At 71.8% G+C, this 45,375-nt stretch carries 43 protein-coding genes; 17 read left to right on the top strand and 26 right to left on the bottom strand.

The genetic code is table 11. The annotated features are described in order from the left end of the window. The coding region (locus tag AB0K37_RS14910) for a cyclic nucleotide-binding domain-containing protein (protein ID WP_363980272.1) at positions 1-535 on the bottom strand (535 nt) is incomplete at its 3' end. Between the two features lie 862 nt (positions 536-1,397). On the opposite strand from AB0K37_RS14910, the gene AB0K37_RS14905 reads away from it, so the two are divergent. The 3 genes from AB0K37_RS14905 (at position 1,398) to AB0K37_RS14895 (ending at position 4,556) form a co-directional block, all read left to right on the top strand. Beyond that, a complete protein-coding gene (locus AB0K37_RS14905) occupies positions 1,398-2,282 on the top strand; it encodes a helix-turn-helix transcriptional regulator (protein WP_360359858.1) in 885 nt (294 codons plus the stop codon). A 287-nt stretch (positions 2,283-2,569) separates the two neighbouring features. Then, positions 2,570-2,752, top strand: a complete 183-nt coding sequence (locus AB0K37_RS14900; protein WP_363980269.1) for a DUF397 domain-containing protein — start codon at positions 2,570-2,572, stop codon at positions 2,750-2,752. 277 nt (positions 2,753-3,029) lie between these two features. Next, complete coding sequence (locus AB0K37_RS14895) at positions 3,030-4,556, top strand: alpha/beta hydrolase (protein ID WP_363980266.1); 1,527 nt, start codon at positions 3,030-3,032, stop codon at positions 4,554-4,556. Positions 4,557-4,565: 9 nt separating this feature from the next. On the opposite strand, the gene AB0K37_RS14890 is transcribed toward AB0K37_RS14895, so the two are convergent. Next, a complete protein-coding gene (locus tag AB0K37_RS14890) occupies positions 4,566-5,393 on the bottom strand; it encodes an NAD(P)H-binding protein (RefSeq protein ID WP_363980263.1) in 828 nt (275 codons plus the stop codon). Between the two features lie 11 nt (positions 5,394-5,404). Beyond that, positions 5,405-6,070, bottom strand: coding sequence for an SDR family NAD(P)-dependent oxidoreductase (locus AB0K37_RS14885; RefSeq protein ID WP_363980260.1), 666 nt, complete (start codon positions 6,068-6,070; stop codon positions 5,405-5,407). 83 nt (positions 6,071-6,153) lie between these two features. Here AB0K37_RS14885 and AB0K37_RS14880 point away from each other — a divergent pair, with 83 nt between their 5' ends. Continuing rightward, positions 6,154-7,032, top strand: coding sequence for a LysR family transcriptional regulator (locus AB0K37_RS14880; RefSeq protein WP_363980257.1), 879 nt, complete (start codon positions 6,154-6,156; stop codon positions 7,030-7,032). On the opposite strand, the gene AB0K37_RS14875 is transcribed toward AB0K37_RS14880, so the two are convergent. The 9 genes from AB0K37_RS14875 to AB0K37_RS14835 form a co-directional block, all read right to left on the bottom strand. After that, complete coding sequence (locus AB0K37_RS14875; protein ID WP_363980255.1) at positions 7,022-9,958, bottom strand: AAA family ATPase; 2,937 nt, start codon at positions 9,956-9,958, stop codon at positions 7,022-7,024. The two genes, AB0K37_RS14880 and AB0K37_RS14875, sit on opposite strands and share 11 nt — an antisense overlap. 73 nt (positions 9,959-10,031) lie before the next feature. Next, the gene (locus AB0K37_RS14870; protein ID WP_363980252.1) at positions 10,032-10,649 is read right to left on the bottom strand and encodes an alpha-ketoglutarate-dependent dioxygenase AlkB; all 618 of its coding nucleotides are present in this window, start codon (positions 10,647-10,649) and stop codon (positions 10,032-10,034) included. Between the two features lie 38 nt (positions 10,650-10,687). Beyond that, positions 10,688-12,622, bottom strand: coding sequence for an AarF/UbiB family protein (locus AB0K37_RS14865; RefSeq protein ID WP_363980249.1), 1,935 nt, complete (start codon positions 12,620-12,622; stop codon positions 10,688-10,690). A gap of 104 nt (positions 12,623-12,726) precedes the next feature. Further along, positions 12,727-13,593: a helix-turn-helix transcriptional regulator gene (locus AB0K37_RS14860; RefSeq protein WP_363980246.1), complete on the bottom strand. Its 867-nt coding sequence runs from the start codon at positions 13,591-13,593 to the stop codon at positions 12,727-12,729. Positions 13,594-13,758: 165 nt separating this feature from the next. Then, a complete protein-coding gene (locus tag AB0K37_RS14855; RefSeq protein WP_363980243.1) occupies positions 13,759-14,796 on the bottom strand; it encodes an XRE family transcriptional regulator in 1,038 nt (345 codons plus the stop codon). Positions 14,797-14,812: 16 nt separating this feature from the next. After that, positions 14,813-15,454, bottom strand: coding sequence for a hypothetical protein (locus AB0K37_RS14850; protein WP_363980240.1), 642 nt, complete (start codon positions 15,452-15,454; stop codon positions 14,813-14,815). A 28-nt stretch (positions 15,455-15,482) separates the two neighbouring features. Beyond that, positions 15,483-16,256: a glutamate ABC transporter substrate-binding protein gene (locus AB0K37_RS14845; protein WP_363980281.1), complete on the bottom strand. Its 774-nt coding sequence runs from the start codon at positions 16,254-16,256 to the stop codon at positions 15,483-15,485. Between the two features lie 231 nt (positions 16,257-16,487). Beyond that, positions 16,488-16,841: a hypothetical protein gene (locus tag AB0K37_RS14840; RefSeq protein WP_363980238.1), complete on the bottom strand. Its 354-nt coding sequence runs from the start codon at positions 16,839-16,841 to the stop codon at positions 16,488-16,490. Between the two features lie 147 nt (positions 16,842-16,988). Continuing rightward, positions 16,989-18,623: an FAD-dependent oxidoreductase gene (locus AB0K37_RS14835; RefSeq protein WP_363980235.1), complete on the bottom strand. Its 1,635-nt coding sequence runs from the start codon at positions 18,621-18,623 to the stop codon at positions 16,989-16,991. 322 nt (positions 18,624-18,945) lie between these two features. Here AB0K37_RS14835 and AB0K37_RS14830 point away from each other — a divergent pair, with 322 nt between their 5' ends. The 4 genes from AB0K37_RS14830 to AB0K37_RS14815 all read left to right on the top strand — a co-directional run bounded on the left by AB0K37_RS14830 (position 18,946) and on the right by AB0K37_RS14815 (position 22,674). Continuing rightward, entirely contained in the window at positions 18,946-19,404 is a 459-nt protein-coding gene (locus AB0K37_RS14830) for a nuclear transport factor 2 family protein (protein WP_363980233.1), read from the top strand. Between the two features lie 92 nt (positions 19,405-19,496). Then, positions 19,497-20,717 carry a hypothetical protein gene (locus tag AB0K37_RS14825; protein ID WP_363980230.1) on the top strand — a complete coding sequence of 407 codons (1,221 nt, stop codon included), beginning with the start codon at positions 19,497-19,499 and terminating at the stop codon, positions 20,715-20,717. Continuing rightward, on the top strand, positions 20,717-21,502 hold the full coding sequence (locus AB0K37_RS14820; RefSeq protein ID WP_363980227.1) for an SDR family oxidoreductase: 786 nt from the start codon (positions 20,717-20,719) through the stop codon (positions 21,500-21,502). Before AB0K37_RS14825 ends, AB0K37_RS14820 begins: the two co-directional genes overlap by 1 nt. 14 nt (positions 21,503-21,516) lie before the next feature. Next, complete coding sequence (locus tag AB0K37_RS14815) at positions 21,517-22,674, top strand: sulfotransferase (protein ID WP_363980224.1); 1,158 nt, start codon at positions 21,517-21,519, stop codon at positions 22,672-22,674. A gap of 37 nt (positions 22,675-22,711) precedes the next feature. On the opposite strand, the gene AB0K37_RS14810 is transcribed toward AB0K37_RS14815, so the two are convergent. Next, entirely contained in the window at positions 22,712-24,133 is a 1,422-nt protein-coding gene (locus AB0K37_RS14810; protein ID WP_363980221.1) for a DHA2 family efflux MFS transporter permease subunit, read from the bottom strand. 142 nt (positions 24,134-24,275) lie between these two features. On the opposite strand from AB0K37_RS14810, the gene AB0K37_RS14805 reads away from it, so the two are divergent. The 3 genes from AB0K37_RS14805 (at position 24,276) to AB0K37_RS14795 (ending at position 27,177) form a co-directional block, all read left to right on the top strand. Continuing rightward, on the top strand, positions 24,276-25,259 hold the full coding sequence (locus AB0K37_RS14805; protein WP_363980218.1) for a sigma-70 family RNA polymerase sigma factor: 984 nt from the start codon (positions 24,276-24,278) through the stop codon (positions 25,257-25,259). Positions 25,260-25,348: 89 nt separating this feature from the next. Continuing rightward, positions 25,349-26,125 carry a class I SAM-dependent methyltransferase gene (locus tag AB0K37_RS14800; protein WP_363980215.1) on the top strand — a complete coding sequence of 259 codons (777 nt, stop codon included), beginning with the start codon at positions 25,349-25,351 and terminating at the stop codon, positions 26,123-26,125. 170 nt (positions 26,126-26,295) lie between these two features. Next, positions 26,296-27,177 carry a diacylglycerol kinase family protein gene (locus AB0K37_RS14795; protein ID WP_363980212.1) on the top strand — a complete coding sequence of 294 codons (882 nt, stop codon included), beginning with the start codon at positions 26,296-26,298 and terminating at the stop codon, positions 27,175-27,177. 18 nt (positions 27,178-27,195) lie between these two features. Here AB0K37_RS14795 and AB0K37_RS14790 read toward each other — a convergent pair whose 3' ends face one another. The 3 genes from AB0K37_RS14790 to AB0K37_RS14780 form a co-directional block, all read right to left on the bottom strand. Further along, positions 27,196-28,044: a class II glutamine amidotransferase gene (locus AB0K37_RS14790; RefSeq protein WP_363980209.1), complete on the bottom strand. Its 849-nt coding sequence runs from the start codon at positions 28,042-28,044 to the stop codon at positions 27,196-27,198. Between the two features lie 200 nt (positions 28,045-28,244). After that, complete coding sequence (locus tag AB0K37_RS14785; protein WP_363980206.1) at positions 28,245-28,802, bottom strand: snapalysin family zinc-dependent metalloprotease; 558 nt, start codon at positions 28,800-28,802, stop codon at positions 28,245-28,247. Between the two features lie 31 nt (positions 28,803-28,833). Next, complete coding sequence (locus AB0K37_RS14780; protein WP_363980203.1) at positions 28,834-29,556, bottom strand: trypsin-like serine protease; 723 nt, start codon at positions 29,554-29,556, stop codon at positions 28,834-28,836. A gap of 655 nt (positions 29,557-30,211) precedes the next feature. Here AB0K37_RS14780 and AB0K37_RS14775 point away from each other — a divergent pair. Beyond that, entirely contained in the window at positions 30,212-31,078 is an 867-nt protein-coding gene (locus AB0K37_RS14775; RefSeq protein ID WP_363980200.1) for an isocitrate lyase/PEP mutase family protein, read from the top strand. Positions 31,079-31,153: 75 nt separating this feature from the next. Here the strand turns inward: AB0K37_RS14775 and AB0K37_RS14770 are convergent, their stop codons facing one another. Beyond that, a complete protein-coding gene (locus tag AB0K37_RS14770; protein ID WP_363980197.1) occupies positions 31,154-31,729 on the bottom strand; it encodes a hypothetical protein in 576 nt (191 codons plus the stop codon). Between the two features lie 111 nt (positions 31,730-31,840). Between AB0K37_RS14770 and AB0K37_RS14765 the strand changes: the two genes are divergently transcribed. The 5 genes from AB0K37_RS14765 to AB0K37_RS14745 all read left to right on the top strand — a co-directional run bounded on the left by AB0K37_RS14765 (position 31,841) and on the right by AB0K37_RS14745 (position 36,579). Next, positions 31,841-33,049: a histidine kinase gene (locus AB0K37_RS14765; RefSeq protein ID WP_363980194.1), complete on the top strand. Its 1,209-nt coding sequence runs from the start codon at positions 31,841-31,843 to the stop codon at positions 33,047-33,049. Beyond that, positions 33,046-33,648, top strand: a complete 603-nt coding sequence (locus AB0K37_RS14760) for a response regulator transcription factor (RefSeq protein WP_363980192.1) — start codon at positions 33,046-33,048, stop codon at positions 33,646-33,648. Before AB0K37_RS14765 ends, AB0K37_RS14760 begins: the two co-directional genes overlap by 4 nt. Before the next feature lie 294 nt (positions 33,649-33,942). Continuing rightward, positions 33,943-35,457 carry a carboxylesterase family protein gene (locus tag AB0K37_RS14755; protein WP_363980278.1) on the top strand — a complete coding sequence of 505 codons (1,515 nt, stop codon included), beginning with the start codon at positions 33,943-33,945 and terminating at the stop codon, positions 35,455-35,457. 129 nt (positions 35,458-35,586) lie between these two features. Next, on the top strand, positions 35,587-36,252 hold the full coding sequence (locus AB0K37_RS14750; protein ID WP_363980189.1) for a response regulator transcription factor: 666 nt from the start codon (positions 35,587-35,589) through the stop codon (positions 36,250-36,252). Positions 36,253-36,357: 105 nt separating this feature from the next. Continuing rightward, a complete protein-coding gene (locus AB0K37_RS14745) occupies positions 36,358-36,579 on the top strand; it encodes a hypothetical protein (RefSeq protein WP_363980186.1) in 222 nt (73 codons plus the stop codon). 133 nt (positions 36,580-36,712) lie between these two features. On the opposite strand, the gene AB0K37_RS14740 is transcribed toward AB0K37_RS14745, so the two are convergent. From AB0K37_RS14740 to AB0K37_RS14700, 9 genes are all read right to left on the bottom strand, one after another. Next, entirely contained in the window at positions 36,713-37,462 is a 750-nt protein-coding gene (locus tag AB0K37_RS14740; protein WP_363980183.1) for a TIGR02206 family membrane protein, read from the bottom strand. 62 nt (positions 37,463-37,524) lie between these two features. Then, positions 37,525-38,322: a polyphosphate kinase 2 gene (ppk2, locus tag AB0K37_RS14735; RefSeq protein WP_363980180.1), complete on the bottom strand. Its 798-nt coding sequence runs from the start codon at positions 38,320-38,322 to the stop codon at positions 37,525-37,527. Positions 38,323-38,383: 61 nt separating this feature from the next. Then, a complete protein-coding gene (locus AB0K37_RS14730) occupies positions 38,384-38,968 on the bottom strand; it encodes a helix-turn-helix domain-containing protein (protein WP_363980177.1) in 585 nt (194 codons plus the stop codon). A gap of 48 nt (positions 38,969-39,016) precedes the next feature. Continuing rightward, positions 39,017-39,745 (bottom strand): ABC transporter ATP-binding protein, encoded by a 729-nt coding sequence (locus tag AB0K37_RS14725; protein WP_363980174.1) that lies wholly within the window; start codon positions 39,743-39,745, stop codon positions 39,017-39,019. Further along, complete coding sequence (locus AB0K37_RS14720; RefSeq protein ID WP_363980275.1) at positions 39,742-40,872, bottom strand: FtsX-like permease family protein; 1,131 nt, start codon at positions 40,870-40,872, stop codon at positions 39,742-39,744. Before AB0K37_RS14720 ends, AB0K37_RS14725 begins: the two co-directional genes overlap by 4 nt. Positions 40,873-40,950: 78 nt before the next feature. Then, entirely contained in the window at positions 40,951-42,294 is a 1,344-nt protein-coding gene (locus tag AB0K37_RS14715; protein ID WP_363980171.1) for an MFS transporter, read from the bottom strand. Positions 42,295-42,511: 217 nt separating this feature from the next. After that, entirely contained in the window at positions 42,512-43,714 is a 1,203-nt protein-coding gene (locus AB0K37_RS14710; RefSeq protein WP_363980168.1) for a hypothetical protein, read from the bottom strand. A 484-nt stretch (positions 43,715-44,198) separates the two neighbouring features. Further along, the gene (locus tag AB0K37_RS14705; RefSeq protein ID WP_363980165.1) at positions 44,199-45,161 is read right to left on the bottom strand and encodes an NAD-dependent epimerase/dehydratase family protein; all 963 of its coding nucleotides are present in this window, start codon (positions 45,159-45,161) and stop codon (positions 44,199-44,201) included. Between the two features lie 12 nt (positions 45,162-45,173). Then, positions 45,174-45,375: hypothetical protein (locus tag AB0K37_RS14700; protein WP_363980162.1), on the bottom strand; the 202-nt coding region annotated here is incomplete at its 5' end.

Here is a 45,375-nt window from a genome sequence, read left to right as displayed (position 1 = left end):
GGACGGGGAGTACGGCGCGCCTCGGCAGGAGCAGGGGGAGTACCGGTCGCGGTCGGAGCTCGTCTTCGACAGGGAGACCGGTGACCTGCTCGCCGGCCACCACGTGCGGGTGGTCGCTCAGGTAGGCCACGAACTCCTGCGTGGTCAGGCACAGGACGTGGAGCGCGTCCATGGCGACGACGGTCGCCGAGCGGCGGCGCAGCAGCAGGGCGGCGCGCTCGCCGATGATGTCGCCGGGCCCGCGGAAGGCGACGAAGCGCTCGCGGCCGTCCCGCTCCACGGAGATCCGCACCGAGCCGGACTTGATCACGAGGGTGTGGTCGGCGTCCTGGCCCTCGGTCCACAGCACGGCGCCGACGGGGTGGACGACCTCCCGCGCCTGCGCGAGGAACGCGGCGCGCTCGACGGTGGTGAGCCCGTGCCAGAACCCGGGCCGCCGGACGGTCTCGGCCCGCCGCTGGACGGTCCGCTGCCGCGGGACGAGCTCGTTGGGGACGATCTTGTCCGGGTCGTGGTGGCGGGCGTGCTCGTTCATCGGCTCACCCGCCCGACGCCCTGCCGGGCGGGCGGCGACGAGCCCGCCGGACTCGTGGGGTGGACGGCGGAGGTGGGGGACGGTACGTGCTGTCTGGACATGTCAGGGACCCCATGCCTCGAATCGCGGCTCCGGAATCCGCCGGGCGCCGGGTAGGACCGGTATGGCCCGCGGGTGACCGGAGTCACATCACCTATGGTCCGCACCGCGTGGTCGCGGTTAGACTAGATGAGTCCGCAGAGACGTTTTGGCAGGTCAGCGCGGATCTTCCTGCGCTTTCGCAGAGGATGTGCGCGGTCGGCCGGCCGTCTCGTGCGGCCCCGGGAGTCGCTCTCCGCTCTCCCTCCGATCGTCGTGGCTGCCAAACCGTTGATCGGCGGGAAGCGGCGGGCGACTCTGTTGCCTTCGCTGGCAGTGCCTTCTTCTGATGTTCCTCGCCCGGTTCCGCCCTCTGGCGTCGCCGGAGTCTGGTCTCCCCTTTGCGGCCTCCCCGTGTGGCGCGTTCGGCCTCTTCGTCGTACCCGCTCGCGGCCGGCCCGTCTCCGCCTGCGGTCGGCCCCGGCCCGGCTTCGCCGTTCCCCGCCGGGACCTCACCCTGTGTTCAACCTCATCCGCGCTCGGATGTGGCATCACGTCTTGTTGCATGACGTCGTCTGCTAATCTGCTATGTAGCACATTACAACAGAGTCCGACGGTATGCAGCACTCTGGAAGCTACCGACGCGAGTTTTGGGCGATATGGCGGGGTCTGGTGGGCGGAGCGAAGATCAGATGTCCGGGACATGTAGCGTCGTGTCGGGGAGTGGGATGCCAGGTCCCCGTCTGCCATGTAGCATCCAGTTGGGTGGCATGCACTACTCAGAGTGAGCGAACCAATGGTCAGTGACCAGGGCCCCGTAGTCCAGAGTGCGCTGCTGCGCACCGAGCTCGTCCGCCTGCGCAAAGAGAAGAAGCTGACGCAGGAGCAGGTGGCGCGGCAGCTTGAGTGGTCTCCGTCCAAGCTCATCCGGGTGGAGGGCGGCAAGAACGCCATCACCCGCACCGATCTTCAGGCGTTGCTCGCGGTTTACGACGTCACCTCCGAGGGGCGCCAGGAGCGGTTGCAGGCACTCGCCCGCGGCGCGCGGGAGCCCGCCTGGTGGAACGCCTACCGCGGAGATCTGGACCCGAGCTTTCTCTCCTATGTCGGGTACTCCGCCGGCGCGGCGTTCATCCGGCAGTTCCACGGGACCGTCATCCCGGGGCTGATCCAGACGGCCGAGTACGCCGAGGTCCTGTCCACCGGCAAGATCTCCGAGCAGGCGCGGGTGCTGGCGGCGAAGTTGCGCATCCAGCGCCAGCAGGAGTTCGCCAAGCGGCAGAACCCGCCGCGCCAGCACTACATCATCGACGAGGCCGTCATCCGCCGGCACGTCGGCATCAAGAGCGACCCGGCGATCATGCCCGCCCAGCTCAACCACATCGCGGACGCGTGCGAGCGCGACGACCTGCTCACCGTGAGGATCATCCCGTTCAAGGCGGGCGCGCACCTCGGGCTGGACGGGCCGTTCAGCCTCCTGGAGTTCGACGGCGACCTCGACGACGTCCTCTGGCTGGAGGCGCGGCCGGGCGCCAGCGTGATGATCACCGGCGAGGACGAACGGATCACCGAGTACCGCGACACCTTCGAGCTCCTGCTGGAGCAGGCCCTGTCGGCGGACGAGTCGATCGCGCTGCTGCGGCAGGCCGCCGAAGACCTCATGGCCTGATTCCCCGACCGCAACCCGACCACGCGACGGAGGTGACAGCCGCATCGGACACCGACAAGGCGAGTGGCCGTCATAACACGCAGGGTGATCTTGTGTTCCCTTGTAGGCGGGATAACTAGAACCGTTTACACTCGTGATCGGGAAATTTTCCACAAGGTCGTGGTTTGTCGTGCCCTGCTGGCGCTCGCCTGGCGGGTGTTCTTGTCCGATCGGTTGGCGAGACGGCACCCGCCCGGCAATGGATGGAGGGTTGCTGGATGGTGTACCGGTCGGATCGGGGAGCGGCGGTGAGCTGGCGGAAGAGCAGCGCCAGCGGCGGGGGTCAGGAATGCGTCGAGGTGGCGGCGGCCGGCCCCGCCGTGCTGGTCCGCGATTCGCGCGACACCTCCGCCGGCTTCCTCACGCTCGACCCCGCCCAGTGGAAAGCCCTTCTGGCCGCCATCCGGAACGGAGAGCTCGAAGGGCGCTGAGTCACACGACTCGTTTTCTGCCTCTTGAATTGTCGATAAGTGCGGTTTCTGTTGGTATTTAAGGGCAATTTCTGACAAGGAGCGGAGCGCTTCGGTCTGGCCGGCCCGAACCCTGAGTGGACCCTGAAACCACCCTGAATCGCCCCTGATCACCCTGTTCCGGTGCGGGGGACCGCCCTAGCTTGATCGTCAGCGGTCCCCGGCCACGGCCGGGCCGGGGACCGTCGCCCGCCTCCGAGGACGCGGGCCTCTGACGTCCCCCACCGGAAGGACTTCCATGCTGCGCGGAAACAGGCTCGCCCTCCTGGGCGCGGCCGCGGCAGGAGCCGTGGCGCTGGCCGGCGTCGCGGCACCCGCCACCGCTTCGCCCGCCTCGCCCGCCTCGCCCGCTTCACCCGCCTCGCCCGCCTCGCCCGCGCCGCGCTCGGCGTCGTCCGTCGACTGGCGCGCGTGCGGCGACGACGGCAAGGCCGAGTGCGCGACCCTGCGGCTGCCGATCGACTGGTCGCGGCCGGACGGCCCCGCGTTCGGCCTCGCCATCGCGCGCCGAAAGGCCCTCGACCCGGACGCGCGCGTCGGCACGCTCGTGTTCGGTCCCGGCGGTCCCGGCGACTCCGGCGTCCAGCGCGTCACCAGGCTCAAGGGCGGGATCGACCGGTTCAGCGACGAACTGCGCCGGCGCTTCGACATCGTCAGCTTCGACCCGCGCGGCATCGGCGCCAGCCATCCGGTGACGTGCTCGGCCGACCTGCTCCGGGCCGCCCCCTCGCCGGTGATCGAAAGCGCGGCGCAGTTCCGGGCGACCCTCGACCACAACGCGCGCCTGCGGGCCGACTGCCGCGCCCGCACCGGCCCGCTCTACGACCACGCCGACACCCTCAGCACCGTCCGGGACGTGGACGCGATCCGCGCCGCCCTGGGCGAGTCGAAGCTGACCTTCCACGGCAGCTCCTACGGCACCCTGCTGGGCGAGATGTACGCCGAGACGTTCCCGCGGCGCGTCCGGGCGATGGTGCTGGAGAGCGTGGACGACCACAGCGTCCCCGACGCCCGGCGCTTCCTCACGTCCGAGCTGGCCGCCGCCCAAGACTCGTTCGACCAGTTCGTCGCCTGGTGCGAGCGCAGCCAGGAGTGCGCCCTGCACGGTAAGGACGTCCGGGCCGTCTGGCGTGACCTGCGCGCCCGCGCCGCCCGCGGGGAGCTGCCCGACCCCTCGTCACCGGGCGCCGCGCTGCCGGAGTTCGGTCTCGTGCTGGTGGCCTACAAGAGCTTCTACGGCCCCGACTGGGCGGAGCTGGCGTCGAAACTGGCCGCGCTGGACGCGGCCCCGCCCCTCCGGACCGGCTCGCGCCAGGCGGCCGCGCCGAAGGCGGAGGAGACCGCCACCGACCCCTTCACCGCGCAGTTCTGCTCCGACTGGAGCCTGCCCGTGCGCGACTACGGCGAGTACGCGAGGCTCATGCGGCGCACGGAGAAGGTCGCCCCCGACATGACGTTCGCGCGTCCCGTCATGGCGATCTCCGCCTGCCTCGGCTGGCCGCAGCCCGTCCGCAACCCGCAGCACCGCCTGCGCGTCCGCGGCAGCGCGCCGATCCTGCTGGCCAACGCCGTCCACGACCCCGCCACGCCCTACTCCTGGGCCCAGAACGTCGCGCGGCAGCTCGGCCCCACGGGACGCCTGCTCACCTACGCGGGCGCGGGCCACGGCAGCTACGGCCGCGGCCCCTGCATGCAGGACGCGATCGACGCCTACCTGACCACCCTCACCCTCCCCCCGCCCGGCACGACCTGCCCGGCGCAGTAGGGGTCGGGATCACGCGAAGGCGGTGGCGTGCGCCTCGGCCCATCGGCGGAAGGTCCGGGGCGGAACGCCCGTGACGTCCTGGACGGTCGAGCGGACGACCGACTCGTCCAGTGAGCCGTTGACGTAGAAGTCGAAGAAGGCGTCGACGTACTCCACCGGCATCTGCCCGCTCATCTCGGCGCGGGCCTCGTCGTCCGGCTGGGGCTCGAAGCGCAGGTTCCGGCCGAGGACCTCGCCGAGGACGGCGACCTGCTCGGCGGGCAGGAGGGACTCCGGGCCGGTGGGAAAGTAGATCTGTCCCTCGTGGCCGTCCTCCAGCAGGGCCTTCGCGGCGACGGCGGCGATGTCGCGCGGGTCCACCGCGGCGGTGCGCACGCCCGCGAACGGCAGCCGCAGCGTGTCGCCCGCGCTGAGCTGCGGAAGCCAGCGGAACGCGTTGGACATGAACGCGGTCGGGCGCAGGATCGTCCACGGGAGGCCGGAGTCGCGCACCGCGCGCTCAGTGTTGATCATGTAGCGGCTGACGGCGTTGGTCATGTCCCCGCTGCCCGCCGAACCGCCCGAGAGCTGGACGACCCGCCCGACGCCGGCGCGGCGGGCCTCGGAGAGGACGCCCGGCATGTCGCGGTAGCCGGGCAGCAGGAAGGCGCCGGCGGCTCCGTCCAGCGCGTCGGCCAGGGACGCGGGGTCGTCGAGGTCGCCGGTGACGTACTCGACGCCGTCGCGCGGGGACGCCGGAGCCCTGCGCACGAGGGCGCGCACCGGTTCGCCGGACGAGGCGAGGACGTCGACCAGCTCGGAGCCGACGTTTCCGGTGGCACCGGTCACGAGGATCATCAAGGGTCCTTTCACCAGGGGAGGGGGCGGCCGTCGCGGAAGAAGCCTCCGGTCGGCCCGTCGTCGGGCAGGGTCGCGGCCCACACCACGCCGGCCGCGCCGTCGGCGACGGGACGGCCGCCCGGGCCGCCCATGCCGGTCGCGACCCAGCCGGGGCACACCGCGTTGACGAGGATGCCGTCGGCGCGCAGTTCGGCGGCGAGCATGCAGGTCAGCGCGTTGAGAGCGACTTTCGAGGCGGTGTAGGCGGGAGTGCCGCCGCCCATGTTGGTGAGCGAGGCGGCCTCGCTGGAGACGTTGACGATCCGCCCGTGCCGGCTGCGCCGCAGCACGGGCAGGAGGGCCTGCGTCAGCCGCCACGGCCCGTACAGGTTGGTCTCGGCGGCCGCGCGGACGACGGACAGGTCCGCGCTCGACGCCCGCTGCCAGGTGTCGTAGGTGATCGCGGCGTTGTTGACCAGGATGTCCAGCTCGCCGATCTCGGCCGCGGCGCGCTCGACGTCCGCCGCCGAGGTGACGTCCAGCCGGACGGGCGTCGCGCCGGTCTCCTCCGCCGCGCGCTCGGCCGCCTCCGCCGAGCGCGCCCCGAGCAGCACCCGGTGGCCGCGTGCGGCGAGCTGCCGGCACACCTCGCGCCCGATGCCCCGGTTCGCCCCGGTGACCAGCGCGACCGTCATGCCGTTCCTCCCGTCGGATGTTGGAACGATCATCGTGCGGGCCGCGGTCGCGCGTCCAATACCGGCCGTGATTACCTTCGGCTATGGACGCGCACCTCCGGGACCTCCGGTACTTCGTCGCGGTCGCCGAGGAGCTCTCCTTCACCCGCGCCGCCGAGCGGCTGTTCGTGTCGCAGCCGGCGCTGAGCAAGCAGATCCGGCAACTGGAGGAGCAGCTGAGGGTGCGCCTGCTCCACCGCGACCGCCGGAGCGTCGCGCTGACCGCGGCGGGACGGGCGCTGCTGCCCGCGGCCCGCGAGATGCTGCGCGCGTGGGACGGGGCACAGCGCGCGGTCAGCGACGCCGCGGCGAGTGAGGCGTCCTTGATCACCGTGGGGATGTCCACGAGCATCGGGCGCGGCCTCCTCGCGGACATGCGCGAGCGGTTCGCCGAACGCCGTCCCACGTGGCGCATCCGCTTCCGGCAGGTGGACTGGGACGATCCCACCGCCGGCCTGGGCGCCGGCGACGTGGACGTCGCGTTCGTGTGGCTGCCCATCCCGCGTCAGGACGCGTTCAACGTCCAGATCGTCGCGGAGGAGCCGCGCTGCGTCGCGCTAAGGGACGACCATCGGTTCGCTGCGCGCAAGACCCTCGCGTTCGAGGAGCTCTTGGACGAACCCTTCCTCGCGCTCCCGGAAGAGGCGGGCCCCCTGCGCGACTTCTGGCTCGCCCTGGACGAACGTGCCGGAAAACCCGTCCGGATAGGCGCGACGGTCTCCAACGCCGACGAGACCTTCGCGGCCATCGAGGACGGCAGCGGCGTGGTGCTGATGGCGTCCGGCAATGCCGCCATCTATCGGCGCCCAGGGATCGCCGCCATCCCTGTCACGGGACTGTCGCCGAGCAGGCTCGCCTTGGCGTGGCGGACCGGCGATCACCGGACCGCCGTCCGCGACCTGCTGCACGCCGCTACGGGGTGATGTCTTCGGGGAGGAGGGTGGCGAGTTGTTCGGTGGTGAGTTCGATGCCGCTGTTGGCGAGTTGTTCGGTGCGGCGGGCGTGGGCGGTGATGGCGGACCGGACCAGCTTGTCGACTTCGCGGCCGTTGCCTTCACGGAACCGGTCCCGGTTCGCGGTCAGATAACCGGTCAGGGCCTCGCGAGTGGCATCAGGGACGCGGTAGTCGGCTGCTTGGGCCTTCTTGACGAAGATGGACGCCAGACCCTCGACGGGGTAGGGCTGGAAGGTCAGCGTGCGCGCGAACCGGGACGCCAGGCCCGGGTTGGTGGCCAGGAACCCCTGCATCTCGTCGGTGTACCCGGCGGCGATCACGATGACCTCGTCGCGGTGGTCCTCCATCAGCTTGACCAGGGTGTCGATGGCCTCCTGCCCGAAGTCGTGCCCCGATCCGCCCGGCCGCGACAGCGTGTAGGCCTCGTCGATGAACAGCACCCCGCCCCGGGCGCGCTCGAACACCTCGGTGGTCTTGTGGGCGGTGTGCCCGACGTACTGCCCGACCAGATCGACGCGTGCCGCCTCCACCACCTGCCCTTGCGCCAGCACCCCAAGAGCGGTGAGCAACTCCCCGTACAGGCGCGCGACGGTCGTCTTGCCCGTGCCCGGCGGACCGGCGAAGATCAGATGCCCGGTGAACGGCTCGGCCTCCAGCCCCGCAGCCCGGCGCCGCCGCGCCGAGGCAAGCAGGTCCAGCAGGTCCTTGATCTCGCGTTTGACCTCCTCCAGCCCCGTCATCGCCGAAAGCCGCGCCAGCACATCGGTGACCTGCCCGGCGTCGCGGGCTTCGCCGAACCGGGCGGCCAGGCCTGTGTCGACGTCGAGGTCTTCGGCGACGAGCAGGCTCAGTTCTTCACCAGAGGGCAGTTCGGGGAGGTCGGCCAGGCGCTGCGCCTGGCGTTCCACCGCGGCCTCGAACACCTGCCGCGCCGCCCGCCCGTTCCCGAACGTCGCGTCGCGGCGCTGCCCCGCGAAATGCGCCAGGATCGCCGCGCGCGCGTCATCGGCCAGCCGGTACCCGTCCCGCGCCGCGTTGGACTCGACGATCTGGACGAGTTCGGCGGGACTGTAGTTCTCGAACTCCACCGTCCGGGAGAACCGCGACTTCAACCCCGGATTGGCGGCCAGGAAGTCGCGCATCTCCGCCGAGTACCCCGCCGCGATCACCACGACCTCGTCGCGATGGTCCTCCATCAACTTGACCAGGGTGTCGATGGCCTCCTGCCCGAAATCGGTCCCCGTCGCCTTCCGCGACAACGTGTAGGCCTCATCGATGAACAACACCCCACCCCGGGCCCGCTGGAACACCTCCGAGGTCTGCAACGCCGTGCCGCCGACGTTCTCCGACACCAGATCAGCCCGGCTGACCTCCACCACCTGACCCTTCTCCACCACCCCCAACGCCGCCAGAATCCCCCCATACAACCGAGCCACCGTCGTCTTGCCCGTCCCCGGCGGACCCGCGAACACCATGTGCCGACCGAGCGCCGGACCCGGCGGCAACCCCGCAAGCCGCCGCTGCTCAGCCACCTTCTGAAGATTCGTCACCTTCCGGATCTCACGCTTCACCCCCGCAAGACCCACCATCGCCTCCAACCGGCCCAACAGCGCATCCGCCGACGGCCCGCCTGTCCCTTCCCCGGTGGGCGGCGCGGCCTTGGGCTCCTGCTTCGGCTGGGGCTCATCCGCCACCGCCGGCTCGACGACCTGCGCGGTCGTCGTGCCGTTCGCGTTCGGGTCGAGCCTGTCCGGCTTCTGGTTGCGCTCGCTGACGAGGCCGCTCACGTCCATGTGCGCGCCCCGGTCGGCGACCACGCCCGCGCCGCGGGTGTCCACCACCGTGCAGTCGCGCAGGGTGAGCCGGCCGCCCGAATCCACGCTCACGCCGGCGAGCCCGCTGCCGCTGATCGTCATCCCGTCCAGTACGGCGCGCGCGCCGGAGCCGAGCCCCGCGCCGACCTTCCCCGCGCCGGTGATCCGGCCCCGGACGACCGTGACGTCCGCGTGCGCGACGAACGACAGGCCGTTGGTGCTCGCCCCCGTGACCTCGCAGTCCTCCAGCAGCGCGGTGCCCTTCTCGACGACCACGCCGGTCCGCCGCGGCGACTCCATCCTGATCCGCCGCGCTGTCAGCGAGCCGCCGGTCGCCACCCACAGCGCGTCCAGGTGCGGATCCTCGATCAGGCAGTCCTCCGCGACCGCCTTGCCCTTCTCCAGGACGATCAGGGACGACCCGCCCGAGCCGTGGAACGCGCAGTTGCGGACCGCCGCGTCCGCGTGGTCGTCCACCCGGATCCCGGCGCCCTCCGGCCCGCTGATCGTGCACTGCTCGATCAGCGGGCGCGACCCCTCGGTCACCCAGATGCCGTGCCCGCCCGCGTCATCGACCTGGCACGACCGCAAGGTCACTGTGCTGCCGCTGCGGATCGCCACCGCGTTGCCCTCGGTCCCGCTGACGCTGGTGCTCTCCATGACCCCGGACGCGGCGGCGTACACGACCGCGCCGTCCAGCACCCGGCACCCCATCAGCGCCAGCTGCGCGCCGCTGGCCGCGCGCACGGCCACGTCGGAGCGGGTCATGAACTCGCAGTGCTCCGCCAGGACGCTGCCTTCCGCGGCGTCCAGTGCGAGGCCCTCGTCGCTCCAGTTGCGGACGGTCAGCCCCTGAAGGGTCACCCTTCCGGTGACCTCGACCGTCGCGTTCGTGGCGCCGTCCAGCGTGACCGAACCCGGGCCGCCCACGGCCGTCATGACGAAATCGTCCGGACAGTGGAACCCGGTGTTGGGATAGGCCCCCGGCTCGATCAGGATGTGCCTCCCGGCGCCGTACGGCAGCGGCGCCTGCAACGCCTCCAGCACTGTCCGATACGCCCGGGGGGAGGAGAGTGACACGACCAGACGCTGCAACGGGCCTCCTCACGAATCACCGTTCATGGTGCCATGAGGCGATCCGTGTTCGCCTCGCTCAGCGGACCCCGCGCGGTCGGAACTGGACGCTGACCCGGGGGCCCGTCACGCGGGCGCTCTTCGGGATCGCGTGCTCCCACGTCCGCTGGCAGCTCCCGCCCATGACGATGAGGTCGCCGTGGCCCAGGTCGCGGCGGATCGCCGGCCCGCCGCCGCGCGGACGGAGCAGCAGGCTCCTCGGGGTGCCGACCGACAGGATCGCCACCATCGTGTCATGCGTGGCGCCGCGCCCGATGGTGTCGCCGTGCCAGGCCACGCTGTCGCGTCCGTCCCGGTAGAGGCAGAGACCGGCCGTCCGGAACGGCTCGCCGAGTTCCTCGGCGTAGTGCTCGTCGAGCGCCGCCTTCGCCTCGTCCAGGACGGGATCGGGCAGTTCCGCGTTCTCGTCGTAGAACGCCAGGAGGCGCGGGACGTCCACCACCTTGTCGTACATGCGCCGCCGCTCGGCCCGCCACGGGACGGACGTGAGCAACCGTTCGAACAGCGCGTCGGCGTTCGGAATCCATCCGGGCAGGACGTCGACCCAGGCGCCGTGCTCCAACGGCGTCCGCCGCACCGCGTCCAGAGACCGCGGACCGCTCTCGTCCGTGCTGTCCAGCAACGACCCTTGGAACATCCCTCCACTGTACCCGCCCTGGTCAAACATATGTTCGATCAGCGGCGGAAGATCACCGCCAGGACGCGGAGGGAGAGGACCGAGCAGATGACCAGGCCGCAGTAGCCGAAGAACTGGAAGAGGGTCACGTCGCGGGTCATCGCGGGGCCGTCGCGCAGGCCGAGCAGCATCACCGCCATCACCCCGGCGGTCGCCGCGAGGATGGTGAGCAGGACCTGCTGGAGGAGGCCGGTGACCGTGCGGCGGTCGGACTCGTCGGCGAACAGGCGGACGTTCACGCTCAGGCGGCCCGCCTCCGCCGCGGCGGTGATGCGGTCCAGGCGGCGGGGGAGGCGGCGCAGCATCGGCAGCAGGCTGAGCAGTTCGTCGTTCGCGGCCTCGCGCAGGGAGCCGGGCCGGAGCCGTTCCCGCAGGTAGGACTCGCCGAACGTGTGGGCCTCGGTGACGATCGCGAATCCGGGGGCGAGCTCGCTCAGGCCGCCCTCCAGCGTCGCGAGCGCCCGGAAGACCGCCGCGATCTCGGCCGGGACCGCGAGGTCGAACCGTGCGACCAGCCGGAACAGGTCGGTGAACATGGCCATGTCCGGGCTGGTCCCCGGGCCGAGGTGGCGGGCCATGAAGGCGCCGAGCGCGCGGGCGAGGGCCTGCTCGTCCAGCTCGTCCGGACGGGCCACGACCTCCAGGAACGCGTCCGTCACCGCGACCGCGTCGCCCCGGTTCAGGGCGATGAGCATGCGCTGGAGGCAGCCGCGCAGCTCGGTGTCGAGCCGTCCGACCGAGCCGAAGTCGATCAGGCCGAGGCGGCCGTCGTCGAGCAGCAGGATGTTGCCGGGGTGCGGGTCGGCGTGGAAGACGCCGTCCAGGACGATCTGGCGCAGCACCGTGTCGAGGAGGGTGCGCGCGAGGGCGGTCCGGTCCAGCCCGGCGGAGTCGACGCGCGTGCCGGCCTTGCTGAGCGCGACACCGTCCAGGCGCTGCATGACGAGGACGCGGCTCGTGCAGAGGTCGTCGTGCGGGCGGGGGACGACGACGTCGCCGTTGCGGGCGGTCGCCGCGACCGAGGCCATGTTGCGGGCCTCGACCCGGAAGTCGAGTTCCTCCCGCAGCGCGGTCGCGAAGCCGTCCGCGAGGTCGACGACGCCGAACGACCGGGCCCATCCGGCGCGCTCGTGGAGCGTCCGGGCGAGGCGTCCGACGATGTCGAGGTCGCGTTCGACGACCGCGCGGACGCCCGGCCGCTGGATCTTGACGACGACCTCCTCGCCGGACCGGAGCGTGGCCCGGTGGACCTGCGCGATGGACGCGGCGGCGAGCGGGGCCCGGTCGAAGGAGGCGAAGACGTCGCGCGTGTCGCCGAGCTCCTCGTGGAGGACGCGTTCGATCTGCGGCCACGGGACCGGTGCGGCGCAGTCCTGCAGCCGCCCCAGTTCCCGGACGAACTCCGGCGGCAGCACGTCCCGCCGTGTCGACAGGACCTGGCCGAGCTTGACGAACACGACGCCGCCCTGTTCGAGGGCGTGCGTGAACGAGCGCGCGGTGCGGGCGCTCGGGCGGGCGCGTCCGCGCAGGTACGGGCCGAGGCCGTGGCGCAGGAAGATGAACGAGATGCGCCGGTAGCGGCGGGTCCGCGCGATCCGCGACCGGACGGCGCCGAACCAGTGGAGCGGCGACGGCACCGTCCCGGTCGGGACGAACGCCTCCCACAGGACCAGGATCGTCATCGAGACGAGGAGCGCGCACGCGAAGCCGAGGCAGGCGAGCCAGGTCAGGGCCACGGGCTCCCGGTCCGCGCGCAGGTCGCCGATCAGCGCGCCGATGATCGGGCTCGCGACCGCCTGCCCGACCGCGCCCGCCACGAGCGTCCGGAACAGGGGGAACCGGGCGTCGAGCAGGCTCCTCGCCCCGTACGCCATGACCCAGGTGTTGATCGCCGTTCCGATGAGGAACGCGATGATCGTCGCTGAACTGTCCATTCCCGCCGCCCGCCGGATCGTCGTGCACGTCACGGAGGACGGTAGTGAGCGCGGGGGGCGGCTCCCCTCCCGCCGGAGGGGGAGCCGCTCGTCCCGACGGGGGATCAGAGCTCGTCGAGCAGGTCCCTGAGGAAGGTCGTGGTGCGGGCGGGGCGGGCCGCGCGGATGCCCAGCAGGTCGATGATCTTCTGGTAGCGGACGGCCTCCTGGCCCTCCGGGTAGCGGGCGCCGGTCAGCTGCTCCAGGTAGACCACGTCGTCCAGGTCGTGCTCGGCGAACCGCACGATGGTGATCGGGCCGCCCAGCGCCAGGTGCCCGCCCGCCGCGAACGGCAGGACCTGAACCTTCACGTTGGTCATGCCCTCCGACACCGCGATCAGATGCTCGATCTGGCCGCGCATCGTCCGCGGCCCGCCGATCGGCCTCCGCAGCGCCGCCTCGTCGATCACCGCCCAGAGCGTGGTCGCGCCGGTCGCGCGGTGCAGGATCTCCTGCCGCCGCATCCGGAGGGACAGGCGGCGTTCGAGGCCCCCGTAGGCCGCGTCGTGGTGTTCCAGGCCGATGACGGCCCGCGCGTAGTCGCGCGTTTGGAGAAGGCCGGGAACGTATTGCACCTCGTAAGTGCGAATCGTCGCCGCCGACTGTTCCAGGCCGAGATACTGCTCGAACCAGCTCGGCACGATATCGCCGTAGCCCTGCCACCAGCCGGGCTTCCTCGCCTCCCGGACGAGTTGCACGAAGCCATTCCGCTCGTCCTCGTCCTCGACGCCGTAGAGGGTGAGCAGGTCGAGGACGTCGCGGATCTTGAAGCCGTGCCGTCCGAGCTCCAGCCTGCTCATCTTGGACGCCGAGCCGCGGATCGCCTCGCCCGCCTCCACCCGGCTGAGACCGCGCTCCTCGCGCATCCGCCGTAACCGCGCCCCGAGCTGCATGCGCAACGCGGTGGGACTCACCAGCCGATTGTCAAGCACCAGGTCTCCAGCGTTCCATACGTTGGTCCGGCAACACTCTCGGAGGGTCTCACAGGCAATCGTGAACGCGCAGGAGACCTCTCGACAGAGATACGTATCCGGCGCAGCCGCTTTACAAATCACGCCATTGTGTTGAACATGCGGGCGGGAGCGTTCCAGAAGGGGTCACCGGCGCGGGACGAGCAGGTCCAGATCGGCGCGGGTGACCCGGGCGTCCCCGGCGATCCGGTCGCGATCCGTGCCGGCGCCCTCCACGACCTCCAGCGCGCGGGTCAGCATCGTCGGCTGCTCCAGCGGACGGGCCGGGCCCGGCTCCTGGCGCCGCCAGCCGCGCGAGCTCAGCGTGCTCATCGCGTCGCGGTACACCGGCTCCTTCATGATCCCGAGCGTGCGGGCCCGGTAGAGCAGCGCCGCCATGCTGACGCCCCAGGACGCCTTCAGCCGCGCGAGCCGGTCCCAGTCGGGGCCCGTGGGCAGCTCGCCGGCGATGTCGGCCTCCGGCATGAGGAACTCCGCCGCGAACCGGTGCGCCTGGTCCTCGACGATCTTCTCGCCGGGCTCGGCGTCGGCGTGCATCACCAGGTGGCCCAGCTCGTGGGCCGCGTCGAACCGGTTGCGCCAGTAGTCGCCCTTGGCCGGATTGAAGAAGACCATCGGCCTCGGGTGGACGCCGACGCTGAACGCGTCCACCCGCTCGGCCGCCCGCGGCAGCACGAGGACGATCACGCCGTGGGACTCCAGCAGCCGGACGACGTGCGGCACCGGCCCGGCCCGCTCGACCAGCGCCTTCCTGGTCAGCCTGGCCGCCTCGGCGGGCCCCGGGCCGGCGATCTCCTCCGGCGAGACCGGGTACTCGGGAAGGTCGACCTCGGGAAGGTCGACGAGCCTTTCGAGGACGGCGACGACGTCGGTGGCGATCCGCCCGTAGGCGAGCGCCTGGTCCCGCTCGATCTGCGTCGTCGACCGGAGCGACCGGAAGTGGGCCCCGTCCATGGAGACCGGGCTGCGGCCGCTCTGGAAGAACTCGACGGGCACGCCCAGCGCGATCGCCAGCCGCCGCACCGTCGTCTCCTCGGGCCTCTGCACGCCCGCCTCGTACTGCCCGATCGCCTTCGGCGTCGTCCCCACGGCCTGCGCGAGCTGGTTCTTGCGCAGGCCCCTGAGCCGCCGGGCGAGCGTCAGCCGCTCGCAGTCGAACAGCACCCCGCGCCACCTTCTGCTAGGCCGTCTTCGTCTCCCCGCGGAGCCGCATCGGGACGTCCTCTTCCCGGTCGTCCCACAGCGGCATCGTCCGCTCGACGAGCTTACGACGTGGATCGGGCCCGATGGTGTCGTCCACGGGTCTCACCCAGTGCCAGGCGGTGCCGCCGTCGGCGTTCCACCTGGGGCGGCCCAGGAAGAGCTCCATCTCCAGCGGCGCCTCGGTGGCGCTGTGCGCGAGCACCAGCGTCACGACCCCGGGCGTGTCGCGCGCCTCGATGCCCAGCGGGAGGACGAGCTGCGGGTCCTCGACGTAGGTCTGGCGCGCCACGGCCTGCTTGGTGGGGCTGTCGCGGTCCCACCGGATGCCCCTGACGTTCCCGAACTCGTGCCGCTTGAGCAGGACGCGGTACGGCCCGTACCGCCAGCCGGGCGAGCCGTTCAGATCGTCGCGGACGACCTGCGGCTCGGCCTCGAAGACCCGGTCGATCTGCGACGCCAGCGCGTCGAAGGCGCCGACCCCGTACGTCCGCTCCGTGAACCCCGCCGCCCGGCTCAGCCCGCCGAAGACGGCCAGCGTCGCCTCGCGGTGGGCCTCCCGCAGGGCGTGCAGGAAGCCCGCTGCCAAGAGCTCGTCCCAAGCGTCCCTGTCCTCAGCCACGTCCCGACCATAGCCAGGGGCGCCGACATTACGAGCAGCCCTCGAACTCGGGGACCTCGCGGACGAGCGTGAGCCCGCTCTTCCCGAACCACTTGTCCAGCAGGCGGCCCGCCGTCCCGTCCTGGTACATCGTCGTGATGGCCCGGTTCACCGCCTCGCAGCCGTCCGCGTCGTCCTTGCGCATTCCGACCCCGTACCGCTCGTCGGTGAAAGGGGCGTTGACGATCCTCAGGTCCGGGGCCGCGAACCCGGCGAGCACCAGGTCGCCGGTGGAGATGGCGTCCACGGTCCCGGCCCGCAGCTTCGCCACGCAGTCGCTGTAGGACGAGCCGGGGACGAGCCGTGCGCGGATGCTCAGACCGACCACCACCCGCTCGGTCGAGACCGACCCGCTGGCCTGGCACATCCTCCGCCCGGCCAGATCGCGCACGCCGCGGACGCGGGTCTCGCCCCGCCGCACCATGACGTCCTGATGGGCGACGTAGTAGGGCCCGCCGAAGGCGACGAGCCTGGCCCGGTCCGGCGTGATCGAGTAGGACGCGAGCACCAGGTCGACGGCGCGCCGGTTCAGCAGCCGCTCCCGGTCGTCGGACCTGACCTCGCGGAACGTCACCCGGGACGCCCCGAGGCGGCGGGCGATGTAGGCGCCCACGTCGACCTCGAACCCCTGGAACACCCCGTTCTTCCTCAGCCCGAGCCCGGGCTGGTCCGCCTTGACCCCGATCACGACGACGTCCTGGCGGTGGATCGAGGCCTTGGCGGTCGCGCATCCCACGAGCGCGAGTGCGAGGGTCAAAAGCACGAGAATGGCGCGCACGGATCATGAATAGCGACAGAAAAAGGCCGCCGGATGAACGCGGGACGACCGTGCAATGCCGGCGGATGAACCTGTGGCGGCCCCGGCGGCGTCTGCATCTGCGGAACACTTTGCCGGGCGCGACACGGCCTGCCCGTGGGCGTGCCTCCCGCTTCGCGGTAGAGCTATGCCCACCTTCCCGGCGCCCGTTTCACATCGCCTCGCGAAGCACCCGTTTCATTTGGTCGGGCGACGCCGCCGCTCCCGGCTGCTCTTCACGGGCGCGGCCTTTCCGTCGGCGACGAGCCGCTCGTGCTGCTGCCATCCCTGGAGCCACTTCCACCCGGATCCGAGCGCCGCGGTCGACGCGGCCACCATGAAGGTGGTCACCTGCGTCTCGTCGAGATGAGCTCCGGGCACGAGCTGCGCCACGACACCGGCGAGCCAGCCCGCCGCCACAGCGAACACGGGTGTGAACAACGCGACCCCGCGTCCGAGCCAGGACGCCTCCCCTCCCAGCGTCTCGGCGATCTCAGCCGTTTCGGACGGGACGTTCTCAAGCGAGCCGTCGACCACAGGACCACTCTCCATGACAGGCGCTTCCATGACGGGCGCAAGGGCGCTCCGCCGCCGCGCCCTTCATCGACTTCGACCGCCTCAGAGTGCCGCGCCGGAACCGCGCCCGTCCCCAGAATCCGCCAACCGTCCCCGAAAACCGTCGATAACCGGCATAGCGGCTCAGAGGGACAGGTACTCGTGGACCGAGCGGACGGCCGTGGCGCCCTCGCCCACCGCCGAGGCGACCCGCTTGATCGAGCCCTTCCGCACGTCTCCCGCGGCGAAGACGCCGGGCATGCTCGTCTCCAGCGGCATCGGGTCCCGGTCGAGGGGCCGGCGGGGCGGGACCCGGTCGTAGATCTCGCGGCCCGTGAGCAGGTAGCCCTGCTCGTCGCAGGCGATGCCGTCCGGGAGCCACCGCGTGTGCGGCTCGCCGCCGATCATGATGAAGAGCGCGGCGGCCGGGACGCACTCGGCGGTGCCCGCCGCCCGGTCGGCGAGCGTCAGCGACCGCAGGCGGTCGCCTCCGCCGCATCCGGTCACCTCGGTCCGCCGGCGGACGGCGATGTTCGGCGTCGACTCGATGGCGCGCACCAGGTAGGTCGACGCCGACTTCGCCAGGCCGTCGCCCCGGACGACCAGCGTGACCGTGCGGGCGTGCTTGGCCAGGTGCAGCGCGGCCTGGCACGCCGAGTTCCCGGCGCCGACGATGAAGACGTCCTGGCCCCGCATCGCGCGGCTCTCGCCCACGGCCATGCCGTAGAAGACGCCGGAGCCGACGAGGGCCTCCAGCCCGGGGACGCCGAGCCGCCGCCAGTCGACGCCCGTGGCGATCAGCACCGCGCGTGCGCTGACCTCGGAGCCGTCCGCCATGCGGACCACCCGCCGGTCGCCGCGGATCTCGAGGCCGACGACCTGCTGGGCGAAGACGATGTGCGCGCCCATCAGCCACGCCTGCTCGCAGGTGCGCTCCATCAGGTAGCCGCCGGCGATGCCGTGGGGGAACCCGGGGTAGTTCCTGATCATCGGGCTGGTCCCGGCCTGGCCGCCCGAGAAGGCCCGTTCCAGCAGCACGGTGTCGAGCCCCTCGGACGCCGCGTACACGGCCGCCGTCAGCCCGGCCGACCCGGCGCCGACGATGGCGACGTCGCAGACGTCCAGGTCGTTCACGACGCTGACGCCGATCGCGCACGCGAGGTCGGAGACCTGCGGGTCCACGTACGCCCGGCCGTCGTAGCGGACCACCACCGGCAGCCGCGACGCGTCGACGCCGGCCTCCCGCAGCAGCCGCCGCCCGGTCTCCTCGCCGGGCGGGTGAACCACGAACGGCAGGTTGAACCGCGCCATCACGTCGCGCAGCCGCAGCATCCGGGGGTCGTCCAGTTCGGCGACGACGCGGAACAGCTCGAACGTCGGTTCCTGCTCCTCCGTCCACGAGGACAGGAACTCGCTCACCGCCCGGTGCATCGTCTCGTCGTTCGTCCACGGCCGGACGAGGTGGTAGTCGGCGGACCCGAGCGCGATCGCCTGGACGGCCGGACTGGTCGCGGTGTAGTCGCGGTCCACCATCAGCACGCGCCTGGCGTTCGGATACATCTCATGCGCTCGCGGAAGGACGTCGGCGCAGGCGTCGTCCACCATCAGCAGCGCGACGGATTCCTCGGCCCGCGCCATTTCCCTCAGCGCGTCGCACGCTTCCCCGGGCGAACTCGCGCCCTTCACGGTGAACGCCTCGCCCAGCCGTCGCGTGAGGTCGGCGAGGAGTACCCGCCGCGAACCCGCGTCGTGATCTACCACGAGTATGACCGGTGCCATCACCTCTACCAGCGTAATCCCGGTCGGCGGGCCGGAACGGCGACCGCGGCCGCCCGCCCGCGGGGCGCTCCCCGGAGAGCCCGGGGCGTCCTCTTGGCCGCCGCCGCCCGCTTCCCTTGCCGGGCACCGGAATCCGGGCGCGGCGGGGTTGGCGGATCTTCCACGTCCCCGTGGCCTCGGCGCGGCGTGCGCCGATCGACCGATGCCGACCTTTTGCCGGATCTTTGGTCCGGCCTGGGCGGCGCACCCCCTTCCGCGAGCCCGGCCCGATGGGTAGAACGTGTTCTTGTGTTTTGCCGGAGGAGCTAGGAGGCTGGGGCGCATGGATCTGGTTGCGCTGGAAGAGATTCGGCGGCTCAAGTACCGGTACCTGCGGTGCGTCGACCTCAAGCTCTGGGACGAGTTCGCCGAGGTGTTCACCGAGGACGCGGTGGCGGAGTACGACACGCCGGTGCTGGGCGAGACGCTCCGGCTGGAGGGGCGGGACGCGATCGTCGAGTACATGCGGTCCAACCTCGGGCCGGACAAGATCAGCACCCACACGGCCGGCTGCCCGGAGATCGACCTCGACGGGGACCGGGCGACCGGGATCTGGTCGCTGGACGACACGATCATCCTCCCGGGGGACCGGCTGCTCATCCGGGGCGCCGCCTTCTACCACGACGTCTACCGGCGGGACGGCGGCGGATGGCGCGTCGAGAAGACCGGGCACCGGCGGACCTACGAGTACATGGTGTCGCTGGACGACACGCCGAGCCTGAAGTTCACCACCTCCCATTGAGCGGGACCCGGGCTTTGCCCACTGCTTAGAACGCGTTCTAATCTCCTTCCCGCCAGAGCACGGCCTCGCGCCCGCGATCCGAGGAGAGCCCGGTGGCCACCGATCCAGCCGAAGGCAGCACCGACCGCCTGGGCGCCGCGACGCGCTCGTTCGCCGACGCGGTCGTGGAGGCGGAGCGGATCATCCGCGCCGCGCCGCACGTCAAGACCGACCAGGACCTGGCCGAGGGCCTCGACTACCTGGCCGGCAGCATCAAGGCGTCACTGCACATGGTGGGCGCCTACCAGCGGGACTATCCGTTCTTCGCGTCGTCGACGGGGCCGTACACCAAGCTCGGGCTCGACAATCCCGACACGCTGTACTTCCACGCCTATATCCGGGACGACGCCGAATACGTCGTGACCGGGCGCCGGGGCACGACCGCCGACCTCAGTTTCCAGGTCATGAACGGCGACTACTCGCCGGCCAAGTCGCCCGACAGCCTCACCGCGTTCGACGACCGCGAGCTGGACATCGCCGAGGACGGGACGTTCCGGCTGCGATTCGGCCCCCCGAGAGACGACGCCGGGCCCGGCTACGTCGCGCTCGCCCCCGGCTCCGCGATGCTCATCGTGCGGGAGGTCTTCAGCGACTGGGAGAACGAGAGGCCGGGCGAGATCCGCATCCACCGGGCGGACACGCTCGGGACCTCTCCGCTGCCGGTCCCGTCCGACCGGATGGCCCGGCGGTACGAGATCGCGGGCAAGATGCTGGTGTCGCGGATCCGCACGTTCCTGGCCTTCCCCGAATGGCACTACCTGCAGTTGCCGGTCAACACGCTGACCGAGCCGCGGCCCACGCCCGGCGGCCTGGCGACGCAGTTCTCGTCCGTCGGCCACTACGACCTGGACGACGACGAGGCGATGGTCGTCACCGCCCCGGCCGCCGCTCGTGAGGTGGCGCCCTACCAGGGCTTCCAGCTCGGCAGCATGTGGTACGTCTCGCTCGACTACATCAACCACCAGACGAGCCTCACCGCGGACCAGGCCCGCGTGGACGAGGACGGCATGATCCGGTACGTCGTCAGCGAGCGCGATCCGGGGCTCGCCAACTGGATCGAGCGGACCGGGCACCGCCGCGGCTACCTGCAGTTCCGCTGGCAGAGGCTTGCCCGCGACCTCACCCCCGAGGACGGACCGAGCGTCGAGGTCGTCCCGTTCGCGGACCTCCCGCGCGTCCTGCCCTTCTACGAGAGCCAGCGCGTCGGGAAACAGGAGTGGGCGCAGCGGATCGCCGCCCGCCAGACCGCCGTGGCGAAGAGGATGCTGGGCTGATGGGCGCCGGACTGCTGGAAGGCAAGGTCGTCGTCGTCTCCGGCGTGGGCCCGGGGCTCGGCCGGGGGCTCGCGCTCCAGTGCGCGAAGGCCGGGGCCGACGTCGTGCTCGCCGCGCGCAACGAGGACCGGCTCGCCGAGGTCGCCAAGGAGGTCGAGGACCTCGGGCGGCGGACCGCGACCGTCCCGACCGACATCAGGGACGCGGCGGCCTGCGAGCGGCTGGCCGAGACCGCCCGGCAGGCGTTCGGCCGGGTGGACGGCCTGGTCAACAACGCCTTCGCCACCCCGCCGCTGACCGATCTGACGACGGTCGACCTCGACGCGGTGCGGGCGGGCTTCGAGACCAACGTCCTCGCCGCGCTCCATCTGACCCGGCTGTTCGTCCCGGCGCTGGAGGAGTCCCGCGGCTCCGTCGTCATGATCAACTCTGCGGTGCTGCGGCACTCCCGGCGGACGTTCGGCGCCTACAAGATGGCCAAGGCGGCGCTGCTGGCGATGGCGCAGAACCTGTCCACCGAGCTCGGGCCGCACGGGATCCGCGTCAACACGATCGCGCCCGGCTACATCTGGGCGCCCAACCTCAAGTGGTACTTCCACCACCTCGCGGAGAAGCGCGGCGTGACGGCGCAGCAGGTCTACGACGAGAACGCCGCGACGACGGACCTGCGGAAGCTGCCCGAGCCCGACGAGGTCGCCGACGCCGCCGTGTTCATGCTGTCGCCGCTGGCCCGCGCCGTCACCGGCCAGTGCCTGGACGTCAACTCCGGCGAGTGGCACCACTAGGAAGGGACGGACCGATGACGAACGGTCGCGACAGCGTGGGGACCGTCGAGGACCTGCACGCCTCGGCCGCCAGGATCACCGGATCGGACGACTTCGGCGGCGGCGAGTACCTCGACGGGCTGAAGGTGCTGCTGGAGTCGCTGGCCGGGGAGGCCGGGCTCACCCCGCTCGGGAACAAGGCGCAGCGCGCGATGCTGCGCGGCGCCCTGGCCGCCCGGCAGTTCTCCGAGACGGCCTGGCGGCGGCACCCCGGCCACGCGGACGTCCCCGTCGAACGGCCGATCTTCGTGACCGGCCTGCCCCGCACCGGGACCACGGCCCTGCACCGGCTGCTCACCGCCGACCCCGCGCACCAGGGACTCGACCTGTGGCTGGCCGAGGTGCCGCAGCCGCGCCCGCCGCGCGAGACCTGGGCCGGCGACCCGGTCTTCCAGGCGATCGACGCCGGGTACCGGCGGCACCACGTGGAGAACCCCGAGTTCATGGGCGTCCACTACATCTCGGCGGACTCCGTCGAGGAGTGCTGGCAGCTGCTCCGCCAGAGCATGCTGTCGATCTCGTTCGAGTGCCTGGCGCACCTGCCGGGCTACTCGTCCTGGCTCGCCGGGCAGGACTGGACGGACGCCTACCGCAGGCACCGGCGCAACCTCCAGCTCATCGGGCTGAACGATCCCGGACGGCGCTGGGTGCTGAAGAACCCCAGCCACCTGTTCGCGCTGGACGCGCTGCTGGAGGTCTACCCCGACGCGCTGATCGTCCAGACGCACCGCACGCCGCGCACCGCGATGGCGTCGATGTGCAGCCTGGCCGCGCACGCCACCGCCGGATGGTCGGACGTGTTCACCGGCCCCGTGATCGGCCGCGACCAGCTCGACCTGTGGAGCCGGGGCCTCGACCTGTTCCGCGCCGAACGGGAGCGCCACGACCCCGCGCGGTTCGCGGACGTCCACTACGACGACTTCGTCCGCGACCCGATCGGCACGGTCGAGTCCGTCTACGCGCGGTTCGGGCTGCCGTTCACCGACGACGCCCGCGCCGCCATGACGAGGCTCCACGGCGAGAGCTCCACCGGCGCCGCGAAACCCGCCCACCGGTACTCCCTCGCGGACTTCGGTCTCACCCCGGAGCAGGTCGACGAGCGCTTCGCCGACTACGCCGCCGGAATCCGGTGACCCGCGAGCCCGCCTGACGGCGCGGCGTCTCCGCGTCTCAGCGAGTCGGCTCGGGCGCGCGTCGCGGAACCGGCGGCGCCGGGGACGTCCGGGCCGTCCGGTCAGGTCCGGGCATGAACAGGCCGGCGATCGCACCGGCCAGCGACAGCGCGCCCGTGAGGGTGAGGGCGGGCCCGAAGCCGTCGGAGAAGGTCAGCGCGGTCCCGTAGCCGCCCTCGGCGGTGAACACCGCGGCGGCGACGGCCACACCCAGCACCGCGGCGAGCTGCCGCAGGGCGTTGAAGACGCCGGACGCCTTGCCGATCTCCCGCGCCGCGACGGAGTTGATGACCGCGGTCTGCGCGGCGGGCATCGCCATGCTGATCCCGGCCCCCGCGACGATCATGGGCGCGACCAGCTCCGCATAGGCGGTCGAAGGCCCGGCGGTGAGGCCGATCCACCCCATCCCGATCGCCTGCAGGGTCAGCCCGGCCGCGGTGAGGGGACGGGCCCCGACCCGGTTCACCAGCGCCCCCGCGGCAGGCGCGATCACGGTCACGGTCGCCGTCCACGGAACGAGCTGGAGCCCGGCGGCCATCGGCCCGGCCCCGAGGACGGTCTGGAGGAACTGGGCCATGAAGAACAGCGAACCGTACAGTGCCGCGTACATGAGCAGCCCGGCGGCGTTCCCCGCGGAGAAGCCGCGCGAGCGCAGCAGCCGCATCGGCACCATCGGCTCCCGGACCCGCAGCTCCCACGCGACGAAGGCCGCGAACAGCAGGACCCCGGCCGCCAGCGCGCCGTCCACCTCGTAGGCGTCCCAGCCCGAGCCGTCCGCGCGGACCAGGCCCCAGACCAGCCCGAGCGCGCCGCCCGTCACCAGCAGGACGCCGCCGAGGTCGAAGGAGGCCCCGCCGCCGCGGCTCTCGGGGATGTGCCGGAGCACCAGCGGGATGACCGCCAGCCCGATCGGCACGTTGAGCCAGAAGATCCATTGCCAGGCCAGTCCCTCGGTGACGATCCCGCCCACCACCGGCCCGGCCACCACCGCCAGGCCGGTGACTCCGGCGAAGACGCCGAGGGCCCGGGCGCGCCGCTCGGGCGGGAACCCGTTGCTCAGCAGCGCCATGGCCAGCGGCATCACCAGCGCGGACCCGCACCCCTGGACCGCGCGGGCGGCGATCAGCCAGCCGATGCCGGGGGCCGCCGCGCATGCCGCCGACGCGGCCGTGAACAGGGCGAGCCCGCTCACGAACATCCGCCTGCGCCCGAAGCGGTCGCCCAGCGCGGCGCCGGTCATCAGCAGGACGGCGAAACTGAGCCCGTAGGCGTTCACGGTCCATTCGAGCTGTTCCATGGTGGCGGACAGGTCCAGCCGGATCCTGGCCAGCGCGGTCGTCACCACCGTCGCGTCCAGCGCCACCATCAGCGACGCCGTCGCGGTCAGGCCGAGCAGCCTGCCGCTTGTCCTCTGCGCCATGCGCGTTACCTCCAGGTCGTCGGGCGAGCCCGGCAGTGGCTCGCCGTCGCCTGTACAAACCGGCCGCGCGGGCGGTATTCAGCGGGTGGAAGCCGACGAATCCGGCCCCGGTCTCCGGTCAGTACATGGGGAGGTGCGTCCTATGAAGATCGATGAGAGAGATGCCGGTCCCGAGGAGTTCGGACGGTTGACGGATCCGTTCAGGCGGGAGCTGCTGGCCTACTGCTACCGGATGCTGGGTTCCGTCCACGACGCCGAGGACCTGGTCCAGGAGGTGTACCTGCGTGCGTGGCGGTCGTATGCGGCCTTCGACGGACGGGCGTCGCTGCGCACGTGGCTGTACCGGATCGCCACGAACGCCTGCCTGAACGCCCTGGAGCACAGCAGCCGGCGCGTCCTGCCCTCCGGCCTCGCCTCACCGTCCGGCGACGTGCCGCCGGTAGGGACGCGCGCCCCGGAGGTGCCCTGGCTGGAGCCCCTGCCCGACCGGCTCGTCGGGGGCGCGCCGGAGGATCCGGCGGCGGTCGTCGCCGAGCGGGCGGGCCTGCGGCTGGCGTTGATCGCCGCGTTGCAGTACCTGCCGGCCAGGCAGCGGGCCGTGCTGGTCCTGCGGGACGTGCTGGGCTGGTCCGCCGCGGAGGTCGCCGGAATGCTCGGGATGACCGGTGCGGGGGTCAACAGCACGCTGCTGCGCGCCCGGTCCCGGCTGGAGCGGCTGGTCCCCGCCAGCGACGAGATCACCGAGCCGGACGAGCCGGGGCGCCGCGAGCTGCTCGACCGGTTCGCCAGGGCCTTCGAGACGGTCGACATCGCCGCGCTCACCCGGCTGCTCACCGAGCAGGCGGCCTGGGAGATGCCGCCCGTTCCGCACTGGTTCAGCGGCCGGGACGCCATCGGCCGGCTGCTCGCCGCCCGGCTGCCCTCCGGCCGCGAGCCCAACCTGCTCGTGCCCGTCCGCGCGAACGGCCAGCCCGCCTTCGGCGCGTACCTGCGCGGCGAGGACGGAATTCTGCATGCGCATTCCCTTATGGTGGTCACTCCCACCCGTTCCGGAATCGCCCACATTTCGAGTTTTATGGACCCGTCCCTTTTCGATGACTTCGAACTTCCCCGGGTGCGCGCGTGATCGCGTCCGCAGCGCCGCCGCTTTTACGGGACGCGGCGGAAGGGTAGGTCACGAGGCGAACCGCAGGTGCTCTTTGGGGGACGAGCCCGATGACGAAAGCGCTGCCGCCCACGAGCCGGAATCGCGCGAGCCTGGCGTACCGGCTGCGTTACGCCGCCCAGAATCCAGACAAGATCGGTACATATCTGTCACGCATGGCACGCGACCTGAAATTCCGGGTCTCCAGCCGCGACCACGTCGCCTACTACCGGGCCGTCATGAGGGCGGACGCGGCCAGGAGCCCGGAGGCCGCCGTCGGCAGCCCCACCCGCGAACGCTGGCTCGCCCTCGGCCAGATGCAGTTCGACTACCTGCTCAGGCACGGCCTCAAACCGGACGACCGGCTCCTGGAGATCGGCTGCGGCAACCTGCGGGCCGGCTGGCGGTTCATCGACTACCTCGACGCCGGCAACTACTACGGCATCGACATCTCGCCCGACATCCTGCTCGCCGCGCAGCACACCCTCGTCCGCAACGACCTCCGCGAGAAACTGCCGCACCTGACGCTGGTCGGCGACCTGAAACTGCGGTTCCTGCCCTCGGAGCACTTCACGGTCGTCCACGCGCACAGCGTCTTCAGCCACTCGCCGCTGGAGGTCATCGACGAATGCCTCGCGAACGTGGGGCGCGTCCTCGCCCCCGGCGGCTTCTTCGACTTCACCTTCGACCGCACCGAGGGAACCGAGCACCACGTCCTGCGCGAGGACTTCTACTACCGCACCGAGACCCTGACCTCCCTGGCCGAGCGCCACGGCTTCACCGCACGCTTCATGGACGACTGGGAGGAGCTCCCGCACGGCCAGTCCAAGATCCGCGTCACCCGGTGAGGCGGCCGGGGGGCCGCGGCTCCCGTGCCGTGGCGCCGTGACACGTCCTACACCCCGCCACCTGCATCATCCGGGCGCGGGAGGGAAGGCAGAAGCGGTGTGGGTTCCCCCCCCAGGCCTCCGTCGCCGAGCAACGCCCCCGGAGGCTCCGCACGGCCGATCTGAGGACCATGATTCTCTTCACCAACGCCAAGGCCGGCACGCATGACGCCCAGACCTTGGACCGGGTGGCCGCGCTGCTCCGGGACGCCGGGCGGGATGTCACCGTCTGCCCGTGCGTCGCGCCCGGCGACCTCGACGAGGCGCTGGACAGGGACCGCAAGGCGGTCGTCGTGGCCGCCGGCGGCGACGGCTCCATCAACCGCCTGGTCGGCACCCTGCACCGGCGCGGCGAGCTCGACCGGACGGTCGGGCTGCTGCCGATGGGCACCGGCAACGACCTCGCCCGCAACCTCGGCATCCCGCTCGACCCCGACGAGGCCGTCCGCCTCCTGCTGGACGGCGGGCACCGCGAGCTGGACATGGTCGTCGACGAGGACGGCCGCGTCACCCTCAACGCCGTGCACGTGGGCATCGGCGCCTCGGCCGCCGAGAGCGCCACGCGGTTCAAGAGCACGCTCAAGGCCGCGGCGTTCCCGGTGGGCGCGGTCATCGCGGGCCTGCGCCACTCCGGATGGCGGCTGCGGGCCGAGGCGGACGGCGAACTCGTCGCCGAGGGCAAGTTCCTGATGGCCGCGCTCAGCAACGCGCCCGGCATCGCCGGCGGCTCCGCCCAGCTGGCCCTGGACGCGCATCCGGGTGACGGGAAGATGGAGCTGGTCGTCTCCGCCGCCACCGGCCCCTTCGCGCGGATCGCCTACGCCCTGCGCCTGCGCGACGGCAGCCACCGCCACCGGGACGACGTCCTGCACATCACGGCCCGCAAGGTCACGATCAGCGGCGAGGAGTTCCGGAGCAACAGCGACGGCGAGGTGTCCGGCCCCTACACCAGCCGCACCTGGACCCTGCACCCCGGCGCCTGGCGGCTGATCGCCCCGCCCCGGGCCGCCTGAGGACGGGCCGCCGGAACGTCAGGCGGTGGTCTCCTGGGGATTTCGGACGGGGACGAGGGGATGCAGTTCGTGGGTGCCGGGACGCACGACCGCGTACGAGCTCTCCGGCACCTCCGTCCACGCGCCCTCAAGGTGGTGGATCGGCTCGGACACGACGAACCGCGCGTCCGTCCCGAGCCGCTGGAGGACGTCCAGCCCGGGGTAGAGCGCGCGCAGCTCGGCGATGTCGGTGGAGTAGAAGAGCGACCTCGTGCGGCCCTGACTGGAGTAGCGGAACACCCAGATCGACTCGCCCTCGCTGGTGGCCACCGTCATCTGCAGCGGATCGGGCACCCCGTGGCGCCGCCCGAGGTCCTCGACGAGGCCGATGGCGCGGGCGACGGCGCCCGGCGGATCCTCCGTCAGGCCGAAGGTGAGGGCCAGGTAGAACAGGGCCTCGGAGTCGGTCGTGCCCTCGATCTCGGGGTAGAGCGAGGGATCGACCGCGAGCATGACGTCCCGCTTCAGCCGGGGGTAGTCGGCGATGGCCCCGTTGTGCATCCACAGCCACCGCCGGTACCGGAACGGGTGGCAGTTGCTGCGCTGTACCGCGGCGCCGGTCGAGGCCCTGACGTGCGCGAACAGCAGCCGGGTGCGGATCTCCCGGCTGATCTCGCGCAGGTTCGGGTCGTTCCATGCGGGAAGGACGCTCTTGTACACGCCCGGGATCGGCCGGTCCCCGAACCAGCCGATGCCGAAGCCGTCCCCGTTCGTGGTCTCCGCCCCCAGACGGGAGTGCAGGCTCTGGTTGATCAGGGAATGGGCCGGCCGGAAGAGCAGGGCCTCCGCCAGGGCCGGGTCCCCGGAGTAGGTCATCCACCTGCACATCGCCACCACCTCGCATCGACTCGCCGCCGCGGCGACCGGGAGCCCGTCCCGAGATTCGGTCAGGTACGAACCCCCTTTACTTCCTCCCTACCCGATGAGGCCCGCGCGCACCAGCGTGGACGGTGCCCGGACGCGCGGCACCGCGGGCACGTGCCGCCGTCGTGCCCGCGGTGCGATGCGGTCGGAAGAGAAACGGACGGTCAGAAGACGAAGCAGTCCGCGTACCGGGTCTCCCGGCTGAGCGCGGCGGGCACGAGACCGCCCGCGTTGCGGGTGACCTGGGCCGCCTCGGTCGAGTGCGGGGTGGTGCTCTGGCAGGACGTCGGCGAGCTGTGGCCGGACATCAGGTAGTCACAGCGCCCGTTGCGGTTGTCGGGCAGGCCGAGGGCGTGCCCGAGCTCGTGCGCGGCGATTCTCGGCGGGTAGAAGCCGTCGTTGACCGCCTCGCGCCCCATGTAGATGGTGGCGCGGCCGAAGCCGTTCATGTAGGTGCGAGGCCAGCCGTTGTCGGCGTAGACCTTGACGGTGGCCTGCGCACCGGTCGCGGGCCTGAGCTGGATCGCCGGCACGGCCGCGTTCCACGCCGCGGCGCCCTGGTCGACGGCCGTCCTGAACTCCTGCGCGGCACTGGCGTCGTAGTAGATGGTGCGGACCGCGACCGGGGCCGCGGCCGACGCCGGCTCGACGACCAGGGCGGGCACCAGGAAGGACAGCCCGAGCGTGACGGCCAGCGCCGCCATGATCCTGCGAAGTGACATGGGAGCTCCTACGGGGGTGGGGGGCGGGGGGTCAGCGGCCGATCTGCTGGTTGATCCAGGAGAGGTACGGCGCGATGCCGGTGTAGAGCGTGGTGGTCGCGCACTCGCCCATGTTGTCGCCGGGGCCGTGGGTCTCGCCGACGAGCGTCCAGTCGCCGCGGGTGCCGACGACCGCCGGGCCGCCGGAGTCGCCGTGGCAGGCCGAGTGCGTCCGGTCGCCCGAGACGCACACGTCGTTGGCGGTGCCGCCGCCTGCCGCGCACCGGCTGCTGGGCAGGATCGTCAGGTCGATCTCCTGGAGGACGGTGGCGGTCCTGCAGCTCGGCCAGCTCATGCAGCCGAAGCCGAGCAGCCGCACGGGGGTGCCCGCGGCGGGGTTGGACTGCGCCATCTTCACCGGCGCCGACTGGGCGGGGGTGGACAGGTGCATCAGCGTGAGGTCCGTGCCCGACCGGGTGGTGCGCCGGTCGATCTGGCGGACCTCGCCGCCGGAGTTCTTGTAGGTCGAGCCGATCCGGGCCTGCGACGCCGCGCCGCAGTGGTTCGCCGTGACGATCCACTGGGCCGCGACCAGGCTGCCGCCGCAGCCGTTGCTCAGCGACACCATCCAGGAATAGGTCTCGGTGGCGTTGTGGCCGCCGATGATCGGCACACCGCCCTCACCGGCGGGCTCGGCGGCGTTCGCGGACGTCACACCGCACATCGCGAGCGCGAAGGCGCACGCGACCAGCGTCGCCTTCAGCAGTTTGCGCATGACGGTTCTCCAATCGGGGGGTCGTGCCGCCGGGGCCGTCCTGCTCGCGCACAGAGCGGATGGCGCGGCCCGGAACGGCGGGTTCGCTGCTCTTCGTCGGCTCCGTCACGGAGCACCGCCCGCATTTTTCGGCGGGCTTGCGGGAAAAAGCGTTCGCGAGAAAGATGACGGAGGCCGGCATGGGCCGGACCCGCATGCTCCTGCGCATGCGACGGTGAATTCGTCTTCTCGCGGGGACCACAGCTACGGGAGAGTAGTCGAGGAAAACGAGACCCCTCCAGAAGGTGAAAAGCACTAGATGTTCAATGTGTATTTCGAGGGGCATAGAAACCCGTCGGTTCCAGCGCGTTCGCCCGGTGTTCGCCGAGCGTCTCCGCGGACCGTCGGCGCCGGCCCCGCCGCGCCGGGGCGGTCAAGCGCATCTCCCGCGACGGTCGCGACGAGTAAAAGAACAATTCCGGACATCACCCTTCAAGGTGGACTGTTTCCTTTGCCTTTTTGCTGCTTCACTCCTCTTTCGTGACCCGCTTTTTGCTTTTCGCATGGGTAACTATTCACGACACGGAATACCGACTGCCGTGTGGTCGCCACAAACCGTGGCGTTCCGTATTGGTCGGACAAGTCGCCCGCGCCCAACGCAACGAAAGGAGAAAAGATGAACTACGGAGAAGAACTGCGACGCGAGATCATGTCGGAAGGGACCACCCCGCTGATCGGGGTTTTCGACATGTTCTCCGCCTCCGTCGCCGCGCAGCACTACAATGGACTCTTCGTGTCCGGCTTCGGCTTCGCGGCGTCCCACTACGGCCTTCCCGACATCGGCTTCATCGCCTGGCCCGACATCGTCGCGTTCGTGCAGCGGCTGCGGCTCGCCTTCCCCGGGCGGCACCTGCTCGTGGACATCGACGACGGCTACGTGGACCCCGAGGTCGCCTGCCACGTGGTCGAGCAGCTGGAGCTGATCGGCGCGTCCGGCGTGATCCTTGAGGACCAGCAGCGGCCGCGGCGCTGCGGGCACGTGGACGGCAAGCGGATCCTGCCGCTCCAGGAGTACCTCGACAAGCTCGACATGGTGCTGCGGACCCGGCGCGACCTCGTGGTCGTCGCCCGCACCGACGCCGGCGAGGAGGACGAGGTGCTGGCCCGCGCCGAGGCGCTGGCGCGGACCGACGCGGACGTCGTCCTGGTCGACGGCGTCCGGAGCGTCGAGCAGATCCGCCGGGTCCGGACGGTGATCGGCGACAAGCCGCTGCTGTTCAACCAGATCGCGGGCGGGAAGTCGCCCCGCATCTCCCTGCCGGAGCTGACCGAGCTCGGGGTGAAGGTCGCGATCTACAGCACCCCGTGCCTGTTCGCCGCCCAGAGCGCCATGGAGGAGGCGATCGTCCGGCTCAAGCGCGACGACGGCCGCCTGCCCGAACACACCGCGGGGAGCGTCGGCGTCCGGGAGTCGCTGGCCCTCCTCGAACGCAACATCAGCCGCAACCACCCCAGGCCGGAACTGGCGGGCCTCCTCGCCTGACGCGGCCGCACATCGGCCCCTGCATCGCGGCGATTCTCCGTTCCGCGGGAATCGCCGCGATGTTCCCGGCCGGGGTCACAGCAGGAAGACGAGCATGGCGGCGACCACCACGTCGATCACGCCGCACGCTTCGGCGTAGGAGCGGGAGACGACCTTGTCGAGCTTGAGGTGGACGGCGTCCCACACCCCGTGCAGGAACCAGCCGGCCGCCACCAGGTAGCGGCCGAGGTCGGGGTCGACCGCGAGGCTCGCGAACGCGAGGGCGCCGAACCCGACCATCCCCGCCGCCTGCGCTCCGAAGACGGCCCGCCCGTCCGGCGCCTCGGCGACGGCCCCCCAGACGAGCAGGACCAGCGCGGCGGCCGCGATGACGGCGGACAGCGGGACCACGTCCAGCATGCCGATCGCGACCATGGCCACGACCATGGACCCGACGACGGGCCAGGACGCCCCGCGCCGGCCGATCCGGGCGAGGATCAGGTACTCCAGGGCCAGCAGGAGCAGCAGCTCGCCGAACCCGGACACCGCCTCGTCCAGGTCACCGAGGCCGCCGCCCCAGATGAGCGCCGCGGCGGCGAGGGCCACCGCCGTGGGCCAGCGCCGCATCAGCGCGTGACCCCGGCCGTGGCGTGTGGCTTCCTGTGCTTGCACGGTGCTCCTCCTCGGGTGGGCGACGTCCCCACCCTCCGGCGGCGCGACGGTCCCGGGTAGTGGCGGACCACCACGTGCGCGGATGACATCTGTCATGCGGATACCGGACAAATGACACCCGCCCTGGACGCCTTCCGCTGGAACAATGGCGGCGTGCGCACAGGGGCCGACGAGGCAGGGCTGGCGGGGTTCCGCCGCTACACCTGGTGGGCGGTGCCGGGCACCAACGTGGGCGTCCTGATCCTCCTCACCGGCGAATGGATCCTGGACGGCGACGTGCCGATCCAGCCGCGCGTCCTCAGCGCCGCCGCGCTGGCGGTCGAGGTCGCGGCGGTGGTGGCCCTGCTGAACGCGCGGCTGTCGGCCGGTGCGCGGCCCCGCCCGCCCGCGCGCTGGCCGGCCGCCGGAGCGCTGGCCGCGCTCGTGCTCGCCATCTGCCCCCTGGCCGTGCGCGACTACGGGCTGTGGCCGATCGCCCCCGCGATCATGACGGCGGTCGCCGCGACCTACCTGGACCGCCGCCGCCGGCTCCGGCTGATCGCCGCCGCGGTCCTCGCCGCGGCGCTGCCCGGCGGCGCCGTCAGCCTCCTGAGCGGGGACGGCGACCTGCCGTACGCCGCGCTGTTCCCGCCGGGGGTCACCGCCTTCGTCGTCTGGGCCGTGCTCGGCCCCCTGTGGGCCTGGGACATCGCGGGCCGGCTGGACGAGGCGCGCCGCCTGTCGGCCGAACTCGCCGTGAAGGACGAGCGCCTCCGGTTCGCCGCCGACCTGCACGACATCCAGGGCCACCACCTGCAGGTCATCGCCCTGAAGAGCGAACTGGCCGCCCGGCTCGCCGAGACCGACCCGCCACGCGCCGCCGCCGAGATGCGCGACGTCCGGCGGCTGGCCGCCGACGCGCTCGGCGACACCCGCGCCGTGGTCCTCGGCTACCGCCGCACCAGCCTCGACGACGAGATCGCCAACGCCACCCGGATCCTCGCCTCCGCGGGCATCGACGCCCGCACCACCGCGGAGCCCGCCGCCGTCGGCGACACCGCCCGCCACCTCCTGGGCCTGGTGATGAGGGAGGCGACCACCAACCTCCTCCGCCACAGCCGGGCGCGCCACGCGTCCGTCGACTACCGCGTCACCGGCGGCGTCGCCCGCCTCCGGGTGGGCAACGACGGCGCGTCCGACCCCGGCGCCGACCCCGGCACCGGCCTGACCGCCCTCGCCGCCCGGCTGAGGACCGCGGGCGGCGACCTGACCTGGACCCGCGACGCCGACCGGTTCGAACTCACGGCGTCGCTGCCCGCCGGGAACGGCGGCGACCGATGATCCGACTCCTGATCGCCGACGACGAGGACCTCCTCCGCAGCGCCCTGGCCTCCCTGCTCGCGCTCGAGGACGACCTGGAGGTGGTCGCCGAGGCGTCCACCTCCACCGACGCGGTCCGGCTGGCCCGCGAGCACGGCCCGGACGTCGCGGTGCTGGACCTGGAGATGCCGCCCGCCGACGGCCTGCGCGCCGCCGAGGAGATCACGGCCGAACTGCCGACCCGGATCGTCCTGGTGACCCGGCACGCCCGTCCGGCCGTCCTGCGCCGCGCCCTGGCCGCCGGCGTCCGCGGCTTCGTCCCGAAGACGACCTCCGCGTCCAGGCTCGCCGAGATCATCCGCGACGTCGCCGCCGGCCGCCGCTACGTCGACGCCGACATCGCCGCGGCCGCCCTCACCGAGGACGAGTGCCCCCTCACCGACCGCGAACTGGAGGTCCTGCGCGCCGCCCGCACCGGAGCCTCGGTCAACGAGATCGCCGCCCAGGTCCACCTGGCCCCCGGCACCGTCCGCAACTACCTCTCCACCGCCATGACCAAGCTCCGGGCCCCCACCCGCCACGCCGCCGCCCACCAAGCCTGGCAGCAGGGCTGGATCTGACGCCCCCGCCGGACCGACCCTGAGGCGCGCCGCCTACATCCCGGGACGGGCATGGGCCCGCTGCTCCGTCTGGAGTCGCGGGTCGAAGACGGGACGCCGGGCTGAGGCCACGGGGCGCCGGGTTCCCTAGCGTCGAATCGGCGGGTCATCCCGTCCTTGCTCTCGAACGGGTGCCGCCGGACGGCGGACGTGATCAGATGGGCGGTCGTCGTCGTGGCGGGTCTCAGAAGCGTGTCCCCTGCCGCCAGAAGCCTGGCCACCGCGCTCGCGGCGGTCTCGGCCACCGGGGCGCTGATGGCGTGCCGTTCGGCGCACGAGCCAGCGCAAGCGCCACTGACCGTGCGCGTGGATTCCGGAAGCGTGCGGGGCATCGCGAAGGGGGAATCCCGGCAGTTCCTCGGCATCCCCTACGCAGAACCGCCCACCGGAGCCCGGCGCTGGACGCTGCCGCGCGAGCCGAGTCCGTGGAGCGGCGTAAGGGACGCTGGACGGCCGGGGAAGGACTGCGCGCAGGGCTCGCCGGGGCCCGAGAACCCGTCCAGCGAGGACTGCCTTTACGTCAACGTCACCACTCCGCGCGTTCGCCACGGTGCCTTGCCCGTGATGGTGTGGTGGCACGGCGGCGGCTTCACCCAGGGGAGCGGAAAGGACTACGACGCCGTCCGGCTGGCGACCGAGGGCAAGGCCGTCGTCATCACGGTGAACTACCGGCTCGGCATATTCGGCTACCTGGGGCTGTCCGGGCTGAGAGGGTCGGGCGACTTCGGGTTCGCCGACCAGCTCGCGGCGCTGCGGTGGGCGCGGCGCAACGCCTCGGCGTTCGGCGGCGACCCGCACGACATCACCGTCTTCGGCCAGTCGGCGGGGGCGATGTCGGCCTGCGCGCTGCTCACCTCGCCCGCGGCCAAGGGGCACTTCGACAAGGCGATCATCTCGTCGGGTTCGTGCGGGCTGCGCTGGCCCGCCGGCGGCCTGTTCCCCGGAGCGCCCGCCGACCGGCCCTACATCCCCGTCGCCCAGGGCCGGGAGGACGGCCTGGCCGCCGCCCGGGAGCTGGAATGCGCGGGCACGGACGCGCTGGCGTGCCTGCGGGGCAAGACCACCGCCGAACTCCTCCCGCACTCGCCGTCCTTCGCCGACCACCTCGCCTACGGCACCGAACTGCTGCCGCGGGATCCGGCGGCGGCGCTGCGCGCGGGCGCGTTCACCCGCGTCCCGGTGATCATCGGTGGCACCCGCGACGAGGCCCGCTCCTTCGTCGCGGGCGCGATCAACTACGACCCGAAGCTGATCACGTCCGAGACCTATCCCCGGTTGCTGGAGGAGGCGTTCGGGCCCGCCGCGGGCAGGGCCGCCGCCCGGTACCCGCTGTCGCGCTACCCGTCCGCCGGGCTGGCCTGGGCGGCGGTCCTGACCGACGCGTCCTGGGCCTGCTCGGCACTGGCCGGCGCCCGGGACCTCGCCGCGCGCACGACGGTCTACTCCTACGAGTTCGCCGACGAGAACGCGCCCAACGTCAACGGCCTGCACGTCCCGGACGTCCCGCAGGGCGCCGCCCACGCCACCAACCTGCCCTACCTCTTCGACCTGGGCGGCAGAGACCTGCTGGTGAACCGTGAGCGCAAGGGACTGGCCCGGACCATGGTCGGCTACTGGAGCGCCTTCGCCCGCTCGGGCGACCCGAACCACCGGGGCGCGCCGCGCTGGCGGCCCGGCGCCGCGCCGCTGAGCCTCGCGCCCGGCGCGATCCGCACCGTCGACGCCAGGGCGGAGCACGGCTGCGGGTTCTGGGAGACGGTCACCCGCTGACCGCGGCGAGGCTCCCGGCCGCGGGACGTCGCCGGTGTGTCTCGCTGCGATGATGGGCGGGCCGCCGGCGGCGGGACCCGACCCGGCCGGGGGTCCGGGGCCGCGCCCGGCCGCCCCGAGGGAGCCGCCATGACGATCAAGGTGCTCGTCGCCGACGACCAGGACCTGGTCCGGGCCGGATTCTGCATGATCATCGACGCCCGGGAGGACCTGGAGGTCGTCGGCGAGGCCGGCGACGGCGACCAGGCCGTCCGGGAGGCCGCCCGGCTGCGCCCCGACGTCGTCCTGATGGACGTGCGGATGCCCGGCGCCGACGGCATCGACGCCACCCGGCGGATCACCGCCGCCGCCGACCCTCCCAAGGTCATCATCCTGACCACGTTCGACCTGGACGAGCCGCTCTACGCCGCGCTGCGGGCGGGGGCGAGCGGCTTCCTGCTCAAGGACGTGCGCCCACCGGAACTGGCCGACGCCGTCAGGGTGGTCGCCCGGGGCGAGGCGCTGCTGGCCCCGACCGTCACGCGCCGGCTCCTCGACCGGTTCGTGGCCGTCCAGCCGGCCGAACCCGTCCGGCCCGCACGGCTGGCCGAGCTGACGGACCGCGAGGTGGAGGTGCTCACGCTGGTCGCCCGGGCCGCCTCCAACGCCGAGATCGCCGGTCATCTGTCCCTCGCCGAGGCGACGGTGAAGACCCACGTCTCGTCCGTCCTGCGCAAGCTCGGCGCCCGCGACCGCGTGCACGCCGTCGTGATGGCCTACGACCTCGGTATCGTCCGGCCCCGCCCCTCACCCTGAAGTCGCATCCGCAAGACCCCTCGCGCGACCGAGGCCCCCGGATCCACCGCGCCCTAGCCTGATCACAGGAAGTGAGAGAGCCATCACGAAGGGCGGGTGAACCGAATGTTCAGATCACGACGGGTCCACGAGGACGAAGAGTGGGAAGGCGTCGTCGACGGCAAGTCCCGCAACATGCCGGACGGGTCGAACCTCTACCACTACCTCAAGGTCACGTTCAGCGACGGCAAGAGCAAGAAGATCCGCGTCGACGGCTCCCTCTGGAACTCGGTGAGCGAGGGCGACCAGATCGTCAAGCGGCCAGGATCCGCCCCCGCCAGGAAGTAGCCGCATCGGACGCCGCGGCACCGACGCGATCGGCCACCAGGGGAACCACCCGCGCAAGGTCGTGAAAGCAGGAGCCCGGCGGCGACATCGGCCTCCACGACTGCGTCGAACTGGCCCGCTCGCCGTTCCTGGCCTACAGCCGGTGACGGGCCGCCTCGGGCGGGCGGCCCGCCCGGGTCCAGGGCCAGGTGATCAACGCCCAGCCGAGCAGGATGACTGCCGCCTCGACCAGCACATACCAGGGCCACGGGCCCATCACGTCCAGGACCGAACCGGTGCCGGGCTTGTCGTTGAGATACCCGTAGTTCGTCCCCGCGCCCAGATTGAAGAGGAACGTGGCGACGGCCCACGCCACGGTGACGGCGACCGCGAACCTGTAGGCGCCCCAGTCCGGCCGCATCCCGAGCCCCCAGGTCAGGTACACCGCGGACCACACGATCATCAGGTGCATCCCGAAGAAGCCCAGGTAGTCGATGCCGGGATAGTCCGCGCCGTTCAGCGCCGGCGTGAGCAGGCCCTGCACCGACAGCGTGAGGCCCCAGTAGTAGGTCAGCGCGAACCACCGGCGGCCGAGCGTCCACAACGCGCCGACCGCGGCCGGCCAGGCCACGTCGCACAGCTGGAGAGGAAGCGATCCGCCGATCCGCCACTGCCCGGGAAGGAGGCTGTGGACCTGCGTGCCGACCATCACGTACACGATCGCCAGCGCATACGCCCGGCCGAACCCCCGTGCCTGACCGCCGAATTCCGCGCCCGGCGCCGCCTCCGCCCGCTGCGCGCGGCCCACGAGCACCAGGCCGGCGCAACCGACCGCGAACAGCCCGAGCGCCGCCCAGTGCGAGGGCCCGTACGCGGTGAAACGGCCGGCGACGGTCAGCGGCATGCGGTGATGCTAACCGCATCGGCGGACGCTCAGGGAAGGTGGCCGGGCCGCGCCCGTCGTTCTCATTTCAGGGACGCGGAGTGGTCGGGGACGTAGGTCTGCATGTCGCGTGGCGGCCGTTCGTATCCCCTGGAGGGCGGCCGTTCGGGGAGCGCCAGCCGCGGCGGCTCCACCGTGCGGTAGGGGATCGTCGACAGCAGGTGGGCGATCATGTTGATCCGGGCGCGCCGCTTGTCGTCGCTCTCCACGACGTACCAGGGCGCCTCGGGGATGTCGGTGTGCACGAACATCTCGTCCTTGGCGCGGGAGTAGTCCTCCCAGCGGGTGATGGACTCCAGGTCCATCGGCGACAGCTTCCACCGGCGCGCCGGGTCGTTCAGGCGGCTGCGGAAACGGCGCTCCTGCTCGGCGTCGCTCACGGAGAACCAGTACTTGCGCAGGAAGAGCCCGTCCTCGACCAGCAGCCGCTCGAAGATGGGGCACTGGTGGAGGAAGCGCGTGTACTCCTGCTTGGTGCAGAAGCCCATGACGCGCTCGACGCCCGCCCGGTTGTACCAGGACCGGTCGAACAGGACGATCTCCCCGGCGGCCGGCAGATGCTCGACGTAGCGCTGGAAGTACCACTGGGTGCGCTCGCGGTCGGTCGGGACGGGCAGCGCGGCGATCCGGGCGACGCGGGGATTGAGGTACTCGGTGACCCGCTTGATCGTGCTGCCCTTGCCGGCCGCGTCCCGTCCCTCGAACACCACCACGACGCGGGCGCCCTCGCTGCGCACCCACTCCTGGAGATTCACCAGTTCCGACTGGAGGCGGGCCAGTTCCGGCTCGTACACGCGCCGCGACAGCTTGTCCTTGCTCATGGGAGATCCTTACCCAGGAGATGCCCTGCCCGCTGCACCGCGCCGGGGCAGCGAGTCCCGCTTACGGCGTCGCGGGGGACAGGTAGGGAGCGAGGAGTTCGTGGGCGAGGCGGCGGGCCGCGCGTTCGGCGAGGCCGTCCTCGATCATCCGCGTCAGGGCGTAGACGATCGACTGGACGAGTTCGGCCGTCCGGTCGGGGTCGGAGGCGCCGTGGTCGGCCAGGGCCGCGCGGAGCGGCGTCTGGAGTTCGTCGTGGAGCAGCCGGCTGGAGCCGGCCAGGGTGTCGGTGCGGCCGGTGGCCGCGAGGGCGCGGGCCAGCGCGTGGTCTCCGCGGGCGACGAGGCGGAGGTTGGCGTAGACGTAGGCCAGGATCCGGTCGCCGGGCGTCCTCGCCTTCGCCATCCGCGCCTCGACGTAGGCCGACCAGCGCGGGAAGGTGTCGACGATGAGGGCGTCGAGCAGGTCGTCGCGGGACTTGAAGTAGGCGTACACGCTGGAGCGGGCGAGCCCGGCCCGGCGGGCGACGTCCGCGAGGCCGGGGGCCCGCTCGGGGTCCTCGGACAGCAGGGTGCGGGCGGCGTCGAGCAGGGCCGCCCGCTGCGCGGCCCGGTGCTCCGCCACGGTCGGCGCCTGGATCTTCGGCACGGGGCCCCTCCGGTCCGGTCGTCCTCGGCGGGCGGCCCGGCCGGGGCGTCAGGCGAGCGCGGCCAGGCGTCCGTCGATCATCTCGTACACGGTGTCACAGTGTTCGAGGACATCGTGGTCGTGGGTCACCATGATGGCCGCCACGCCGCATTGCCGCGCCTCGCGGGCGAGCAGGCGGACGATCTCGTGGCTGCGCGCCCGGTCCAGGGCGGCGGTGGGCTCGTCCACGAGCAGCACGCTCGGCTCGGTCACCAGCGCCCGGGCGATGCCGACCCGCTGCCGCTCCCCACCGGAGAGCTGGTGGGGGTGCCGGTCGGCCCTGTCCGCCATGCCCACGTCCTCCAGCAGCGCGAGAGGATCGCGGCCGGAGCGGGCGCGGCGCGGACGGAACCGCAGCGGCAGCCGGAGCTGGTCGACGGCGGTGAGCGCCGGGACCAGGTTGCCCGACTGGAAGACGAACCCGACGTGCTCGCGCCGCAGTCTCGCCCTGGCCCTCGCGCCGGCGGCGGTGATGTCGAGCCCCGCGACCGTGACCGTGCCCTGGTCCGGGCGGGCGAGTCCGCCCGCGACCGCGAGCAGGCTCGACTTGCCGGCGCCGGACGGGCCGACGATGGCGGCCAGCTCGCCGGGGCGCACCGAGAGATCGACGTCGTCGAGGGCCTGGACGGTCTCGGAGCCGTCGCCGTGCCTGAGGCCGACGCCCTCCATGACCAGCCCCAGGCGGTCGTCCGCGCCGTCTTCGCGCGGCCCTGCGGTCGGCGTGGTCTTCTCTGTCATCGGTTGCCTCCGAGCGCGGTGGCGGGGTCGATGGACGCGATCCGGGCGACGGCGGCGCCGGCTCCGGCGAGCCCGAGGAGGACGAGCCCCGCGGCGGCCGCCGTGACGCTCGGGGCGCTGAGGGCGAACGGCATTCCGCCGCCGGTGATGAGCGAGCCGAGGCCGACGCCGATCCCGGCGCCGATCGCGACGGCGGCGACGAGCAGGAGGAACGCCTGGGTGAGCGCGTCGCGCAGCAGCCAGCCTCTCGACGCGCCCATGGCGCGCAGAACGGCGACCTCGTGCTTGCGCTGGATCGCCCAGACGGCGAAGAACGCTCCGACGACCAGGGCGGAGATGGCGTACAGGAACACCTGGATGAGCTGGAGGGTGGAGGTCTCGGCCGAGTAGCCGGGCGAGGCGCCGTAGGAGTCCTCCAGCGTGAGGCTCTCGGTCCCGGCGGCGGCGTCCCCCGCGGCGAGGTCGACCGACGCTCCGGGCTTCGCGCGCACCGCCACGGCGGTGATCTCCCGCGTGGCGTGCGCGGGCACCGGGTCGCCCGGGGCCGCGCCCGCCTTGATCAGCTGCCAGGTCCGCAGCGGCACGTAGCCGACGTCGACATGCCCGAAGGTGTCCTGCCGCGGGGTGGCGCCGACGACGCGGAGCCGCGTCCCGAGCCGGGCGACCGTGATCGTGTCGCCGATGCGAAGGCCGGCGTCCAGGGCCGTGGCGCTGACGACGACGCCGTCCGCGTCCTTCAGCCGCGAGCCCGCGCCGACGTCGGGCGACAGGAACGAGTCCGGCGCCACTCCGAACAGCGCGAGGTCGACGTCCACGCCCCGGTCGCTCTTGGTGTTGACGAGCGTGTTCCCGTAGGGGGCCGCCTGCTGCACGCCCGGACGGCTCCGCCAGGCGTCCACGGCGGACATGTCCACCACGCTCCGGGAGAAGGCGGAGTCGTGCTGGACGTCGCGCTCGAACGCGAAGGAGGTGACCGGCAGGTTCTGCAGCCCCGACACCCCGTCCCTGACCAGCCCCACCGACAGCCCGGACAGCATGACCATGAGAACCGCGATCAAGCCCACGACGGCGCCCATCAATCCGAACCGGACCTTGGCGAACCGCAGCTCGCGAAGCGCGAGGAACATCAGCCCCACGCCCGCACACTTATCGACATCATGTCGACAAGATAGCAACATGATGTCGCGAACTAGTCCGGGGGCCCGCTAACGGCGGAACCTGCCGCGGCCGGGCTGCGGGAGCGGGCCGGCCGGGTCCGGCGCGGCGGCGCCGGGGACGGGGCCGGGCAGCATCACCGCCGCCACCAGCAGGGGGGCGAGGGCGGAGACCGCGCCGCCGAGCGTCATCGCCAGGCGCGGGCCGACCAGCTCGGACAGCCGGCCGATGAGGGGCGCGCCGAGCGGGTTGGTGCCGAGGAAGACCAGCGTGTACAGCGCCATCACCCGGCCGCGCATGGCCGGGGCGACGTCGAGCTGCATGGTGGAGTTGGCGGTGGTGGTGAACGTCAGCACCGCGGCGCCGGTGGGGACCAGCAGCGCCAGGAACAGCCAGTACCACGGCATCAGCGACACCGCCATCTCCAGCACCCCGAACAGCGCCGCCGCGCCGAGCAGCAGCCGGCGGGTCGGGCGCACCCGCCGGGCCGCCACCAGCGCCCCGGCCAGGGAGCCGGCGGCCAGCATGGTGGAGGCCAGCCCGAATGAGGTCGCCCCGGCGTGGAAGACCTCCTTGGCGAGCAGCGGGATGGTGACCGCGAAGTTCATCCCGAACGTGGCCACGAGCCCCAGCAGCAGCAGGACCATGACCAGTTCCCGCCGGGCCCGCACGTACGCGAGGCCCTCCCGCAGCTGCCCCTTGCCCCGGGGGACCGGTTCGGCCGAGCTCAGCTCGCCGGCCCGCATCGCCGCCAGGGAGGCCAGCACGGCGACGTAGGACGCCGCGTTGACCAGGAAGACGGGGCCGGTGCCGATCGCCGCGATGAGCAGGCCCGCCACCGCGGGGCCGAGGACCCGGGCGATGTTGAAGCAGGCGCCGCCCAGAGCGATGGCGTTGGGCAGGTCGGTCCTGCCGACGATCTCCACCACGAAGGTCTGCCGGGCGGGGTTCTCCACGACGGTGGCGACCCCCAGCCCGAGGGCCAGCAGGTACACGTGCCACAGCCGGGCGCTTCCGGTGACGGCCAGCAGTCCGAGGACCAGCGCGAGCAGGCCCATCGCCACCTGGGCGAGCACCAGGACCCGGCGCTTGGAGTAGCGGTCGGCGATCACGCCGCCCCACAGCCCGAACAGCAGCATCGGCAGGAACTGCAGGCCGGTGGTGATGCCCAGCGCGGTCCCGTCGTTGTGGCTCAGTTCGAGGATCAGCCAGTCCTGGGCCACCCGCTGCATCCAGGTGCCGGTGTTGGACACCAGCGACCCTGCCGTGAACAGGCGGAAGTTGCGGTTGCGCAGCGAGCGGAACATCGGCGCCGCCAGCATCGGCGCCAACCGCGACCGGCCTCCGTCCCGGTCGCCGTCCCCCTTCTCGCCGTTCTCGTCAGCAGGGTTCATTACCTCTAGGTTCACTCATGACGCGAAGCGCCGCCGGAGACCGCGCCGCGACACGCGATACTCCCGTCGGGCACGGCTTTGGAACGATGCACCAGGCGTTAGGATCAACGGCGAGCGAAGAAGAACGGCGGGAGGCGAGAGCCCCCCGCCGTTCGACTGAGACGGTCACGGTGTTAGGGCACCGCGACCGTTAGTGCATGCCGGGCGGCTTACGCCGTCAGGCGGTGTCGAGCTCCTTCTCGGCCCGCGCCCTCTGGGCGCGGGCCTTCCTGAGCTGCTCCTTCGTCTTCTCCTCGACGAAGATGAGGCCGACCGCCAGTGCTCCCAGGCAGACCAGGAGGTACCCGGCGATCGTGTCCTGCGTGAACTTCGGGGGCTTCTGGCCTGCGACCAGAGTCCCCCAGAAGAGGCCCAGCAGCGGCTTCGCCGGCTGCAGCTGGGCGTGTGCGGAGATGGTCAGGCCCCGCTTCCAGGCGGCGCTCGAACACAGCGCGCTGATCGTGGCCAGCGTGCCGACGCCCAGGGCGCCGACCGTGGCCCACACGCTGTGCTGGCTGACTTCCGTCGGGCCGCCGGCCCACAGGAAGAGCAGGAACAGCGCCGGAACCGAGACCAGGCCCTTCAGGGCACTGGCCGTCAGCACGGCCTCCTTGCGGGTGCCGGCCGCCAGCTCGGCCTCCTTGAGGGCGATGGCCGCCAGCTCGGCCTCCTGGGGAGTGGTGGCCGCCAGTTGGGCCTCCTTGGCGGCGGCGACCGCCAGCTTGGCCTCGTTGGCGAACTCCTCCTCCAGGCGGCCCAGACCGGTGAAGATCCGCGCCATGGCCCAGTACATCATCCCGTTGAGGACGACGCTCAGGATCCCGATGGGCGAGAGTTGCCAGGCCGCCATGCCGTACAGGAGCGTGGCGCCGGTGCCCGAGACGAGCACCCACCCGACTATCTGCCAGTTCTTGCGCCCCGACACCAGGGCCGCGATCATCGGCCCCACCATGAGGGCCAGCACCGCGACCATCGCGTAGGGCATGTGGTGCAGTGCCTCCTGCCCGCTCCAGATGCTGACCGGTGAGGTGCATCCGAAGATGAGCGCCGAGCGCTTGACCCGCCGGTCGACCTGCCGCCACTTGGGACGGACGACGAGCCAGAGGGCGGTGCACGCCGCGACGTCGGTCAGGAAGGCGGTCACGAAGGCGGGCATGCCCGTCGCTCCCGACTTCAGGAGCAGGACGTTGTTGCCCGTCCCGACGACCATCGCCACCACGGCGACCGTCCACGCGATGGCCGGGCGCCGCCTCTTGGCGGGTCCGGTCACCTCGTTGGTCAGCCACTCGCGGGCGAGCCTCACCCGCCGCGGCACGAAGCCGCAGATGGTGAGGATGAGCGCGAGCGCGCGAGGGCGTTCGCGGTTTTCGAGGTTCCTCAAAGGGACCCCCTCCTTTGTGAGGGGTGCTCACGAGGAGGTCCGGGGTCTTCAATCCCGGTCCTCCTCGCTGCACCCGATTGACAGGCGCAACTCGAAGACCGGGATCGGTCCTATTTTGTTGAGTTACGTAAGGCCGAACGTAACACAAGTGGCCGATCGTGTCGGCTGGTATTCTGGTCGGCGTGCAAGCCCCTCGATTCACGCGGCGGACTCTTCACCCGTCGGCAGGGGCGCATGGGAGGCGGCGACCCGGCTCTGTGGTTGAGAAACCCTTTGTGAGGCAGGGCCGGGCCGTCGTTTTCCCAGTTCAACGTATCGGTAGGAAATTATCCTTCAGGCTGCGCGGGAATGGGCGCGTCCGGGGAAGGCGCAGATGCGCAACCCGACCCCCGTGACCGGATTCGGTCGCAGGCTCTCCTGGATGAATGACGTGGGGGGAGTGATGCGGGCATGGCGAGCCATGCCCGCATCTGGCGATGGAACGTCAGGGGTTCGCGGCGGCCAGTGACGAATGGCTCGCGAACCAGGCGATCGTGTCGGTCAATCCGGTTCTCAGGCTCACGCGCGGTTCCCAGTCGAGTGCCCGGCGGGCCAGGGCGATGTCGGGGCGCCGCCTGGTGGGGTCCTCGTCGCGGGCGCCGACATGGTGGATCGGCGACGGCGAGTCGCACAGCTCCCGGATGAGCTCGGCGATGGCGACGACCGTCAGCTCGTCGGGATTCCCGATGTTCATCGGCCCCGGGTGCCCGGTCAGAGCGGCTTTGACCAGGGCTTGCGCGGTGTCGTCCACATGGCACAGGGAGCGCGTCTGCCGCCCGGTGCCGTGCACGGTGATGGGCCGGCCGGCCAGTGCCTGACGGATGAAGGTGGGCACGAGCCGGCCGTCCTCCGCCCGCATGCGGCGGCCGTAGGTGTTGAAGATGCGCAGAACCGTGGTGTCGACGTCGTAAACGGTCCGGTACGCCTCGCAGGCCGCCTCTCCGAACCGTTTGCCCTCGTCGTAGGAGGAGCGCGGCCCCATGGGGTTCACATTCCCGTGGTAGGACTCGGTCTGCGGGTGCACGGACGGGTCGCCGTAGACCTCGCTGCTCGACGCGTACACATATCGGGCGCCTTTCGCCCGGGCGAAGTCCAAAGTGTTGAGAGTTCCAACGGAACCGACACGAAGGGTCTCCACCGGGCGTGCCAGATAGTCGACCGGGCTGGGCAGCGAGGCGAGATGCACCACCGCTCCGACTCCGCCGGTCAGGTCGAGAGGTTCGTTGATGTCGTGTTCGATGAGCGCGAACCCGGGACGGTCCGCGAGATGTGCCACGTTACGGGGCCCACTGGTGGCGAAGTTGTCCACGCAGTACACCCGGCACTCCATGTCCAACAGCAGTTCACACAGATGTGACCCGATGAAGCCGCTTCCTCCGATTACTGCGACGGACGATAATGAATTCACCTATGCCACCCTCTACTGAGTGCCGGATCCACGCTGTGCACGGATGAAGTCGATGATCACGTCGATGTCCGGGTCGTAGCCCCTCGCGGTGGCGACGCGAAGCGAGGGAACCGCGAGTGACACCTCCTCGAATCCGCTCGCGGTCCCGCCGCCCGTCCTCCCCCGCCGGGCCAGCGCCGCGCGCCGCGCGCCGGGGCCGTCGGGCTGCTCGCGG

Source organism: Actinomadura sp. NPDC049753, from assembly GCF_040674655.1.
Classification (GTDB): domain Bacteria; phylum Actinomycetota; class Actinomycetes; order Streptosporangiales; family Streptosporangiaceae; genus Spirillospora; species Spirillospora verrucosospora.
This window is presented reverse-complemented; position numbering and strand designations above follow the sequence as displayed.

Excerpts from the sequence above, each read along its gene's own strand:
- AB0K37_RS14795 (WP_363980212.1), top strand. The coding sequence starts at position 26,296 with ATGATTCTCTTCACCAACGCCAAGGCCGGCACGCATGACGCCCAGACC.
- AB0K37_RS14895 (WP_363980266.1), top strand. The coding sequence starts at position 3,030 with ATGCTGCGCGGAAACAGGCTCGCCCTCCTGGGCGCGGCCGCGGCAGGA.
- AB0K37_RS14775 (WP_363980200.1), top strand. The coding sequence starts at position 30,212 with ATGAACTACGGAGAAGAACTGCGACGCGAGATCATGTCGGAAGGGACC.
- AB0K37_RS14785 (WP_363980206.1), bottom strand. The coding sequence starts at position 28,802 with ATGTCACTTCGCAGGATCATGGCGGCGCTGGCCGTCACGCTCGGGCTG.
- AB0K37_RS14865 (WP_363980249.1), bottom strand. The coding sequence starts at position 12,622 with ATGGACAGTTCAGCGACGATCATCGCGTTCCTCATCGGAACGGCGATC.
- AB0K37_RS14870 (WP_363980252.1), bottom strand. The coding sequence starts at position 10,649 with ATGTTCCAAGGGTCGTTGCTGGACAGCACGGACGAGAGCGGTCCGCGG.
- AB0K37_RS14840 (WP_363980238.1), bottom strand. The coding sequence starts at position 16,841 with ATGGAGAGTGGTCCTGTGGTCGACGGCTCGCTTGAGAACGTCCCGTCC.
- AB0K37_RS14800 (WP_363980215.1), top strand. The coding sequence starts at position 25,349 with ATGACGAAAGCGCTGCCGCCCACGAGCCGGAATCGCGCGAGCCTGGCG.
- AB0K37_RS14765 (WP_363980194.1), top strand. The coding sequence starts at position 31,841 with ATGACACCCGCCCTGGACGCCTTCCGCTGGAACAATGGCGGCGTGCGC.
- AB0K37_RS14820 (WP_363980227.1), top strand. The coding sequence starts at position 20,717 with ATGGGCGCCGGACTGCTGGAAGGCAAGGTCGTCGTCGTCTCCGGCGTG.
- AB0K37_RS14815 (WP_363980224.1), top strand. The coding sequence starts at position 21,517 with ATGACGAACGGTCGCGACAGCGTGGGGACCGTCGAGGACCTGCACGCC.
- AB0K37_RS14810 (WP_363980221.1), bottom strand. The coding sequence starts at position 24,133 with ATGGCGCAGAGGACAAGCGGCAGGCTGCTCGGCCTGACCGCGACGGCG.
- AB0K37_RS14780 (WP_363980203.1), bottom strand. The coding sequence starts at position 29,556 with ATGCGCAAACTGCTGAAGGCGACGCTGGTCGCGTGCGCCTTCGCGCTC.
- AB0K37_RS14790 (WP_363980209.1), bottom strand. The coding sequence starts at position 28,044 with ATGTGCAGGTGGATGACCTACTCCGGGGACCCGGCCCTGGCGGAGGCC.
- AB0K37_RS14745 (WP_363980186.1), top strand. The coding sequence starts at position 36,358 with ATGTTCAGATCACGACGGGTCCACGAGGACGAAGAGTGGGAAGGCGTC.
- AB0K37_RS14880 (WP_363980257.1), top strand. The coding sequence starts at position 6,154 with ATGGACGCGCACCTCCGGGACCTCCGGTACTTCGTCGCGGTCGCCGAG.
- AB0K37_RS14890 (WP_363980263.1), bottom strand. The coding sequence starts at position 5,393 with ATGATCCTCGTGACCGGTGCCACCGGAAACGTCGGCTCCGAGCTGGTC.
- AB0K37_RS14720 (WP_363980275.1), bottom strand. The coding sequence starts at position 40,872 with ATGTTCCTCGCGCTTCGCGAGCTGCGGTTCGCCAAGGTCCGGTTCGGA.
- AB0K37_RS14760 (WP_363980192.1), top strand. The coding sequence starts at position 33,046 with ATGATCCGACTCCTGATCGCCGACGACGAGGACCTCCTCCGCAGCGCC.
- AB0K37_RS14740 (WP_363980183.1), bottom strand. The coding sequence starts at position 37,462 with ATGCCGCTGACCGTCGCCGGCCGTTTCACCGCGTACGGGCCCTCGCAC.
- AB0K37_RS14830 (WP_363980233.1), top strand. The coding sequence starts at position 18,946 with ATGGATCTGGTTGCGCTGGAAGAGATTCGGCGGCTCAAGTACCGGTAC.
- AB0K37_RS14755 (WP_363980278.1), top strand. The coding sequence starts at position 33,943 with ATGGCGTGCCGTTCGGCGCACGAGCCAGCGCAAGCGCCACTGACCGTG.
- AB0K37_RS14835 (WP_363980235.1), bottom strand. The coding sequence starts at position 18,623 with ATGGCACCGGTCATACTCGTGGTAGATCACGACGCGGGTTCGCGGCGG.
- AB0K37_RS14750 (WP_363980189.1), top strand. The coding sequence starts at position 35,587 with ATGACGATCAAGGTGCTCGTCGCCGACGACCAGGACCTGGTCCGGGCC.
- AB0K37_RS14805 (WP_363980218.1), top strand. The coding sequence starts at position 24,276 with ATGAAGATCGATGAGAGAGATGCCGGTCCCGAGGAGTTCGGACGGTTG.
- AB0K37_RS14885 (WP_363980260.1), bottom strand. The coding sequence starts at position 6,070 with ATGACGGTCGCGCTGGTCACCGGGGCGAACCGGGGCATCGGGCGCGAG.
- AB0K37_RS14715 (WP_363980171.1), bottom strand. The coding sequence starts at position 42,294 with ATGAACCCTGCTGACGAGAACGGCGAGAAGGGGGACGGCGACCGGGAC.
- ppk2 (WP_363980180.1), bottom strand. The coding sequence starts at position 38,322 with ATGAGCAAGGACAAGCTGTCGCGGCGCGTGTACGAGCCGGAACTGGCC.
- AB0K37_RS14725 (WP_363980174.1), bottom strand. The coding sequence starts at position 39,745 with ATGACAGAGAAGACCACGCCGACCGCAGGGCCGCGCGAAGACGGCGCG.